General features: G+C 73.1%; 47 protein-coding genes, 1 tRNA gene and 2 riboswitches. Of the genes, 27 read left to right on the top strand and 21 right to left on the bottom strand.

Annotated elements, in window-relative coordinates; all coding sequences use genetic code 11:
* Positions 1 to 95: 95 nt before the first annotated feature.
* The 7 genes from AC29IT_RS11545 to AC29IT_RS11575 all read left to right on the top strand — a co-directional run bounded on the left by AC29IT_RS11545 (position 96) and on the right by AC29IT_RS11575 (position 7,646).
* Positions 96 to 320: a hypothetical protein gene (locus tag AC29IT_RS11545; protein WP_488218697.1), complete on the top strand. Its 225-nt coding sequence runs from the start codon at positions 96 to 98 to the stop codon at positions 318 to 320.
* 421 nt (positions 321 to 741) lie between these two features.
* Complete coding sequence (locus AC29IT_RS11550; RefSeq protein WP_488218698.1) at positions 742 to 1,449, top strand: HAD family hydrolase; 708 nt, start codon at positions 742 to 744, stop codon at positions 1,447 to 1,449.
* Positions 1,450 to 1,546: 97 nt separating this feature from the next.
* Positions 1,547 to 2,941, top strand: a complete 1,395-nt coding sequence (gene cysS, locus AC29IT_RS11555) for a cysteine--tRNA ligase (RefSeq protein WP_358435008.1) — start codon at positions 1,547 to 1,549, stop codon at positions 2,939 to 2,941.
* A gap of 7 nt (positions 2,942 to 2,948) precedes the next feature.
* A complete protein-coding gene (gene rlmB, locus AC29IT_RS11560; protein WP_358435011.1) occupies positions 2,949 to 3,920 on the top strand; it encodes a 23S rRNA (guanosine(2251)-2'-O)-methyltransferase RlmB in 972 nt (323 codons plus the stop codon).
* A 172-nt stretch (positions 3,921 to 4,092) separates the two neighbouring features.
* Positions 4,093 to 5,517, top strand: a complete 1,425-nt coding sequence (locus AC29IT_RS11565) for an MBOAT family O-acyltransferase (protein ID WP_488218699.1) — start codon at positions 4,093 to 4,095, stop codon at positions 5,515 to 5,517.
* A 268-nt stretch (positions 5,518 to 5,785) separates the two neighbouring features.
* Positions 5,786 to 5,849: riboswitch (Fluoride riboswitch) on the top strand.
* A 14-nt stretch (positions 5,850 to 5,863) separates the two neighbouring features.
* On the top strand, positions 5,864 to 6,304 hold the full coding sequence (locus tag AC29IT_RS11570) for an NUDIX hydrolase (RefSeq protein ID WP_488218700.1): 441 nt from the start codon (positions 5,864 to 5,866) through the stop codon (positions 6,302 to 6,304).
* 58 nt (positions 6,305 to 6,362) lie between these two features.
* Positions 6,363 to 7,646: an alginate O-acetyltransferase AlgX-related protein gene (locus AC29IT_RS11575; RefSeq protein WP_358435019.1), complete on the top strand. Its 1,284-nt coding sequence runs from the start codon at positions 6,363 to 6,365 to the stop codon at positions 7,644 to 7,646.
* A 213-nt stretch (positions 7,647 to 7,859) separates the two neighbouring features.
* Here the strand turns inward: AC29IT_RS11575 and AC29IT_RS11580 are convergent, their stop codons facing one another.
* The 5 genes from AC29IT_RS11580 to AC29IT_RS11600 form a co-directional block, all read right to left on the bottom strand.
* Entirely contained in the window at positions 7,860 to 8,369 is a 510-nt protein-coding gene (locus tag AC29IT_RS11580) for an ion channel (protein ID WP_358435022.1), read from the bottom strand.
* A gap of 42 nt (positions 8,370 to 8,411) precedes the next feature.
* Complete coding sequence (locus tag AC29IT_RS11585) at positions 8,412 to 9,290, bottom strand: metal ABC transporter permease (protein ID WP_358435025.1); 879 nt, start codon at positions 9,288 to 9,290, stop codon at positions 8,412 to 8,414.
* Entirely contained in the window at positions 9,287 to 10,147 is an 861-nt protein-coding gene (locus AC29IT_RS11590) for a metal ABC transporter ATP-binding protein (protein WP_488218701.1), read from the bottom strand. The genes AC29IT_RS11585 and AC29IT_RS11590 overlap by 4 nt, the downstream gene beginning before the upstream one ends.
* 86 nt (positions 10,148 to 10,233) lie before the next feature.
* The gene (locus AC29IT_RS11595; protein WP_488218702.1) at positions 10,234 to 11,274 is read right to left on the bottom strand and encodes a metal ABC transporter solute-binding protein, Zn/Mn family; all 1,041 of its coding nucleotides are present in this window, start codon (positions 11,272 to 11,274) and stop codon (positions 10,234 to 10,236) included.
* A gap of 468 nt (positions 11,275 to 11,742) precedes the next feature.
* Complete coding sequence (locus AC29IT_RS11600; protein WP_358435031.1) at positions 11,743 to 12,840, bottom strand: ABC transporter ATP-binding protein; 1,098 nt, start codon at positions 12,838 to 12,840, stop codon at positions 11,743 to 11,745.
* 187 nt (positions 12,841 to 13,027) lie between these two features.
* On the opposite strand from AC29IT_RS11600, the gene AC29IT_RS11605 reads away from it, so the two are divergent.
* Complete coding sequence (locus AC29IT_RS11605; RefSeq protein ID WP_358435033.1) at positions 13,028 to 14,128, top strand: LacI family DNA-binding transcriptional regulator; 1,101 nt, start codon at positions 13,028 to 13,030, stop codon at positions 14,126 to 14,128.
* A 28-nt stretch (positions 14,129 to 14,156) separates the two neighbouring features.
* Here AC29IT_RS11605 and AC29IT_RS11610 read toward each other — a convergent pair whose 3' ends face one another.
* From AC29IT_RS11610 to AC29IT_RS11640, 7 genes are all read right to left on the bottom strand, one after another.
* The gene (locus AC29IT_RS11610; protein WP_358435036.1) at positions 14,157 to 15,749 is read right to left on the bottom strand and encodes a polyamine aminopropyltransferase; all 1,593 of its coding nucleotides are present in this window, start codon (positions 15,747 to 15,749) and stop codon (positions 14,157 to 14,159) included.
* A 10-nt stretch (positions 15,750 to 15,759) separates the two neighbouring features.
* Positions 15,760 to 16,185 carry a DUF350 domain-containing protein gene (locus AC29IT_RS11615; RefSeq protein WP_488218703.1) on the bottom strand — a complete coding sequence of 142 codons (426 nt, stop codon included), beginning with the start codon at positions 16,183 to 16,185 and terminating at the stop codon, positions 15,760 to 15,762.
* A gap of 52 nt (positions 16,186 to 16,237) precedes the next feature.
* Positions 16,238 to 16,672: a DUF4247 domain-containing protein gene (locus AC29IT_RS11620; protein ID WP_358435041.1), complete on the bottom strand. Its 435-nt coding sequence runs from the start codon at positions 16,670 to 16,672 to the stop codon at positions 16,238 to 16,240.
* Positions 16,673 to 16,683: 11 nt separating this feature from the next.
* Positions 16,684 to 17,286, bottom strand: a complete 603-nt coding sequence (locus AC29IT_RS11625) for a DUF4178 domain-containing protein (RefSeq protein WP_358435043.1) — start codon at positions 17,284 to 17,286, stop codon at positions 16,684 to 16,686.
* Between the two features lie 189 nt (positions 17,287 to 17,475).
* Positions 17,476 to 20,028 carry a trehalose-phosphatase gene (gene otsB / locus AC29IT_RS11630; RefSeq protein WP_488218704.1) on the bottom strand — a complete coding sequence of 851 codons (2,553 nt, stop codon included), beginning with the start codon at positions 20,026 to 20,028 and terminating at the stop codon, positions 17,476 to 17,478.
* Between the two features lie 143 nt (positions 20,029 to 20,171).
* Positions 20,172 to 21,602 carry an alpha,alpha-trehalose-phosphate synthase (UDP-forming) gene (locus AC29IT_RS11635; RefSeq protein ID WP_358435049.1) on the bottom strand — a complete coding sequence of 477 codons (1,431 nt, stop codon included), beginning with the start codon at positions 21,600 to 21,602 and terminating at the stop codon, positions 20,172 to 20,174.
* Positions 21,603 to 21,848: 246 nt separating this feature from the next.
* Positions 21,849 to 23,288 carry a threonine/serine exporter family protein gene (locus AC29IT_RS11640; protein WP_358435052.1) on the bottom strand — a complete coding sequence of 480 codons (1,440 nt, stop codon included), beginning with the start codon at positions 23,286 to 23,288 and terminating at the stop codon, positions 21,849 to 21,851.
* A 221-nt stretch (positions 23,289 to 23,509) separates the two neighbouring features.
* Here AC29IT_RS11640 and AC29IT_RS11645 point away from each other — a divergent pair.
* Positions 23,510 to 23,582 (top strand) — tRNA-Thr (locus tag AC29IT_RS11645).
* A 293-nt stretch (positions 23,583 to 23,875) separates the two neighbouring features.
* Here the strand turns inward: AC29IT_RS11645 and AC29IT_RS11650 are convergent.
* Positions 23,876 to 24,643, bottom strand: a complete 768-nt coding sequence (locus AC29IT_RS11650; RefSeq protein WP_488218705.1) for a VOC family protein — start codon at positions 24,641 to 24,643, stop codon at positions 23,876 to 23,878.
* Positions 24,644 to 24,886: 243 nt separating this feature from the next.
* Here AC29IT_RS11650 and AC29IT_RS11655 point away from each other — a divergent pair, with 243 nt between their 5' ends.
* From AC29IT_RS11655 to AC29IT_RS11680, 6 genes are all read left to right on the top strand, one after another.
* Positions 24,887 to 25,615 (top strand): S1 family peptidase, encoded by a 729-nt coding sequence (locus AC29IT_RS11655; protein WP_358435058.1) that lies wholly within the window; start codon positions 24,887 to 24,889, stop codon positions 25,613 to 25,615.
* 403 nt (positions 25,616 to 26,018) lie between these two features.
* The gene (gene ectA / locus AC29IT_RS11660; RefSeq protein WP_358435061.1) at positions 26,019 to 26,621 is read left to right on the top strand and encodes a diaminobutyrate acetyltransferase; all 603 of its coding nucleotides are present in this window, start codon (positions 26,019 to 26,021) and stop codon (positions 26,619 to 26,621) included.
* A 165-nt stretch (positions 26,622 to 26,786) separates the two neighbouring features.
* Positions 26,787 to 28,034, top strand: a complete 1,248-nt coding sequence (gene ectB / locus AC29IT_RS11665; RefSeq protein ID WP_488218706.1) for a diaminobutyrate--2-oxoglutarate transaminase — start codon at positions 26,787 to 26,789, stop codon at positions 28,032 to 28,034.
* Positions 28,035 to 28,124: 90 nt separating this feature from the next.
* Positions 28,125 to 28,514: an ectoine synthase gene (locus AC29IT_RS11670; RefSeq protein ID WP_224960833.1), complete on the top strand. Its 390-nt coding sequence runs from the start codon at positions 28,125 to 28,127 to the stop codon at positions 28,512 to 28,514.
* 244 nt (positions 28,515 to 28,758) lie between these two features.
* Positions 28,759 to 29,661, top strand: coding sequence for an ectoine hydroxylase (gene thpD / locus AC29IT_RS11675; RefSeq protein WP_488218707.1), 903 nt, complete (start codon positions 28,759 to 28,761; stop codon positions 29,659 to 29,661).
* A 185-nt stretch (positions 29,662 to 29,846) separates the two neighbouring features.
* On the top strand, positions 29,847 to 30,719 hold the full coding sequence (locus tag AC29IT_RS11680) for an SAM-dependent methyltransferase (RefSeq protein ID WP_358435071.1): 873 nt from the start codon (positions 29,847 to 29,849) through the stop codon (positions 30,717 to 30,719).
* On the opposite strand, the gene AC29IT_RS11685 is transcribed toward AC29IT_RS11680, so the two are convergent.
* Entirely contained in the window at positions 30,720 to 31,772 is a 1,053-nt protein-coding gene (locus AC29IT_RS11685; protein WP_488218708.1) for an ADP-ribosylglycohydrolase family protein, read from the bottom strand.
* Between the two features lie 357 nt (positions 31,773 to 32,129).
* Here AC29IT_RS11685 and AC29IT_RS11690 point away from each other — a divergent pair, with 357 nt between their 5' ends.
* On the top strand, positions 32,130 to 35,033 hold the full coding sequence (locus AC29IT_RS11690; RefSeq protein ID WP_488218709.1) for an AfsR/SARP family transcriptional regulator: 2,904 nt from the start codon (positions 32,130 to 32,132) through the stop codon (positions 35,031 to 35,033).
* Positions 35,034 to 35,342: 309 nt separating this feature from the next.
* On the opposite strand, the gene AC29IT_RS11695 is transcribed toward AC29IT_RS11690, so the two are convergent.
* On the bottom strand, positions 35,343 to 36,197 hold the full coding sequence (locus AC29IT_RS11695; RefSeq protein WP_488218710.1) for an SGNH/GDSL hydrolase family protein: 855 nt from the start codon (positions 36,195 to 36,197) through the stop codon (positions 35,343 to 35,345).
* A 549-nt stretch (positions 36,198 to 36,746) separates the two neighbouring features.
* Here AC29IT_RS11695 and AC29IT_RS11700 point away from each other — a divergent pair.
* From AC29IT_RS11700 to AC29IT_RS11710, 3 genes are all read left to right on the top strand, one after another.
* The gene (locus AC29IT_RS11700) at positions 36,747 to 39,755 is read left to right on the top strand and encodes a hypothetical protein (RefSeq protein ID WP_488218711.1); all 3,009 of its coding nucleotides are present in this window, start codon (positions 36,747 to 36,749) and stop codon (positions 39,753 to 39,755) included.
* Between the two features lie 64 nt (positions 39,756 to 39,819).
* Positions 39,820 to 40,530: an ESX secretion-associated protein EspG gene (locus AC29IT_RS11705; protein ID WP_488218712.1), complete on the top strand. Its 711-nt coding sequence runs from the start codon at positions 39,820 to 39,822 to the stop codon at positions 40,528 to 40,530.
* A gap of 246 nt (positions 40,531 to 40,776) precedes the next feature.
* The gene (locus AC29IT_RS11710; protein ID WP_358442310.1) at positions 40,777 to 41,493 is read left to right on the top strand and encodes a DUF3159 domain-containing protein; all 717 of its coding nucleotides are present in this window, start codon (positions 40,777 to 40,779) and stop codon (positions 41,491 to 41,493) included.
* Between the two features lie 171 nt (positions 41,494 to 41,664).
* Here the strand turns inward: AC29IT_RS11710 and AC29IT_RS11715 are convergent, their stop codons facing one another.
* Positions 41,665 to 42,618, bottom strand: a complete 954-nt coding sequence (locus tag AC29IT_RS11715; RefSeq protein WP_488218713.1) for an N-acetylglucosamine kinase — start codon at positions 42,616 to 42,618, stop codon at positions 41,665 to 41,667.
* A 116-nt stretch (positions 42,619 to 42,734) separates the two neighbouring features.
* Here AC29IT_RS11715 and AC29IT_RS11720 point away from each other — a divergent pair, with 116 nt between their 5' ends.
* Positions 42,735 to 43,574, top strand: coding sequence for an amidohydrolase family protein (locus AC29IT_RS11720; protein WP_488218714.1), 840 nt, complete (start codon positions 42,735 to 42,737; stop codon positions 43,572 to 43,574).
* A gap of 258 nt (positions 43,575 to 43,832) precedes the next feature.
* On the opposite strand, the gene AC29IT_RS11725 is transcribed toward AC29IT_RS11720, so the two are convergent.
* Positions 43,833 to 44,864 (bottom strand): SIS domain-containing protein, encoded by a 1,032-nt coding sequence (locus AC29IT_RS11725; RefSeq protein WP_488218715.1) that lies wholly within the window; start codon positions 44,862 to 44,864, stop codon positions 43,833 to 43,835.
* 316 nt (positions 44,865 to 45,180) lie between these two features.
* On the opposite strand from AC29IT_RS11725, the gene AC29IT_RS11730 reads away from it, so the two are divergent.
* The 3 genes from AC29IT_RS11730 to AC29IT_RS11740 all read left to right on the top strand — a co-directional run bounded on the left by AC29IT_RS11730 (position 45,181) and on the right by AC29IT_RS11740 (position 48,638).
* On the top strand, positions 45,181 to 45,936 hold the full coding sequence (locus AC29IT_RS11730) for a GntR family transcriptional regulator (RefSeq protein ID WP_358442320.1): 756 nt from the start codon (positions 45,181 to 45,183) through the stop codon (positions 45,934 to 45,936).
* 387 nt (positions 45,937 to 46,323) lie between these two features.
* On the top strand, positions 46,324 to 47,343 hold the full coding sequence (locus AC29IT_RS11735) for a hypothetical protein (protein WP_488218716.1): 1,020 nt from the start codon (positions 46,324 to 46,326) through the stop codon (positions 47,341 to 47,343).
* A 173-nt stretch (positions 47,344 to 47,516) separates the two neighbouring features.
* A complete protein-coding gene (locus AC29IT_RS11740; RefSeq protein ID WP_358442324.1) occupies positions 47,517 to 48,638 on the top strand; it encodes a S1 family peptidase in 1,122 nt (373 codons plus the stop codon).
* A gap of 92 nt (positions 48,639 to 48,730) precedes the next feature.
* Here AC29IT_RS11740 and thiE read toward each other — a convergent pair whose 3' ends face one another.
* A complete protein-coding gene (gene thiE / locus AC29IT_RS11745) occupies positions 48,731 to 49,405 on the bottom strand; it encodes a thiamine phosphate synthase (protein ID WP_488218717.1) in 675 nt (224 codons plus the stop codon).
* Positions 49,406 to 49,468: 63 nt separating this feature from the next.
* Positions 49,469 to 49,574: riboswitch (TPP riboswitch) on the top strand.
* Between thiE and thiO the strand changes: the two genes are divergently transcribed.
* From thiO to thiG, 3 genes are all read left to right on the top strand, one after another.
* Entirely contained in the window at positions 49,564 to 50,679 is a 1,116-nt protein-coding gene (gene thiO, locus AC29IT_RS11750; protein WP_488218718.1) for a glycine oxidase ThiO, read from the top strand. It overlaps the preceding riboswitch by 11 nt.
* A complete protein-coding gene (gene thiS, locus AC29IT_RS11755; RefSeq protein WP_358442331.1) occupies positions 50,667 to 50,867 on the top strand; it encodes a sulfur carrier protein ThiS in 201 nt (66 codons plus the stop codon). Before thiO ends, thiS begins: the two co-directional genes overlap by 13 nt.
* Position 50,868: 1 nt before the next feature.
* Positions 50,869 to 51,630: a thiazole synthase gene (gene thiG, locus AC29IT_RS11760; RefSeq protein ID WP_358442334.1), complete on the top strand. Its 762-nt coding sequence runs from the start codon at positions 50,869 to 50,871 to the stop codon at positions 51,628 to 51,630.
* Positions 51,631 to 51,697: 67 nt separating this feature from the next.
* On the opposite strand, the gene AC29IT_RS11765 is transcribed toward thiG, so the two are convergent.
* The 3 genes from AC29IT_RS11765 to thiC form a co-directional block, all read right to left on the bottom strand.
* Positions 51,698 to 53,665 carry an FUSC family protein gene (locus AC29IT_RS11765; protein ID WP_488218719.1) on the bottom strand — a complete coding sequence of 656 codons (1,968 nt, stop codon included), beginning with the start codon at positions 53,663 to 53,665 and terminating at the stop codon, positions 51,698 to 51,700.
* Positions 53,666 to 53,961: 296 nt separating this feature from the next.
* Positions 53,962 to 54,825: a bifunctional hydroxymethylpyrimidine kinase/phosphomethylpyrimidine kinase gene (thiD, locus tag AC29IT_RS11770; protein ID WP_488218720.1), complete on the bottom strand. Its 864-nt coding sequence runs from the start codon at positions 54,823 to 54,825 to the stop codon at positions 53,962 to 53,964.
* Between the two features lie 149 nt (positions 54,826 to 54,974).
* Entirely contained in the window at positions 54,975 to 56,618 is a 1,644-nt protein-coding gene (thiC, locus tag AC29IT_RS11775; RefSeq protein WP_488218721.1) for a phosphomethylpyrimidine synthase ThiC, read from the bottom strand.
* A 267-nt stretch (positions 56,619 to 56,885) separates the two neighbouring features.
* On the opposite strand from thiC, the gene AC29IT_RS11780 reads away from it, so the two are divergent.
* Positions 56,886 to 57,458, top strand: a complete 573-nt coding sequence (locus AC29IT_RS11780) for a Uma2 family endonuclease (protein ID WP_488218722.1) — start codon at positions 56,886 to 56,888, stop codon at positions 57,456 to 57,458.
* Positions 57,459 to 57,671 lie beyond the last annotated feature (213 nt).

Genomic DNA, 57,671 nt, shown 5'->3' on the forward strand with positions numbered 1-57,671 from the left:
CGTCCGGTTAAATCTCGCCCACCTGGGGGATAAGTCGGGGAAAGGTCCGGGTTCGCACCCTGGCCGCGCCGCCCGCCGCGGGTCATGCTCGACGCATGGTGATCGAACGCAACCGCTGGGTGCGCAGGGCCGTGGTCGGCCAGCCCGTGATCGCTTGGCCCTGTTCGCTGCTGCTGTGGGCGGCCGGTGGCGCCGCCGCGCTCGTCCTCGCCGCCGCCATCCTGTGGATCAGCACCGCCTCCTGCGTGTTCGGCATCCTCGCGCCGCTGCACCACGACGACCCGATCTCCGCCGACCACCTCGCCTCGGGCGCGCCCTGAGCCCGAGCGGATCCCGGCCGCCGTCGCCACGCCGGTGACGGTCCGCCGGGGCGCGGGTGATCAGCGGGAGCCGGTTCGGACCATCGGATCCGGCGGTCGCGGGTCGATCGCCCGCGCCCGCGCCGCGCTCCGCGGGGGAGGGGCGCGGGACCTCGAAGGCGGCGCTCCTGCCGCGCGCCGTTCTCGAACACGTCCAGGCGGTGCGGCGGTGCGGCCCGCGGCGAGTTCGTCCAGCGCGGTCGAGCAGCCCACGCGCGTCGCCGCGGGCCCGTCCACCGCCGCGCGTGGGAAGTCGTCGAGGACGGCCGACGCGTCCAGCAGCGGACCGCCGTGGTGGACCACGCCGGGAGTCGCGCGGTGGGGTGGTGAGATCGGCCGCAGCGGCGGGGGTGGGCGCGGCTCGGGCCGTAGGGTGGGCCGGGTGAGCTTGCGCGCGGTGTTCTTCGACTACTCGGGCACGTTGTTCCGGCTGGAGCAGGACGCGTCCTGGCTCGCCGGCCTCACCGACGGCAGCGGTGATCCGCTGAGCCTGGAGGCCCAGACCGAGCTGCTGCGCAGGCTCACCGCCCCCACCGGCCGCGTCGCCGACCTCGCACCGGAGTTCCAGGAGGCCTGGGAGCGGCGCGACCTCGACCCGGAGATGCACCGCAAGGCCAACATCGAGGTGCTGCGGCTGTCCGGCGTCAGCACCGCCGAGCAGGGCGAAGCGCTCTACGGCCGGCTCGTCGACCCGATGTCCTGGACGCCGTACCCGGACACCGCCGAAGTGCTGCGCAGGCTGCGGGACGCGGGCGTGCGCATCGGCGTGATCAGCAACATCGCCTTCGACATCCGCCCGGCGTTCGACGAGCTCGGCGTGTTCGACCTGGTCGACGAGTACCTGATGTCCTACGTCGAAGGCGTGGTCAAGCCGGACCCGAAGCTGTTCCTGCGCGCCTGCGAGCGCCTCGGCGTCGAACCGGCGGAAGCGCTCATGATCGGCGACAGCGCGGAGGCCGACGGGGCCGCGGCCGAGATCGGCTGCGCGGTGTCCATCGTGGAACCGCTGCCCACCGCGCAGCGCCCGGACGCCCTGCTCGCGGCGGTCGCGGAGCACGGCGTGCTGCCCGCCTCGCCCGCGGGGGCGTGATCACCGACCGGATCTCCGGCGGAGCGCACATCGCGAAGCCTTGACGAGCAGGCCCCTGTCGTGGTTCACGATCGGAGGACCCCCGTACCATCGAGGCGTGAGCCTGCACCTGCATGACACCGCGACCCGCACGACGCGCGAATTCCACCCGCGCTGCGACGGAGTGGCGTCGATCTACGTCTGTGGGGCGACGGTGCAGGGCGTGCCGCACATCGGGCACGTGCGCAGCGGGCTCGACTTCGACGTGCTGCGCCGCTGGCTGCTGCACACCGGGTACGACGTGCGGCTGGTCCGCAACGTCACCGACATCGACGACAAGATCATCGCGAAGGCGGGGGAGGCCGGCCGCCCCTGGTGGGAGTGGGCCGCCACCCACGAGCGCGCCTTCGAGAGCGCCTACGACCGGCTCGGCTGCCTCCCGCCGTCCGCGCTGCCCCGCGCCACCGGGCACATCGGGCAGATGGTCGACCTGATCCAGCGGCTGATCGACAAGGACCACGCCTACCCGTCGGGCGGCGACGTGTACTTCTCCGTCGGCTCCTTCGCCGCGGAGTACGGACGGTTGTCCGGCCAGCGCCTCGACGAGGTGCAGCAGGGCGAGAGCGCGGCGTCCGGCAAGCGCGACCCCCGCGACTTCACGCTGTGGAAGGGAGCCAAGCCCGGCGAACCGAGCTGGCCCACGCCGTGGGGCGACGGCCGCCCCGGCTGGCACCTGGAGTGCTCGGCGATGGCCACCTACTACCTCGGCGCCGAGTTCGACATCCACGGCGGCGGCCTGGACCTGGTGTTCCCGCACCACGAGAACGAACTCGCCCAGTCGAACGCGGCGGGCGACCCGTTCGCGCGCTACTGGCTGCACAACGCCTGGGTGACGATGAGCGGCGAGAAGATGTCGAAGTCGCTCGGCAACACCATGAGCATCCCGGCCGTGCTGGAACGCGCTCGCGCCTGCGAGCTGCGCTACTACCTGGTGGCCCCGCACTACCGCTCGACCCTGGAGTTCTCCGAGGAGGCGCTGCAGGAAGCGGTCGCCACCTACCGGCGCATCGAATCCTTCGTGCACCGCGTCGCGCAGCGCACCGGCGGGGTGGGGCACGGGGAGGTGCGCGCCGAATTCGCCGCGGCGATGGACGACGACCTGTCCACGCCGCAGGCGGTGGCCGCGGTGCACACCACGATCCGGGAGGGCAACGCCGCGCTCGACACCGGTGACGACGAGGCCGCGCGCGCCGCGGCGGCCTCGGTGCGCACCATGACCGATGTGCTCGGCCTGGACCCCCTCGCCCCGCAGTGGGCCGAGGAGTCCGGCGCGGACGACGCCGCGCGCCGAGCACTCGCAGAGCTGGTCGACGGCCTGCTGGAGCAGCGGCAGAAGGCTCGGGCGGAGCGCGACTTCGCCACCGCCGACCTGCTGCGGGACCGGCTGCTGGCTTCCGGCGTCGCCGTCGAGGACACACCCGACGGTCCGTTGTGGACACTCAAGGACGGGTGAACGAACGTTGGCAGGCAACGACAAGCGCCGTGGGGCGACCCGCAAGCCGGGCACCAAGAAGGGGATGGTGAAGGGCTCCGGCGGCCAGCGCCGCAAGGGCCTCGAAGGCAAGGGCCCCACCCCCAAGGCCAAGGACCGGGTCCCGCACCCGGCCAAGAAGCGCGCGGACGCGGCCAAGGCCCGCACCGAGCAGCAGAACCGCAGGCAGCGCGAACAGCGCGACCTGCCCGAGATGGTGGCCGGCCGCAACCCGGTCGCCGAGTGCCTCCGCGCGGGCGTGCCCGCCACCGGGCTGTACGTGGCGCAGGGCATCGACACCGACGACCGGGTCAGGGACGCGGTGCGCACCGCGTCCGACAAGGGCATCTCGGTGATCGACGTGCCGCGCACCGAACTGGACCGGATCACCGGCGGGGCGATGCACCAGGGCCTCGCGCTGCAGGTGCCGCCGTTCAAGTACGCGCACCCGGACGAGGTGCTCGAGCACGCCGCCGACTCCGGCCTGCCGCCGCTGCTGGTGGCGCTGGACGGCGTCACCGACCCGCGGAACCTGGGGGCGGTGATCCGCTCGGCCGCCGCCTTCGGCGCGCACGGCGTGATCCTCCCGCAGCGCCGCAGCGCCGGGATGACCGCCGTCGCGTGGCGCACCAGCGCGGGCACCGCGGCGCAGCTGCCGGTGGCGATGGCCGTGAACCTCACCCGCACCCTCAAGGACCTCAAGAACGAGGGCCTGATGGTCGTGGGGCTCGACGCGGACTCCGACATCACCTCCGACGAGCTGGAACTGGCCAGCGGACCGCTGGTGGTCGTCGTCGGTTCCGAAGGCCGCGGGCTGTCCCGGCTGGTGCGGGACACCTGCGACCAGACGGTGTCGATCCCGATGGCCGGGCAGGTGGAGTCGCTGAACGCCTCCGTCGCGGCCGGCGTGGTGCTGGCCGAGGTGGCGCGGCGCCGCCGGATCAAGCCCGTCACCTACTGACCGCCGGGGAGCGGCCCGTCCGTCCCGTCCCATCGGGCGGATGGGCCGCCCACCGCGGTGCGTCGTGGTGAGCTCGGGCATTCGACGTCGGTGCGGGTGGGCGCTCGGCTAGGCTCCGAAGCCGAGTCGATCGGGAGGCCAGGGTCTCCCAGCACCGCGAGGCCCCACACCGATGTACTTCTCCACTCCGCTGTTCCTCTGGTACTTCCTGCCGGTCGTGCTGGCGGCGGTGCTCATCGCGCCGCGATCCGCGCGCAACGCCATCGTGGCCGTCGCGAGCCTGGTGTTCTACGCCAGCGGCGCGGGCGGCACCACCCTGCTGCTGCTGGCGTGCATCGTCGTCAACTTCCTCACGGGCAAGGCCCTCGAACCCGAAGCGGAGCACCCGCAGCGCCGCGCCCTGCTCATCGGCGCCGTCTCGTTCGACCTGCTGGTGCTGGTGGTGTGGAAGTACGCCGGCTTCGCCACCGAGCAGCTGGCGACGCTGACCCGGTGGTTCGGCGGCGACTTCCCGGTGCTGCAGCTGGCGCTGCCGATCGGCATCTCCTTCTACACGTTCCACCACATCTCCTACGTGGTCGACGTGTACCGCGGCGAACGGCCCGCGCTGCGCAACCCGGTCGGCTTCGTCACCTACATCGCGATGTTCCCGCAGCTGGTCGCCGGCCCGATCGTGCGCTACCGGGAGATCGCCGACCAGCTCCCGCAGCAGCGCACCCACCGGCTCGACGACGTCGCCGCAGGCTTCCCGCGGTTCGCGTGGGGGCTGACGAAGAAGGTCGTCGTCGCCGACACGCTCGCCCCGATGGTCGACGCCTGCTTCGCGACGCCCGCCGAGGACATGAGCTTCGCCGTCGCCTGGCTCGGCGCCATCGGCTACACCGTGCAGCTGTACTTCGACTTCTCCGGCTACTCCGACATGGCGATCGGGCTGGGGCGGATGCTCGGGTTCCGGCTGCCGGAGAACTTCGCCCGCCCCTACTCCTCGGTGACCGTCACCGAGTTCTGGCGGCGCTGGCACATGTCGCTGTCCCGCTGGTTCCGCGACTACGTCTACATCCCGCTCGGCGGCAACCGGCACGGCACCGGGCGCACCTACCTGAACCTGACGATCATCTTCGTGCTCACCGGGTTCTGGCACGGCGCGGCCTGGACCTACCTGGTGTGGGGCCTGTTCCATGGGGCGCTGCTGGTCGTCGAACGCGCCACCGGGCACGACTCGGCGCCCGCGGACCGCTGGGCGCGGCTGGGCAGGCGGGCGCTGACGCTGCTGCTGGTCGTGCTGGGCTGGGTGTTCTTCCGGGCGCCCGACCTGGGCACCGCGTTCACGATGATCGGTCACATGCTGCTGCCGGACCTGTCCGGGCTCACCGACATCGTCGCCGCCTCGGTGACCCACCAGCGGGTGTTCTTCCTGCTGGTGGCGCTGGTCGTGGTGCTGCTGCCCGCCTCCACCGGGACCGGGGCGTTCCTGGAGTCGGTGCGGTCCCGGCAGGCGAACGCGCTGCGGGCGGCGGTGATGACGGTCGGGCTGCTGTACTCCGGGCTGCTCGTAGCCACCGGCTCGTTCAGCCCGTTCTTGTACTACCAGTTCTGAGGGCTTGCCCGGCTCTTTTCGCGTTGGGGTGGGGTGGCGGAACCTCAGCGCTTTCCTCGCTGCGGGATCGTTTTCACAGGTGGCTCCGCCACAGGAGAAATCGCTGTCCTCGCGAGGAAAGCGCTGAGTACCCGCGGGTGGTCCTGCTACGTGCGTGGTCTCCGCTCAGCGGCTTCGCCGCTGACAGGACGAAGGCATGGCCCTGTGCTCGTTCGGATGCCGGGTTCGGGTCGTTGGGCCGTTGTGGTGGGGGTGGGGTGGGCGGAGACTGGGCGGTGGCGATGAGGCTCGCCGGAAGTGCGGAACACGCCGCTGATGGCCTCTTCGGATCGCGAGGAGGCTCGCCATGTCGCACATCCACGTCCTGCTGCGCTGCTCCGCCGCCGTGTTCTTCGGCGACCGCGTGCTGCTGGTGCGCCGCCGGGAGCACGACGACTGGGTGCTGCCCGGCGGCACCCCGCGGCCGGGGGAGGACTTCCACGCCTGCGTGCGGCGCGAGCTGCGCGAGGAGACCGACATGCTGATCGACCCGGGCAGCTGCGCGCTCATCGTCGAAACCGTGCGGCCCTACGCCGAGCGGCTGGTCGACGTCGTGTTCCGCTCGTCGGGGCGGCCCGCCGGGCAACCGCGGTTCCGGGAGGACGGGCTGCGGCCCGACCTGGTCCCGGTCGCCGAGCTGCACCGGCTCGACCTGCACCCGCCGATCGCGGCGCAGCTGGCCGAACTGCACGCGGACCGCGAACCCGCGCCACCCCGGTACCTGCGGAACGACCGGGCACCGGCATAGCGGGACCGGTGCGGGGGAACCGGGCACGTGGACCGCCCGGTCGGGCTAACGTAGCGACGTGTCGAGGACGGAACCCACCGAGTTACCCGCGGTCCACGAGTCGTGGCTGCCGCGCGAACACCCGATGCACCGGCCGCGGCACGGCAAGCGCCAGCTGACCGCCCTGGTGTGCGCGCTGCTGTTCCTCACCGCGCCCGCGACCACCTGGGTGTTCGGCGCGCGGGCCGAACAGCTGGAGAACCGGCCGCTGGCGGAGTTCCCGAGCATCACCGACGGCTGGGGCTTCCTCACCGGGCTGTCGCCGTGGGCCGCGGAGAACCTGCCGTTCCGCGGGACCGCCGTCCGGTCCGTGCACTCGATCAGCCAGGGCGTGTTCGGCGAGCAGGCGCGGCTCGAATCGGGGACGCACAGCTCGCCCACTGGCACCGGCAGCGACCAGCAGCAGCCCCGGCAGCCGCTGGACGAGAACGTGTTCCCGAAGGTCATCGAGGGCCGCGCGGGCTGGCTGTACCTCGGCCACGACGTCGCCTACCCGTGCACGCCGAAGCGCAGCCTCGACGAGGTGATCACCGGACTGCAGCGCTGGCGCCGCGTCGTGGAGGCCTCCGGGCGGAAGTTCCAGCTGGTCATCGCGCCGGACAAGTCGACGATGTACCCGGCGAACCTGCCGCCGGACTACGCGGGCAAGGACTGCTCCTCGCAGGCCAGGGCGGAGTTCTGGCGGCGGCTGCCCACCGCGACAGGCGCGATCGACCTGCGGGAACCGCTGCTCGAATCCGCCGACCGCAACGGGCGCGCGATCTACCACGACATCGACACGCACTGGACGCACGAAGGCGGCATCACGATGGTGTACCAGCTGGCCGAGCGGCTGGCCCCGGGCAGCACCGCCACCTGGAAGCTGCAGCCCGGCAGGCAGTACCCGCACTCCGCGGACATCCCGGACCTGCTCGGGCAGCGCCGCACCGTGCCGATCCAGGCCTACTCGCTGGCGCCGGACGGCGGCTCCGACCACACCCGCTTCGAACCCAGCGACTTCCACGAGCCGCTGCACCTGAAGTCGATGCCGCGGACCGGCATGATCGCCGAGCCGACGCGGATGGTGGGCGACTCGTTCACCCAGTTCGCCAGCCCGTACCTGGCCGCGACGTTCGCCGACATCAGCATCGTGCACCCGGAGGAGATCGCGAAGCGGCCGCGGGAGACGGCGGGGCTGCTCGCCGAGGGCGACGTGGTGACCTTCGAGCTGTCCGAGCGGTTCGTCTCCGGCGGCCGCTACGACCTGCTCGACCCGGCCGTCGCGGACCAGGTGGGCGCCGTGCTCGCCGCCGACCCGCGCTGACCGGCGGTTCCCCGGCTCGCGGGCTCCTGCTGCCGGCTCGTGCTGCGGAGTGCTCGGGTGGCGCGTCGCCGGCCGCGCTCCCGGTGCGGGCGCGATTCCTGAGGTACGCCCGCGACCTCGCCGTCCGCGCGGGAACCCGCGGCGGCACCGGTGCCCCGGGTGCTCGTCGGCTCCGCCGCTGACGGGGCGCGGGTCCGAGGGCGGGCCCCGTGCTCACCGGGTGGCGTTGCGGACGGCCGTGACCGCCGCGCCGAGGAACCCCAGGTTGAACACCAGGTGCACGCCCACCAGCACCCGCGCCGCCTGCGAGGAGGCGTGCACGTCCCCGAACCCGACCGTGCTGGTGATCGACAGCGCGAAGTACAGCGCATCCACCTTGGTGCGCAGCGAGGCGATCGACCCCGGCCAGTGCGCGTTCAACGCGCAGTACACCGCCGCGAAGAACAGCACCGCCAGGTACAGCGAGATCAGCACCCCGGTCAGCGCCACGCCCCCGGAACGGAACCGGCGGACCTGGCGCACGATCACCACGGCCACCACGACCAGGCCCGCCGCGAACGCGCCGACGAACGCCCACGTGCCGCGCACGTCGAACACGCCCAGCGGCAGCGCGAAGTACACCGCGGTGCTCGCGGCGACGGCCAGCGCGGTCACCGCCGTCCGGCGCAGCAGGCCCCGCTCCGAGGAGAACACCCGCTCAGCGTGCGTGCCCCGGGCGGTCACCGCCGGACGATCGGACGGCGATCAGCGGGCCCGGATCGCGGCTCAGGCGGCCGCGGGAGCGCGCGAGACGCGGCGCAGCCGCACGTTGCCGACCGCGCGGCACACCAGGTAGATCGCGAACGACAGGATCGTCACGAAGGCGCTCACCGGCGCCCCCGGCGCCAGCGACAGCACGATGCCGCCCAGCACCGCGACCTCGGCGAACACCACGGCCAGCACCGTGGACAGCAGCGGGCTCGCGGTCACCCGCGCCGCCGCCGCGCCCGGCGTCACCATCAGCGCCAGCACCAGCAGCGCACCCACCGTGTACACGCCGAGCGCGGTCGCCACGCCCACCAGCACCGCGAACAGCGGGCTGAGCAGCCGGGCCGGCACGCCGCGCGCCGCCGCCACGTCGGGGTCGACGCTGGCGAACAGCAGCGGCCGGTACACCACGGCCAGCACGACCAGCACCACCGCGGCGCTCCCGGCCAGCAGCGCCACGTCGGCCGAGTCCACGCCGACGATCTGGCCGATGAGCAGGCTGAACTTGTTCGAGGTGCGCTCCGGGTTCATCCACAGCAGCAGCACCCCGAGGCCGAGGCCGAACGACAGGATCGCGCCGATCACCGAGTCCCGCTCCCCGCCGCGCTGCCCGAGGAACCCGAGCAGCAGCGCCGCCACCACCGCGCCGCCGAGCGCCCCGGCCCCGACGCTCGCGCCGAACAGCAGGGCGGCGGCCGCGCCGGTGAACGCGAGCTCCGCGGTGCCGTGCACCGCGAACGACATCTTCCGCGCCACCACCAGCGGTGCCAGCGCCCCCGACACCAGGCCGAGCGCGGCCGCGGCCAGCAGCGCCTGCTGCACGAACGGGTAGCCGAGCAGGTTCCCGGTGAGCTCGAAGTCGAAGAACCGGCTCAGGGCGTCCAGCAGGGTGTTCATGAGGTGGTCTCCGCGTCGACGTGGTGGTGATCGACTTCGTCGGTGCCGGTGACGACGAGCCTGCCGCCGACCCGGGCCACCTCGACGTCCGACCGGTACAGCTCGGACAGCGTCGCCGAGGTCATCACCTCGTCCGGCGTGCCGATCCGGAACCGGCCGTCGACCAGGTACAGGATCCGGTCCACCAGCGGCAGCACCGGGTTGATCTCGTGCGTCACGAACAGCACCGCCGAGCCGGTCTCCCGCGCCTGCCGGGCGATCAGCCTGCTCACGTTGCGCTGGTGCGCGATGTCCAGCGACAGCAGCGGCTCGTCGCACAGCAGCACGTGCGGATCGCCGACCAGGGCCTGCGCGACCCGCAGCCGCTGCTGCTCACCGCCGGAGAGCAGGCCCAGCGGCATCCGCGCGTACTCGGTGGCCTCCACCGCGCGCAGCGCCCGCTCGACCCGCTGCCTGCGGTCCTTGCGGCCGCGGAAGCCCACCCCCCAGTGGTGGCCGTCCAAGCCGAGGCCGACGAGGTCGCTGCCGCGGACCGTGAGCGTCGGATCCACCGAGCGCTGCTGCGGGATGTAGCCGATGCGGGAGCTCCCGCGCCGCGCCGCCTCGCCCGCGATCCGCACCTCGCCGCCGCTGAGCGGCTGCAACCCGAGCAGCACCCGCAGCAGGCTCGTCTTCCCCGAACCGTTGGGGCCGAGCACCGCGAGGAACTCGCCGGGGTGCACGTCCAGGTCCAGCCCGTCCCACAGGACGCGCGGGCCGTAGGAGAGGCGGGCGCCGCGCAACCGGACCGCGGGATCCCGCCCGGTGGTATCCGGTTCGGTGCGGTCCGGTGCTTCGGTGTCGGTGCTGGGTTCCACGTGGCTCTCGGATCAGTGGTGGGGTCGGTTCGGGCGCCGGGCCGGTGGACGGGCGGTCCACCGCCCCGGCGAAGGCGCCCGCCGGGTCAGGCCCGGCCGGTCAGCGCGTTCTGCAGCGCCGAGATCTGGCCGTCCATCCACCGCACGTAGTCCTGGTTCTGCTGCGGCAGCGTCTCGGTCATCTCGACGACCGGGGTCTGATTCTGCTCCGCGTCCTTGCGGACGGATTCGGTGACCGGCGATTCGGTCTGCGGGTTGTAGATGACGGCGGCGGCCTGCTTGGAGTTCACCGCGTTCTGGATCTCCGCGACGGAGGCGGCGGACGGGTCGTTGCCGTCCTCGACGGAGTTCACGAAGGACTGCGGGGTGATGTCGGTGAGCCCGGCCGCCTCGACGAGGTACTGCGCGACGGGTTCGGTGACGATGACCTTCTTGCCGTGCTCGGTGGCCGAGATCTGCTGCACCCGGCCCTCCAGGCCGCCGATCTGCTCGCCGAAGCGGGCGGCGCCGTCGTGGAACGCCTGCGACTTCTCCGGCTGGAGCTCACCGAGCCGGTCGGCGACCTGGTCGGCGGTCTCGCGCACCACGTGCAGGTCGTACCAGACATGCTCGTTCACCGAGTGGTCGTGGTGGTGCCCCTCGTGCGCGTCGCCCGCGTGCTCGGCGCCGTGCTCGTCGGCGGGTTCGCCCGCGTGCTCGTCGTGGTCCGCGGCGGGTTCGCCCGCGTGGTCATCCGCGTGGTCGCCGTGCTCGTGCTCGCCTCCGAAGGCCTGCACGGTCGGCTTGTCGCCGCTCGTGCCGAGGATCTTCTCGGCGAACTCGTCGTAGCCGCCGCCGTTGAGCAGCACCAGGTCGGCCTCGCTGATCTTCGCCGCGTCCTGCGGGCTGCTCTCGTAGGAGTGCGGGTCGGCCGCGGGGTCGTCGATGATCGATTCGACGTCGACGTCCTGGCCGCCGACGGCCCTGGCCACCGAGGCCCAGACGTTGGTGGTGGCGACGACCTTGAGCTTGCCGTCGTCGGCGCTCTGGCCGGAACCGCCGCCGCAGGCACCTGCGGTCAGCGCGACTACGGCGAGCCCGGTCAGCGCCGCGCCGCTGCGGCGGGCACGTCGGGTGAAGACGGTCATGAACGCACTCCTCGGGGAACGCACCGTGGTGGTGGGCGGCCGGGAGCCGAGTTCGGCGACGACCGCAAACGGAAACCGTTGTCATGTGCAGCGTACGCCGCGAGGTGCGGGGAAGTGCCCCAGCGGGCGGGCCGTTCGTTGTGAACATGACAACGTTTCGCATTATCGCGCCGGAGTGCGCCCGCCCGCTCTGCCGCACCGGACGGGCGGTCAGACCGAGGCGCCGGTCAGGCGGTCCGTTCACCCCGATCGCGCGTGGCGGACCGCCCGCCCGACGGCATCGGTCAGGCGGTCCGTTCACGTCGACCTCGCGTGGCTGGTGAACGGACCGTTCGTCCCGGTAGATCGGACGGGCGGTCCGTTCACCCGGCCTCGCGGTGCTGGGCGGGCCACCCGACCGGGATCCCGGGGGCGGACAGCACGATGCCCCCGCCGGGCGGGCGGGGGCATCGCAGGCGTGCGGGTGGATCAGCTGGTCAGGCGGGTGCCGTCGTCCGGGCGGAACAGGTGCACCTCGCCGGAGTCGCGCAGCGCCACCTTCACCTGCTGGCCCAGCGCGGGCGGGGTCCGGCCGTCGGTGCGGACCACGAACCGCTGCGGCTGCCCGGCGACCTGGATGCTGCCGTGCACCAGGGCGTCCGCGCCGAGTTCCTCGACGAGCTCGACGGTCATCGTCATGGCCTTCTCGTCCTCGCCGGAGACCAGGCTCAGCGCCTCCGGGCGCACGCCGAAGGTCACCTCCTGCAGCCCGTCGGCCGCGGCCAGTGCGGCGCGGGTCAGCGGGATGGTCTGCCCGTCGAGCTCGGCGCCCCCCGCGGACAGCGGCACCGTCTTGAGGTTCATCGCGGGCGAGCCGATGAAGCCGGCGACGAACGCGTTGCGCGGGTTCTCGTACAGCTCGCGCGGGCTGGCGACCTGCTGGAGCAGCCCGTCCTTGAGCACCGCGACCCGGTGGCCCATGGTCATGGCCTCCACCTGGTCGTGCGTGACGTAGATCGTGGTGGTGGCCAGCCGCTTCTGCAGCGCGGCGATGTTGGCGCGGGTCTCCACGCGCAGCTTCGCGTCCAGGTTGGACAGCGGTTCGTCCATCAGGAAGACGCTGGGCTCGCGGACGATGGCGCGGCCCATCGCGACGCGCTGGCGCTGGCCGCCGGAGAGCGCCTTGGGCTTGCGGTCCAGGTACTTCTCCAGGTCGAGCATCTTGGCGGCCTCGGTGACCTTGGCCCGGATCTCGTCCTTGGGGGTCTTGCGCAGCTTCAGCGCGAAGCCCATGTTGTCGGCGACCGTCATGTGCGGGTACAGCGCGTAGGACTGGAAGACCATCGCGATGTCGCGCGCCTTCGGCGGGGTGTTGGTGACGTCCTGGCCGCCGATGGTGATGGCGCCTTCGTCGACGTCCTCCAGGCCGGCGAGCATGCGCAGCGCGGTCGACTTGCCCGAGCCGGACGGTCCGACCAGGACCAGGAACTCTCCGTCGTCGACCTGCAGATCGAGTGCGTTGACGGCTCGCACCGGTGGGTTACCCGGGTAGAGGCGGGATGCCTGGACGTATGCAACCTCGGACATCTGGGACGCACCTTTCACTGACTCGGGTTAAGCACAACGTAGCGCTTAACCGAGTTAAGGTCATCCCTTTCCTCGAACCGGTTCGGAAAGTGATCATCCGACTACTCGTGGTGATCGTTGCCGATCGGCAATGGGATCTGCATCTCGGCGGCTTCACCGCCGGGTACTGAACCGTTACGGTTCCTCCATGGCTCGGTCAACGAATGCCCGACGGCCTGCGACGCTGGCTTCGCTGGCGGCGGAGCTCGGGGTCTCCAGGACCACGGTGTCGAACGCGTACAACCGCCCGGATCAGCTCTCGCCGGAGCTCCGGAAGCGGGTGCTCGACACCGCGCGCAGGCTCGGCTACCCGGGCCCCGATCCGGTCGCGCGCTCGCTCCGCACCCGGAAGGCCGGGGCGGTCGGGCTGCTGCTCACCGAGAACCTCTCCTACGCCTTCCGCGACCCGGCCGCGATCCAGTTCCTCGAAGGGCTCGCGCTGGCCTGCGAAGACGCCGGGCACGGCCTGCTGCTCATCCCGGCCAGCCCGGAGCGCGAAGACGTCGCCTCGGTGCACCGCGCCGGTGTCGACGGGTTCGTCGTGTACTCGGTGCCCGACGACGACCCGCACCTGGCCGCCGTGCTCGAACGCCCGGTGCCGGTCGTCATCTGCGACCAGCCGCGCATCGACCAGCTGGACTGGGTCGGGCCCGACGACGAAGGCGCGGTGCGCGTCCTCGCCGAGCACCTGATCGGCCTCGGCCACCGCCGCATCGGCGTGTCCTGCATGCGCCTGGCGCGCGGCCGCAACGACGGCGTCGCCTCCGTGCACCGGCAGGCGAACGCCAGCTTCCACGTGCAGCGCTCCCGGCTCACCGCGCTCGCCGCCGCGTTCAGCGAAGCCGGCGTCGACTGGGCGCAGGTCCCGGTGGTGGAGCGCTTCGACCACAGCACCGAGTCCGGCGCCTCCGCCGCGGCCCAGCTGCTGGAGATCGACCCGGAGATCACCGCGATCATCTGCACCTCCGACATACTGGCCCTCGGCGCGCTGGAAGAGGCGCGGCGCCGCGGCGTGCGGGTGCCCGAAGACCTCACCATCACCGGCTTCGACGGCATCGACGACGCCGACCGGGCCGGACTCACGACGGTCCGCCAGCCGGTGCTGGAGAAGGGCCGGGCCGCGGGCCGCCTGCTGCTGGACACCAGCGAACCCGGCAGGCCGCGCGACGTGCTGCTCGAAACCCGGCTGATCACCGGCACCACCGCCGCCCCGCCCCGCTCCGCCGAAGAGCGCTGGTTCGGTCCGTGATCCGAGCGCGAACCCGGGCGCCGGCGGTTCAGTAGTTCCGCCACTCGTCCTGGACGTAGCTCAGGATCGTGGGGTGCAGCAGCGTCGACGGGGTCAGCCCGCTGATCCGGGCGCGGTCCGGCGGGAACGCCGCGGCGGCGGCCAGCGTCCGCGGGTCCAGCGAGCGCAGCGGCGGGGCGTCCGCGGGCAGCCGCAGCTCGCGGGCCGGTCCGGCGGCGCCCAGGTGGAAGCCCCACTCGCCGAAGCTCGGCACCGAGGCCTGGTAGGGCGTGGTGCCCAGCCCGGCCTCCCGCATCGTCGCCTCGATCGCCCAGAACGCCTTCGGCGCGAAGTACGGCGAGCCCGCCTGCACGACGACCCGCGCGTCGTCGGTCATCGCGCGCCGCACCAGCCCGTAGAACTCGGTGGAGTACAGCTTCGCGGTCGCCGTCGAGTCCGGGTCCGGCATGTCCACGACCACCGCGTCGAACCGCGCCCGGTCGTCGCGCAGCCAGCCGAACGCGTCCGCGGACACCAGGTGCACCCGCGGGTCCTCGAACGCGCCCCCGTTCAGCGCCGTCACCCGCGGGTCGGTGCGGGCGAGCCGCGGCACCGCCGGATCCAGCTCCACCAGGGTCACGTCCCGCACGTCCGGGTAGCGCAGCACTTCGCGCAGCGCCAGCCCGTCGCCGCCGCCGAGGATCAGCACGTGCGAACGGGGGCCGTCGAGCACCGGGTGCACCAGCGCCTCGTGGTACCGGTACTCGTCGACCGAGCTGAACTGCAGGTCGCCGTTCAGGTAGAGCCGGGTGTCCGGGTCGCCGTCCAGCGGGAACGACTCGGTCAGCACGATCTCCTGGTACGGGGTGCGCAGCGACTGCACCACCGGGTCCCGGTACAGCGCCTGCCGGGCGGTCACCTCGAACTCGTCGGAGAGCAGCCACGCCGTGCCGAGCACGCCCGCGACCAGCACCGTTCCGGACACGAGCAGCAGCAGCGCCCGCTTCGACAGCTCCCGGCGGAACACGACGAGCACCAGGCCGAGTCCGGCCGCCGCGTTGAGCATCCCCACCAGCAGCGCGCCCTGCAGCTGCCCGAACACCGGGAGCAGCACGAACGGGAACGCCAGCCCGCCGAGCAGCCCGCCGACGTAGTCGGCGGCGAACAGGTCGGCCACCGCCGATCCCGCGTCCTGCTTCCGGATGCGCTGCAGCAGCACCATCAGCAGCGGGATCTCGGCGCCGATCAGCAGCCCCAGCGCCAGGGAGGTCACCACCAGCGCCGGGGTGTACAGGCTCAGCCAGGCGAACGCGGCGTACAGCAGCAGCACGCTGAGCCCGCCGATGAGCGCGAGCAGCACCTCCACCGCGGCGAACGCGGCCGCGGCCCGGCGCTGCAGCGGTTTCGCGGCGAGCGCGCCCACGCCCATCGCGAACACCATCAGCGACAGCACGATCGACGCCTGCCCGACGGTGTCGCCGATCAGGTAGCTGCCGAGCGCGACCAGCGCCAGCTCGTACACCAGACCGCACGCGGCGCACAGGAACACCGCCACCAGCACCGCGGTGCGGGCGGCGCGGCCGCGCGGAGCGGGCTCCGCAGGCGCGTCGGCGCGGGCGTCCAGGTCGGCACCGGTGGTCACGGGGTCACCGTCACCAGATGGCGGCGGCCATCAGCGCCGCGATCACCAGGTGCGCCGCCGCCGACACCCAGGTGCCGGGGTGCATGGTCTCCGCGGACAGCTCCTCGCCCAGCCTGCCGGGGGTGAGCGCGTCGATGAGCAGGAAGGACAGGCTCATCAGCACCAATCCGATCAGCCCGTACACGACGGTGCCGAGCAGCCCGGCGACCAGGTCGTCGGAGCTGGCGGCGATGGCGGTGGTGAGGACGATCCCGACGCCGATCAGCCCGGACACCAGCAGCAGCGCCGCGTTCGGGTTGCGCCGCACCCAGATCAGGTCGCGCAGCTTGCCGGGCGTGGCGAGGTCCACCAGCAGGTAGCCGAGGCCCATCATCATCGTGCCGATCACCCCGTAGGCGACCGCGGCGATCAGGCCGGAGAGCAGGTTCTGGTACAAGGTCGTGCCCTTCTTCGTCTGCGGGGGCCGCGCACCGCGGCCCGAGGAGCGCTCACTTGCCGGAGCCCGGCCCGCCACCGCGGAACGTCTCGCCGCGGTGACCGCCCCAGCCCCACACCCCGCCGAGGTGCGAGTGGTAGTGGCGGTAGGCCCGATCGGCGTCCATCAGGTGGATCACCGAACCCGCGCCGTGCGGCTGGACGATCACCGCGTCGTCGGAATAGCGCAGGTAGACGCCGCTGCTGTCGGTGTGCTGCGACTGCGGCTTCCGCCGGGAGGTGATCTCCCGCGCCACCACCGGCACCGGTTTCGGGCTGGTGTAGGCCTCGTCCCTGGCGTCCGCGATGTCCAGCGCGGGGGCGCGCTGGTAGTGCGCGGGCACGTAGCCGCGCGGCCCGGAGCCGCCGCTGAACACCGCGATCACCGCGATGAGCAGCGCCACGACCGCGCCGACGCTCGCCAGCGCGATCCAGATCCCTCGTCCCATGGCGGTGCGCCTCAGTCCGCGGTCGGGTAGATGCGCACGTCGTACCGGCTGAGCCGTTCGCCGGTGCTCGCCTCCCAGCCGGAGTCGCCGTAGGACTCGAAGCCCAGCAGCGCGCCGTCGTCGGCGGCGTAGTCCTGGTAGCGGACGGTGCCCTGCTCGTCGAGGCCGGTGGTGGCCTCGCTGCGGAACGTCGCCGAGCCGGATTCCTCGCGCGCGTAGCGGCGGCCGCCGAACTCGACGTGCTTCCCGCCGGGCTCACCGGCGTCGTCGGCCGGCGTCCACAGCGTCAGCTCCAGGTCCGGGTCCTCTTCGACGCCGAGCCACACCTGGGTGCCCTTCGCGTCGTCGAGCAGGTGCTCCGCCCAGCCCCAGCCGCCTTCGACGAGCCGCAGCGAGCCGCGCACCGTGTAGCTCAGCCCGCGCACCTCCACGATGTCGCCTGCCTTGAGCCGCCGCGGATCACCGCGCAGCGAGTCCTCGTCGCCGGTGTGGAACGGGTCGGTCGGCCCGCTCGCCGCCTGCGGCGCGGCCCGGGTGCGGCGGTACAGCAGCACCAGGCTCGACACCGCGACGGCGATGCCGATGAGCACGATCGCGATCGTCAATCCCGTCACGTGGTCCCCCCAGAAGTCCGCGCGTCACCGCGCGAGTGCGTCATCCCGCGGCGGAGCGTAACGGCCGTGGTCGACCCGAACGGCGGTTTCGCCGCGAAACGTGATCTGGAATCCGGGGCGGAACGCGGCACGGGCCGTCCACCCGGTGGGTGAACGGCCCGTGCCGTGGAGCGTGCGGTCAGCGCGCGGTCACCGGGAGAGCAGCTGCGCGCAGCGGATCAGGCCCAGGTGGGAGTACGCCTGCGGGTGGTTGCCCAGCGAACGCTCCGCGATCGGGTCGTACTCCTCGGCGAGCAGCCCGGTCGGTCCCGCGGTGTCCACGATCTGCTGGAACAGCTCCTCGGCCTCGGTGCGGCGGCCGATCAGCAGGTACGCCTCGATCAGCCAGGCCGCGCACAGGTGGAAGCCGCCCTCGTCGCCCGGCAGCCCGTCGTCCCGGCGGTAGCGGTACACGGTGGAGCCGCTGCGCAGCTCCGACTCGATCGCGTTCACCGTGGCGCGGAACCGCTCGTCGGACGGGTCGATCAGGCCGGACAGGCCCACGTGCAGCGAGGCCGCGTCCAGGTCGGAACCCTCGTAGGCGGTGGTGAACGCCTGCACGTCCGGCTGCCAGCCGTTCTTGATGACGTCCTGCGCGATCTCGTCGCGCAGCGGGCCCCAGGCGGGCTCGGCCTCCCGGTCGTACCGCTCGGCGATCTTGACGGCGCGGTCCAGCGTGACCCAGCACATCACCTTCGAGTACACGTGGTGGCGCGGCTGGTCGCGCTCCTCCCAGATGCCGTGGTCCGGTTCGAACCAGCGGTGCGAGACGGCCTCGGCCATCGCCTTCACCAGCTGCCAGTCGCGGTCCCGCACGCCGCCGGTCACCTCGGCGAGGTGCCAGACGAGCTCCACGACCGGCCCGAACACGTCCAGCTGGACCTGCTGGTCGGCGAGGTTGCCGACGCGCACCGGCCGCGAACCGGCGTAACCGGGCAGGCTGTCGATCACGGCCTCCGGCCCGAGGCTGGTGCCCTGCAGGCTGTACAGCGGGTGCAGGCGCTCCGGTCCGGGCAGCGTCTCCAGCACGCGGTGCAGCCAGTCCAGGAAACCTTCCGCCTCGGCGGTGGAACCCAGCGTGACCAGCGCCTGCGCGGTCATCGAGCCGTCCCGCAGCCAGCAGTAGCGGTAGTCCCAGTTGCGGACGCCGCCGATCTCCTCCGGCAGCGAGGTCGTCGCGGCCGCCATGATCCCGCCGGTGTCGGTGTTGCACAGGCCGCGCAGCGTCAGCGCGGACCGGCCGACCAGGTCGGTCTCCACGGCGGGCAGCGTCAGCGTCGCCAGCCAGTCCGACCAGTACACGTCGGCGGCGGCGCGGCGCTGCTGCTCGGTGCGCTCGGACGGGGACAGGTCCTCGGTGCCGCAGCGCAGCTCCAGCACGACCGGTGCCTCGTCGGGGGCGGACACCACGGCCCGCGCCGATTCGTGCATCCCGTCGGAGGAGATCTCCCAGGTGATGCCGGGGGCGTGCAGCACCATCGGCTCCGCGGTGCCCATCACCCGCAGCCCGTCCCGTTCGGCGACGAGCCGCACCGGGACCTGGCCGAACTCGGGGCGCGGCGCGAACTCGATGGCGGCCTTCGTCTCGCCGCTGATCACCCGGATGAGGTCGGTGCGGTGCCCGTCGACCCCGTGCTCCAGGTAGTCGGTGACCAGCAGCCGCGACCAGCGGGTCTCGACGGTCATGGTGCCCGGCACGTAGCGCTGGCCCAGCGGCAGCGGGCTGCGCGGCGCGCCGTCCCCGCCGTGCGGGCGGATGGAGAAGTGGCCTGCGCCGGGGCCGCCGAGCAGGTCGGCGAACACGGCCGCCGAGTCCGGGCCCGGGTGGCACATCCAGGTCAGCCGCGCGTCCGGGGTGAGCAGGGCGACGGTGCGCTCGTTGGACAGCATGGTGAGCCGCTCGATCGGCGGGGCCTGCTCGCCGTAGAGCCAGGTGCGCCGTTCTTCCATCAGGAAGGCGAGCGCGGTCGCGACCTGCGTGGTGTCGGCGACGCGGAACTCGGCGAGCGTGTCGCCGTCGCCGACCTTCAGCCCCAGGTCGGGGCCGTGCAGCCGGGCGAACGCCTTCTCGTCGGTGACGTCGTCGCCGAGGAAGATCGCGGCGGTGGCGGCGACCTGGTGGCGCAGCGCGTCGAGGGCGTTGCCCTTGTCGGTCTGCACCACGGCCAGCTCGATCACGGCCTTGCCGTCGGTGACCTGCACGCCGTCCCAGGTGGCGGGTCCGGAGCGGACTTCGTCGAGCACGCTCTCGGCGACGTCGTCCGCGGCGCGGCGCACGTGCACCGCGACGCTGGCCGGCTTCGCCTCGAGGGTGACGCCCTCCTTGCCGGCGACGATGTCCTGCAGGCCGCGCTGCAGCCGGGTGCGCAGCTCGGTGGCCTGCGGTTCGAGTTCGTGCACGAAGCCCACGTCGAACTCGGAGCCGTGGCTGCCGACGAGGTGGACCTCGGAGGGGAGGCGGGACAGGGTGGCCAGGTCGCGCAGCGCGCGGCCGGAGATCACTGCGGTGGTCGTCGCAGGCAGGGACGCCAGCGAACGCAGCGCGTGCACCGATTCGGGGAGCGGCTTGGCCGCGTTCGGGTCGGCCACGATCGGGGCGAGAGTGCCGTCATAGTCGCAGGCGACCAGCAGTCGAGGGGTGCGCGCGAGCTGGACGATCGTGCGGCGCAGCTCGGCGGGGAGAGCTTCGGCGGTCAACGCCATACTCCTCTGGGCGGTCGGATGGGTCTGCATGATCGATTCGGTGCCGGGTGTGCAGGTCGGGTCCGCTGCCGGTTCCCGCCGCACGTCCCGTCCGGTGATCGACCAGTTACCTCGCGCGGCGGGCTCTTCGACGTCGAGCCCCGTCAGGGAGTCCCGAGCGCTTCGAGGAACGAACGGGCCCAGCGGTCGACGTCGTGCGTGAGCACCTGCCTACGCAATGCTCGCATCCTACGGCGGCCGTCGGCCTGCTCGATGTCGAGGGCGGAGAGCAAGGCCTCCTTCACGCCGTCCAAGTTGTGCGGGTTGACCAGGAAGGCGCTGGTGAGTTCCGCGGCCGCTCCGGCGAACTCGCTGAGCACGAGCGTGCCGCCCAGGTCGTGCCTGCAGGCGACGTACTCCTTGCACACCAGGTTCATGCCGTCGCGGACCGGCGTGACGACCATGACGTCGGCCGCGCAGTAGAACGCCACCAGGTCCTTCTTGTCCACCGACGTGTGCAAATAGTGCACTGCCGGGTGACCCACCCGGCCGAATTCGCCGTTGATCCGGCCGACTTCGCGCTCGATCCCTTCGCGCATCTGCTTGTAGTGCTCGACGCGTTCCCGGCTCGGCGTGGCGATCTGGATCATCGCCACGTCCTCGGCGCGGATCTGGCCGTCGGCGAGCAGCTCGTGCATCGCGTGCAGCCGCACGTCGATGCCCTTGGTGTAGTCCAGCCGGTCGACGCCGAGCATGATGCGGCGCGGATTGCCCAGTTCGGCGCGGATCTCCTTGGCGCGCTGCTGGATCTCCTTGCTGCGCGCCATCTGGTCCAGCTCGGAGGAGGCGATGGAGATGGGGAACGCGCCGACCCGCACCGCGCGGTCGCCGACCTGCACCACGCCCGGCCGGGACCGCACCCCGACCTGACCGCGGCTCGGTTCGAACCCGGCGAGCCGCCGCGCCAGCCACAGGAAGTTCTGCGCCCCGCCCGGCCGGTGGAACCCGACGAGGTCCGCGCCGAGCAGCCCGCGCACGATCTCGGTGCGCCACGGCAGCTGCATGAACAGCTCCACCGGCGGGAACGGGATGTGCAGGAAGAAGCCGATGCGCAGGTCCGGCCGCAGCTCCCGCAGCATCGCGGGCACCAGCTGCAGCTGGTAGTCCTGCACCCACACGGTCGCGCCCTCGGCGCTGACCTCGGCGGCGGCCTCCGCGAACCGGCGGTTCACCCGGCGGAACGCCTCCCACCAGGACCGGTCGAACACCGGCGGGACCACCACGTCGTGGTAGAGCGGCCACAGCGTCGCGTTCGAGAAACCTTCGTAGTAGTCCTGGAACTCGTCGGAGGACAGCCGCACCGGGTGCAGGTGCAGGTCCTCGTCGGTGAACGGTTCGACGTCGACGTCGGCCACGCCCGGCCAGCCGACCCAGGCGCCGCGGCGGGCGCGCAGGAACGGCTCCAGCGCGGTCACCAGGCCACCGGGGCTGTGCTTCCAGCGCTCGGTGCCGTCCGGGAGCTTCTCCAGGTCGACGGGGAGCCTGTTGGCGACGACGACGAAATCCGCACGGGCGGGCGTGCTGCCCCTACTCACCGGTGTTGCCTCCTCGGGAGACCGCTGCTGTCTCGGGCGGGATGGGCTGCGCCGGCGGCATCGTGCTCTCCAGCGGCTGGACCGCCGTCGCGGTCCGTCCCGGATCACTCACTACCCGCAGGCGAGGCTAGTCAATCTATCCATCGCCCGCGTCGTTCGTGTGGGCCAACGCGCCCCGAGTCCTTGCTCACTCCCCGTGCGGGGGACGGCGGTCCGGCGGGAGGCCCGCCGGACCGCGCCCGGACCTCATTCCAGGCGGCGCCGGGTGGGCCGCAGCGGCCCGGACAGGCGCGGGCCGGCGAGCTTCCGCTCCAACCCGCCCAGCCGGGTGCGCACCGGCTGCGCCAGGTACTCGCCCAGCACCACCCCGGCGCCCAGCGCCAGACCGGTCGCGGCCGCCAGCATCAGCGTCGACATGCCGGCCGGGTCGCTGACCACCGCGATCTGGTACAGCCCGCGGTAGGTCGCCAGCCCGGGCAGCAGCGGCGCCACGCCGGACACCGCGATCACCAGCGCGGGGATCCGGAGCCGCCTGGCCACCAGGCCGCCGGTGAAACCGACGATCGTCGTGGCGATCGCGCCGGCGAGGACCGTGTTCAGCCCGCCCACGTTCGTCAGCGCGCCCGACACCCCTGCGGCGACCGCCCCGCCGAGCGCGGCGATGATGAGCGGCCGGGGCGGGGCGTAGCTGGCCAGCGCGAAGCAGGCCGAGGTCGAGGCGCCCGCGAGCGCCTGCACCGGGATCAGCAGGACCCCCGACGAGACCTGCGCGGCCCCGACGTTGCGCAGCAGGTCGTCGGTGCTCCCGCCGAACTCGGCGAAGATCTGCACCCCGACGTAGAGCGAGAGGACCACGCCGGCGATCAGCCCGGCCGACATCAGCGCGAGCTCGGCGATCCGCCCCGCGGCGGTCACGTTGTAGCCGGTGATCGCGTCCTGCATCGACCCGACGACGGTCATCCCGGACAGCAGCACGATGATGCTCGCCGCCACGGCCAGCGCAGCGGTGTCCAGCACTCCGAACCGGGAGCAGGCCAGCGCGATGCTCGTCGCCACCGCGCCGCCGACCGCCTGCTGGAAGAAGAACGGCAGCGCGCGTTTGTTCAGGTACCGCCCGATCCGGTCCACCAGCGCCGTCACCACCGCGGCGACGAGGGGCAGCATCGGATCCCCGCCGCCGAGCAGCACCGACAGCGAGGCCGCCATGCCCGCCCACGCGAGGGTCGCGACCCAGCGCGGGAAGGGGTGCGGCGCCGATGTGATCTTGTCCAGCTCGGAGTAGGCGTCCGACGCGGACATCTCACCGGCGGTGATCTTCCGGACCAGGTCCTCCACGTCGGCGAGCCGCGTGTAGTCGATGGACCGGTTCCGCACCACGCGCAGCGAGGTGATGGGCACCTCCTCGGTGCCCCGGTAGCAGGAGACGGTGATCGACGTGTAGATGACGTCGACCTCGCAGTGCGGCAGGCCGTAGGCGCTGACCACACCGATGATCGTCGCGGTGACGTCGGATGCGCCCGCACCGCTGGCCATCTGGACCTCGCCGATGCGCAGCCCCAGGTCCATCACCAGGTGGACCGTTGATTCCTCGGGCAGTGCCGGCCCGTAAACGGCGTTGCGTGTCCCCACCGGCTCGGCCGGGTCGCGCCGCCGCAGCACACCACGGGCGCGCTGCGTGATTCCCACCGCAGACCTACCTTCCTGCTCGTCACCTCGAGGTGACCGCGTTGCTCGTCCCCTCGGCCATCGGCCCGCACGCCGTGGCCGTTGCACGTCCGCTTCGTGTCCTCCGTCACGAGCCTGACACCCGGCCCGCGCGCCCGCGGGCGAGGGGGCCACCGGCCCGGCCGCTTCACCGCGGGCGACCACCGCCGATTACGATGTGCGCGCACGGCGTGGCCGTGCGCGCCGCTGTAGCTCAGTTGGTAGAGCACCCGCCTTGTAAGCGGACGGTCAGGGGTTCGAGTCCCCTCAGCGGCTCCGTCCCGCGGCGGTCGGGGGATCCGCGAGCGGGGACGTCCGGCAGGAGACGGGCATCGCGGAGTTCGCCGCCGCCGGCGATTCCGGGCGGGGGAGCCCGGCGGGCATCGGGTGCGGCGGGGCCGACCGGTGCGACCGGGGAACGACCCGTTGGATTCGCCCTCTGATGATCCGTGATCCGCGGTCGAATCTGTACTACCCGACCGGGCGATGACCACCCGCTGCCGGCCTAGCCTCGTCGATTCCGGCCGTGCGGCGGGGAATCCGGCGGGCCCGCGGATCGGGCGCGGCGGTCAGGCGCGCAGGGCGATGATGCCGAAGACGCCGCCCGCCGGGTCCTGGACGACGGCGAACCGGCCGGGTTCGATCTCGACGGGTCCGGTGCGGACGGTGCCGCCGAGCGCGGTCAGCCGCTGGAGGGCCCGGTCCGCGTCGGGCACCGCGAAGTACACCTGCCAGTGCGGCGGCACCTCGGCGGGCCAGTCGGTCCCGATCCGGATCATGCCGCCGATCTCGCGGCCGTCGAGCCGCAGCAGCCGGTAGTCGGCACCCGCGACCTGCTGCGGGACCACCTCCCAGCCGAACAGCTCCCGGTAGAACGCGGTGGCGCGTTCCGGTTCGCGGGTCGCGAGCTCGTGCCAGCACGGCGCCCCGGGCTCGTCGACGCGCGCGGAGCCGACCGTGCGGCGGGGTTGCCAGAGCGCGACGGCGGCGCCGGTGGGGTCGGAGCCGACCGCGATCCGGCCGGCGTCGAGCACGTCCATCGGGGCCACGTGCACCTGGCCGCCCGCGCGCTGGAAGGCGGCGGCGCTGGCGTCCACGTCGTCGGTGGACAGGTAAGTGGTCCAGAACGTGGGGCCCGGCGCCGGTTCGAACTGCGGGCCGATGCCCGCGACGGGTTCGCCCCCGAGCAGGAGCATCAGGTAGCCGCCGCTCGCGGGGCCGGTGTCGCGCACGGTCCAGCCGAACAGCTCGGCGTAGAACTCCGCGGTGGTGCCGGGGTCGGCGGTGTTGAGGTCGACCCAGCACGGCGTGCCCGGCGCGTACGACGTGATCTCCATCGGTGGTCCCCGTTCCGCGCGCTGCGGTCGCACGACCCTTGACGTCCTGGTGCGGCCGAGGCCCATAGTGGGCACTCGAAATGCTGGGAGGGTCCTTCGAACGGCGCATCTCGATCAGGTCCCGATCGGCCAGTGTGGTGGCGAATAGTGACCAATTGGTTGACCCATTACACGTATGGGTGAGGTCATAGGGGGACTTGTCCGTCCCCACAGCGTTGCCGCTGCTACCCAGAGGAGATCAGCGTGTCCCTCGCACGAGTGCTGACCGGCGTCGCCGGCGTGGCCTTCGCCGCCGCCGCCTTCGCCGTTCCCGCCCAGGCCGCCCCCGCGGCCGCCCCCACCGACATGCAGCCGATGATCATCGATGGCGAGAACGCCACCGACGCTCCCTGGGCCGTGCGGCAGTTCAACAACGGTCAGGAAGCCTGCTCCGCCACCGCCATCGCGCCGGAGTGGGTGCTCACCGCGCAGCACTGCGTCGAGGGCGCGGGCGACGCGATCAGCTTCCACGTGGGCAGCCTCAACCAGCACGACGGTGAGGAGTTCAAGGCCAAGTCCGGCGGCGTGCACATCCACGACAGCGTGGACCTCGCCCTGGTCAACGTGGACCGCCCGATGAACGTCGAGTTCTCGCCGCTGGGCACCACCGGCGACGTGAACAACGGCGACACCGTGCAGGTCTACGGCTGGGGTGCCACCTGCACCGACCAGCCCGAGGCCCAGTGCCAGGCGGACAACCTGAAGGTGGCGGACGTCAAGGTCACCGACATCGCCTGCACCGACTACCGCGGCGGCACCGCGGTCTGCGCGGACCGCATCAACGGCATCACCGCCGGTGGCGACTCGGGCGGCCCGATGTTCTCCAACGGCAAGCAGGTCGGCGTGGCCTCCACCAGCGACCGCGCGACCTCGACCGCGTACAACAACATCACCGAGTACCGGGACTGGATCAAGGAGGTCGCCGGCGTCTGATCGCCGCGACACCCAGCAAGACCCGGCAGCACGACGTCCGGGGTCGCCACGGCGGCCCCGGACGTCCGCGTTTCCGGAGGTTTCCGGTGGCCGAAAGTGAGGCTCGGCTCACCCGCGGTCCCGGATCGCGGTCGAAGATCGCAATTCCGGTGAACTCGGCGAAAATTCTCCGACGCAATCGCGGCGGCCCTGGGCACGGCCCTGCGGCGGACGTTTCCGCAGGTCACGTCCGCTGTTCGCATATTCGATCAGTATGCGTGATAGATCGTTATCACCGCGCTGACGCGAGATGCAACGATCCTGTAGTGCTCATCACGTGGAAAATCGAGTATCGCCTGGTAGCGGCGTCAGGAAACGGCTGAGTACCTGACGCGTTACGGATGTTCTGTTAAGTTGGCAAAGCATGACCGGCGACAAACCCAGCCATAACGGCGACGGACCGAATGGCGGACGGAATGCGGGGAGCGGCTCTTCCGCTCCGGTCGAGATCGGCATTCCGGTCGTCGCGGACGGTCCCGCACTCTATCGGATCACCCGTGATTCGCGAGTGCTCGATGTGAACTCGTCCTACGCGTACCTGTTGTGGTGCCGGGACTTCGCGCACACCACGGCGGTGGCGCGCGAGGGCGGCGAAGTGGTCGGCTTCGTCACCGGCTACCGGCGTCCGGACGCCCCGGACGTGCTGATGGTGTGGCAGGTGGCGGTGGACGCGTCGCAGCGCGGTCGCGGGGTGGCGGGGCAGCTGCTCGGCCACCTGGTCGACCGGCTGGAGCCGGAAGGCGTGCGCTACCTGGAAACGACGATCACCGCGGACAACACCGCCTCGATCAAGCTGTTCTCCGCGCTGGCCAGGGACCGCGGCACCGAGCTCGCTCGCAGCGAGCTGTTCGGCGCCGAGCTGTTCCCGGACGCGCACTTGGGCGAGGACCTCTACCGGATCGGCCCGTTCGCGGCCCCCGGCGTCGCGACGGGTGAAGCCGTCGCGGCACCGCGTCCGGCGGACTGACCGCGAGCGCGCCGCGCCGACCCGGTGGGAGCCGGGGATGCGGGACGTGCGGGCGCGGACCGCGCCGCGCCGCAGAGACGAACGAGTTCCGACGGCAGGTCTCCGGGTGGGGACCATGACCGACTTGCAGCCGGTGGCCGCTCCGGCCGCCGCGAACGGAGGATCGTGAACGACATCTTCGCAAGCCTCGAATCCGAGGTCCGCAGTTACAGCCGCACCTGGCCGACGACGTTCGACAAGGCGGGTGGCAGCTGGCTCTACGGCGAGGACGGCACGCCCTACCTGGACTTCTTCGCCGGCGCCGGCGCGCTGAACTACGGGCACAACAACCCCCTGCTGAAGCGCAAGCTGATCGAGTACATCGAGCGCGACGGCGTCACGCACGGCCTGGACCAGGCCACCGTGGCCAAGCGCGAGTTCCTCGAGACCATCGACGAGAAGCTGCTGAAACCGCGCGGGCTGGACTACAAGGTCCAGTTCCCCGGGCCGACGGGCACGAACTCGGTGGAGTCCGCGCTGAAGCTGGTCCGGAAGATCACCGGCCGCGAGTCGATCATCAGCTTCACCAACGCGTTCCACGGCATGACGCTGGGCTCGCTGTCGGTCACCGGCAACTCGATGAAGCGCGGCGGCGCGGGCATCCCGCTGGTGCACTCCACGCCGATGCCCTACGACAACTACTTCGACGGGCAGTACCCGGACTTCCTGTACTTCGAGCGGCTGCTGGAGGACAGCGGTTCCGGCCTGAACGAGCCCGCCGCGGTGATCGTGGAGACGCTGCAGGGCGAGGGCGGCATCAACTCGTCCCGTCCGGAGTGGCTGCGCGGCCTGCGCGAGCTGTGCGACAAGCACGGCATGCTGCTCATCGTCGACGACGTGCAGATGGGCTGCGGGCGCACCGGACCGTTCTTCAGCTTCGAGGAAGCGGGCATCACCCCGGACATCGTCTGCCTGTCGAAGTCCATCGGCGGCTACGGCCTCCCGATGGCGCTGACGCTGATCAAGTCCGAGCACGACGTGTGGGAGCCCGGCGAGCACAACGGGACCTTCCGCGGCAACAACCCGGCGTTCGTCACCGCCTCCGAGGCGCTGAAGCTGTACTGGAGCGACGACCAGCTGCAGCGCAGCACCATCGCCAAGGGCGAGCGCGTCGGCCAGGTCATCGGCGAGATCGCCGACAAGTACGAGGGCGCGCTCGCGAAGGGCCGCGGCCTCGCGCGCGGCCTCGGCTTCGAGGACCCGGAGGTCGCGGGCAAGATCTCCAAGGCGGCCTTCGACCGGAAGCTGATCCTGGAGACCTCCGGTCCGCAGAGCGAAGTGATCAAGATCATGCCGCCGCTGACCGTGACCGACAAGGAACTCGAACAGGGTCTTCAGATCATCGTCGATTCCGTGCAAGCTGTGCTTGCCTGACAAAGACGTACGCGAACGGCCGGCCCGCAGTCCGGGCCGGCCGTCGCGTTCGGCATCCCCGGTATCCCCGGCACCCCGAAGGAGGGCATTGTGTTCGTTCGCAGGCTCGACGAGGTCGAGAACACCGACGACGACATCCAGACCGAGAACTGGCGCAGCAAGCGCATCGTGCTGGCGCGGGAGAAGGTCGGTTTCTCGGTGCACGAGACCACCCTCTACGCCGGTACCGTGAACGACTTCTGGTACGCCAACCACATCGAAGCCGTCTTCGTGTACGAGGGCGAGGGCGAGCTGGAGAACAAGTCGACCGGTGAGGTCTTCCAGCTCAAGCCGGGCACGCTGTACATGCTCAACGAGCACGACAAGCACCAGGTCCGCCCCAAGACCGACATCCGCACGGTCTGCGTCTTCAACCCGCCGGTGACCGGTCGCGAGGTGCACGACGAGAACGGCGTGTACCCGCTGATCGTGGAGGACTGATCCGGTAGCGGTCCGCCTCGAACCGCCCACGTGCCGCCCCCGCGGCCGTGGGCGGTTTTTTCGCGCCGGATTCCGGATGCGTAATGACCGCAGGGGTCGGGTAGCCGAGGAGCGTCTGGTTGCCTGCCGCGGTGCGCGACGCATCCCGGATATCCGGGAATTGCCACCGAACGAGGAACCGAGAAATGGCGGCCGATTCTGGAGTCGGCCGCTCCGGCGGTAATTCGCGAAGGAGGCGCAACTGATGACCGTCGCGGACGTGACGACTCAGGACCGTTATCCGACTCGGCGCGGAGCCGAGTCCGCATTCATCGATCGCACCGATCCCGTCGTGTGGCGCGGGGTCCGCACCGGCCCGGCCTCGGCCGAGGACCTCGCCGCGCACGACGCGAAGGGGTTCCACACCGTGCCGGACCTGCTGTCCCCGGCGGAGGTGCAGGAGTACTGGCAGGAGCTGGACCGGCTCACCGACGATCCCGAGGTGCGCGCCGACGAGCGCACCGTCGTGGAGAAGGACTCCGGCCAGGTGCGCTCGCTGTTCGAAGTGCACCGCACCAGCGAGCTGGTCGCGGCGCTGGTGCGCGACCCGCGGGTGCTCGACCGCGCGCGGCAGATCCTGGGCTCCGACGTGTACGTGCACCAGAGCCGGATCAACTACATGCCGGGGTTCAAGGGCAGCGGGTTCTACTGGCACTCCGATTTCGAGACCTGGCACGCCGAGGACGGCCTCCCGGCACCGCGGGCGGTGAGCATGTCGGTGGCGCTCACCGACAACTACCCGTTCAACGGGGGCCTGATGGTCATGCCGGGCGCGCACCGCACCTACGTGTCCTGCGCCGGGCGCACGCCGGGGGACAACTACAAGTCCTCGCTCAAGGAGCAGAAGGTGGGGGTGCCCGGCGAGGACGACATCACCCGGCTCGGCTACGAGCACGGCATCGAGCAGTTCACCGGCCCGGCGGGCTCGGCGCTGTGGTTCGACTCGAACACGATGCACGGGTCCGGCAACAACATCACGCCGTTCCCGCGGTCGAACATCTTCATCGTGTTCAACAGCGTGCACAACGCCCCGGTGGCGCCGTTCGCCGCGCGGCGGCCGCGGCCGGAGTTCGTCGCGGCGCGGGACGCCGCGCCGATCACCCGCTGATCACCACTGCTCGGCCCGGTGCGCCGCGTGCGCGCCGGGCCGAGGCGCGCGCCACCCGCACGAGTGGCACGCTCGTTGCAGGCGTCACACTTGAGGCCCCAGAAGGGTTGGAATCTTGATCCCAATGGGCGAAGGTGGAGCCGGTTCACGGCGACACCCGTGAACGGGGCGGTCCAGGAGAGCGGATGAGTACACTGCATCACCCGATCGCAGCGGTGCCCGTGGAGATGCGGGACAGCGTCACCACGCCGAGCGCCGCGCGGGTCTACGACTGGTTCCTCGGCGGGGCGCACAACTGGGAGATCGACCGCGACTTCGGCCAGCGGGTCGTGGACATCATCCCGGACATCAAGTCCTACACCCGCGAGAACCGCCGCTTCCTGAACCGGGTGGTGCGCCACGCGCTGGACGCCGGATTCCGCCAGTTCCTCGACATCGGCTCCGGGCTGCCCACCGTGGGCAACGTGCACGAGGTCGCCGAACTGCACTGGAGCTCCGCTCCCGGCGCCGACGAGGACCGGGCGCGGGTCGTCTACGTGGACAACGACCCGGTCGTGCAGTCGCTGGGCGGGCTCATCCTCGCCCGTGAGGGCGATCCGCGGCGGCACCACGCGTTGCGCGCCGACCCGATCGCCGACCCGGACGGGTTGTGGCCGCTGCTGGACCGCACCGGGGTGTTCGACCTCGACGAGCCGACCTGCCTGCTGATGGTCTCGATGCTGCACTTCTCCAAGGACTCCGAGCACCCGCACGAGTCGGTCGCCGCGCTGCGGGAACGGCTGCCCGCCGGATCGCTGCTGGCCGTGTCGCACTGGACCACCTCGGACGCGACCGCGGAGGAGCAGGTGGCGAACGAGCGGCTGGTGGAGGCCTACGAGCAGTCCACCCACCCCGGGCAGCTGCGCTCCAAGGCGGAGGTCCAGGCGTTCTTCGGCGACTTCGAGATGCTGGAGCCGGGCCTGGTGTACGCGCCGAGCTGGCGGCCCGACGGCCACGAGGAGTTCACCGGGGACCCGGAGCGCTCCCGGATGCTCGCCGGGGTCGCCCGCAAGGCCTGATCAGGGCGTGGACAGCTGCGGGTCCAGGCCCAGGTAGCGGCGTTCGTTGAACTTCTCGCCCGCGCAGGACGCGCCGATGTCGTGGCCGATCCGCTCCACCACGTCCGCCAGCTCCAGCCGGGACAGCCACGGCCGCGGCAGCGCCGCCGTGCCGTGCCGCGCCCCGAGCAGGGCACCGGTGATCGCCGCGGTGCTGTCGCTGTGCCCGGAGTGGTTCGCCGCGAGCCGCAGCGCCGCCGGGAACTGCTCCGGCCGGGGCAGCGCCAGCGCGCAGTACACGCCGATCGCCAGCGCCTCCGGGCCGATCCAGCCCTGGCCGAGCCGTTCCACGTGCGCGACGGAGGCGCCCATCCGGGACAGGCTCGCCGCCTCCGCGAGCAGCCCGGCGGTCTCGCCGTCGTCGCGCAGCACCCGCCCGGTCGCCTGGTCCACCGCGTCCGGCAGCCGCCTGCCCTGCACGGCGACCAGGTGCACGATCAGCGCCAGGGTGCCCGCGGACGCCCAGCCGCCCGCGCCGCCGTGGGTGAGCGCGGCGAGCCGGCAGCCGAGTCCGTAGGCGATGGTCGCGCTCGGCGCGAAGCCGATCGGGGTGCTGCGGTCCACGCCGCCGCAGCCCTTGGAACTGTTCCGCGGCCGGTCCGGGCTGCCGAGCTCCGGTTCGCCGAGGGCGCGCAGGCTGGTGAGCCCGGGGGCTCGGCTGGCGTACAGCTCGCCCTCGGCGAGCAGACCGGTCGCACCGGGTGGCGGCTTCGACTCCTGCTGGGTGATCAGCCACCGGCGGTACGCCGCGGTGACGGTCTCCACCGGGCGCCACTGGCCGCCGTTGTTGCCCTGGGTCCACGCGCTGAGGTAGCCCTCGCCGGTGAACAGCGTCATCTGGGTGGCGTCGCCGAGCAGGGCCTGCGGGGGCGGTTCGGTGATGCCCTGCTCGCCGTGCTCGGCTCGTATCCCGTCGAGCTGCTGGAACTCGACCGGCGCGCCGAGCGCGTCGCCGAGAGCCCCGCCGAGCAGGCAGCCCACGGCGCGATCGACCACTGTGGACGGGGTGGGCACGCGGCGGGCTCCTTCTCGGGCGGCGCTGTCGAACGATGATCGATCGGGGCCGACTCTACTGGGCGATACCGCGGGCCCGGCGCCGATCCGTCCACCGCGAGCATCTGCGCCGCGTGCGGTGCGGCACCCCGCGGCTGACCTCGGGTTCGATGAATGATCAACTTTCGGCGTGGTCGCCCGCCGAACCGGCGAGGAACACGGCCTTGGGCCGATCGGGTGACGCCCGGCCCGGTGTCACCGGGTGCCGACCCGAAGATCGCTACCGTGTGTCCGCTTCGCCGAGAGTGGACTCCGCGAGCCCGGGTGACCGAAACTGGCGAGGATCGAACACGCAGCGAACGGCAGGTGTCGAGGGGCATGCAGGGCAGGGACGCCGTGCCCGGCGGAACGGGCGCCGACCAGGTCGTCGGCGCCGGCCCGCCCGGGTTCACCTTCCGGGTGCTCGGCCCGCTGGAGGTGCGGCTGGACGACGAGCCGCTGCGGCTCGGCTCCGCCTCCGTGCGCGGCGCGTTCGCCTGCCTGCTGCTGGAACCGAACCAGCTGGTCTCGATCGACCGGATGATCGACACCCTGTGGGGTGACGAGCCACCCACCACCGCCCGGACCATCGTGCACGGCTACATCTCGCGCATCCGCAGGCTGCTGCACGGCCACGGCCGCCCGGACGCGCCGGGGCGGCCCGAAGTGCTCACCCGCTCGCCCGGCTACCTGCTGCGCATCGACCCCGAGCGCATCGACGCGCACCGCGCCCGCACCCTGATCAACGAGGCGCACGGCAAGGACGCCGCGGCCCGCGCCGCGCTGCTCACCGAAGCGCTGCAGCTGTGGCGCGGACCGGTGCTCTCCGGCATCGCCGCCGAACGGCTGCACCAGAGCGTCGGGACCAACCTGGACGAGCTGCGGCTGCTCGCCCTCGAAGAGCGCATCGCCTCCGAACTCGAACTCGGCAGGCACCACCGGCTCGTCATCGAGCTGTCCGCGCTCGTCGACCAGTACCCGCTGCGCGAACGCCTCACCTACCTGCTGATGCTCGCCGGCTACCGGTCCGGCAACCGCGCCGAAGCCCAGGCCCGCTACCACGCGCTGCGCGGACGGCTCTCGCACGAACTGGGCATCGACCCGGGGCCCGAAGTGCGCACCCTCTACGAACGGCTGCTGCGCGACGACGAAGCCCTGCTCAGCGGCACCCAGCGGCAGGCCGACCGGGAAGTCGCGCCCGTCGGCCCGGTGCCCGCCGAACTCCCGCCCGCCGTCGCCGGATTCGTCGGCCGGGAACGCGAGATGGGCGTGCTGGACCGCATGATCGAACGCGATCGCGGGGACACCACGCTGCTCGCCGTGCTCACCGGCACCGCGGGCGTCGGCAAGAGCGCCGTCGCCATCACCTGGGCGCACCGCGTCGCGGGTGCCTTCCCGGACGGGCAGCTCTACGCCTCGCTGCGCGGCTTCGACTCCGAACGCGCGCCGCTGTCCCCCGGCGAGGCGCTCACCAGCATGTTGAAGACGCTCGGCGTCGCCGCCGACGCGATCCCCGTCGACCTCGACGACCGGGCCGCGCTGTACCGGTCGCTGCTCGCCGACCGGCGGGTGCTGGTCCTGCTGGACAACGCCCGCGACTCCGAGCAGGTGCGGCCGCTGGTGCCCTCCAGCTCCCGCTCGCTGGTGCTGGTCACCAGCAGGCGCAGGCTCGACGGGCTCGTCGTGCGCAGCGGTGCGCGGGTGCTGCCGCTGGAGACGCTGCCCACCGAATCCGCCGTCGCGCTGCTCGACCGGGCGGGCGGCATCGACGGTTCCGCAGCGGAACCCGAAGCCACCCGCGAGCTCGCCGAACTCTGCGGCGGGCTGCCGCTGGCGCTGCGCATCGCCGCCGCCCGGCTCGCCGCCAACCCCGCGCGCGGCGTCGCGAGCCTGGTCCGCGAGCTCACCGACGAAGGCAACCGGCTGCACGCGCTGGACATCGACGACGCCGACACCAGCGTGCGCCGCGCCTTCGACATCTCCTACCGGAACCTGCACCCGGTGCACGCCGCCACCTTCCGGCAGCTCGGCCTGGTGCCGGGGCACACCTTCACGGCGCACGCGGTGGCCGCCGTCTGCGAGACCGATCCGCCCGCCGCCTACCGGCGGTTGCGGGCGCTCGCGCTCGCGCACCTGGTCACCGAGCCGGAACCGGACCGGTTCGGGATGCACGACCTGCTGCGGCTCTACGCGCGGGAACTGCTCACCGCCGCCGACGGGACCTCCGCACGGGCCGAGCAGGGCTACGCCGACCGCGACGAGAAGGCCTTCACCCGGCTGCTGCACTACTACCTGGTGGTCGCCGACCACGCCCGGCGCTTCCTGCGCCCCGCCCGCGACGACCTCGACCTGTCCGGCGACTCCACCATCGAACAGCCCGAGATCCGGAACCGGACCGAGGCGCTGGCCTGGTTCGACTCGGAATGGCCCAACCTGGTCGCCGCGGTGCGCGCCGCGCACGCCCACGGCCTGCACGAGTACGCGTGGCGGCTGGTGCGCTGCCAGTTCAACTACCTGGTGGTGCGCTGCCCGTGGGAGGACTGGATCCAGATCTACACGGTGGGCCTGGAATCGGCGCGGCTCGCCGCGGACCCGGTGGGGCAGGTGCTGATGCCCGCGGGCCTCGGCGTGGCGTACGCGCGCACCGGCGAGCACGACGAGGCGCTCGCGCACTACGCCGACTCCTACCGCTGCGCCGTCGCCACCGGGAGCCCGGGTTGGCTGGCGATGGCCCAGGTCAACATGGGTGCGGTGCTGTTCCGGATGAAGCGCTACGCGGAAGCGCAAGTGCACTGCCGGGACGCGCTGCGCGCCTACCGCACGCTCGGCGACCGGTACCGCGAGGCGGGTGCGCTGAACAACCTCGCCCAGGTCGAGCAGGCCAACGGGCGGCTGGCCGAGGCGCTGGAGCACCTGCTCGAAGCCGAGGTGATGTACCGCGAGGCGGACGACCTCGAGACGCTCGCCATGGTGCTGAACAACTGCGGCGAGGTCAGCATCGAGCTGGGCAGGCTCGACGACGGTGAGGGCTACCACCACGAGGCGCTCGACGTGGCGCAGCGCTGCGGTTCCGCGATGCACCAGGCCTCGGCCTACCAGGGGCTCGGCGATGTCGCGGTGGCCCGCGGTGACCGGTCGGTGGCCCGCACCCGGTGGGAGACCGCGCTGTCGATCTTCGAGACCGGTGGTTCGCCGCGCGCCGCCCAGGCGCGGTCCCGGCTGGCCGCCCTCGACGAGGATTGACCCAGGTCGCAGGCGTCCCGCCGGGACGTTTAGCCGACGTTTAGCGGATGTCTAGTCCCCGCTGCGAAAGTGTCTTGCGTGCGGGTCGGCACCAGACGAGACCCGCACCGGGCGGCACTGGGGGAAATCCGAGGGGGGATTGCCGCCCGGCCGTCCCGGCCGAGCCCGCGCGAGCGGGCGGGTCGGGGCGGACACTCCGGAACGGGGTGCTCGGAGCGATCCGGGAGGGCGTGGGGGTGGGTGCGGGCCTTTGAGCGGGGGACACTCGGAGGTCCGCACTTCGTCTTCCCACCCCTGATCAGCCCCGGGTCAGCACGCGCCGCGCTCCTCGGTCGCCGAGGCGGACTTGCCGGACTGGGCGCCCGCGGTGCACACGAGCTCCAGCGACGGCCGCTTCGGCCCGCGACCGTCCCCGCTGGAGCGCCCGCGCAGCCGGCGCACGATCCACGGCGCCAGGTGCTCCCGGGCCCACTGGATGTCCTCGGCCCGCTGCACCCGCCACGTGCGGGTCGGCAGCTCCGGCCACGCGGTGCGCCAGTCCTGGTCGACCTCGACGCCCAGCGCCTCGCACGCCCGCAGCGCCACCCGACGGTGGCCCTCCGCGGACAGGTGCAGCCGGTCGTCGCTCCACGCGCGCTGGTCCTGCAGCACCCGCATCGACCACAGGTCGACCACGAAGCAGCCGTGCTTGTCCGCGACCGCCCGCAGGTGCGCGTTGTACGTGCCCACCTTGCCGCGCACCCGTCGCAGCACCGGCGTCGTCGAGGTATCGAAACCGGTGCCGATCAGCACGTCCGCACCGGTCGCGCGCAGCCGCGCCACCGCGTCGTCGAAGATCGCGGCCAGCTCGTCCGGGTCGCCGCCGGGCCGGATGATGTCGTTGCCGCCGCCGACGAGCGAGACCAGCGCGGGCCGCAGCTCCAGCGCCTGCGGCACCTGCGTCTCGACGATCTGGCGGAGCAGCTTGCCGCGCACCGCCAGGTTCGCGTACCGCAGCTCGGGTTCCCGGGTCGTCAGGTGCTCGGCCAGGCGGTCGGCCCAGCCGCGGAAGCCGCCGCCGGGAGCCGGGTCGGCGATCCCCTCGGTGAAGCTGTCGCCCAACGCGGCGAAACTGGCCCAGTTCGCCCGCCGTGCTCCGCCGTCCCATTGCTCCCGGCCGTTCATCGGCCCTCCTCCTGCGCTGTTCGATTCGCCGGAGAACACAGTGGTCCTCCGATCGCGACCTACGCCACCGTCGGTTACGGGTGGAGTGAGTAACGGCACTCGAATGTTCCGATTTTATTCCGCGCCGGTGCACTTCGTTCCGAGTCGGAGAACTCGCCGGACGTGCGATGCGCCGCACCTTGCCGAACGAGACCGATCGATGCCACGCGCGTGCACCCGCGGGAATAGTGGTGGCTTGCCGGGAAACCACCGTACGCCTCGAACGCGACTGCTAATGTCGCTCGGCGGTAGCAGAAGCAACGAGGGGGCTCGTGATGTCGCGATCGACGCAGGTGGCGACCCTGCGCGCGGTGGGGGACGACGTCGACGCAGGGCTTCGCGCCGCGAGGCCCCGGCAGGCCGGGACCGGCGCCGGTACCCGGACCGCAGGTGCGTGAGCGGGAACGACGGCCGGACCGCGAACGTCGGACCGACGCGCGCCGCACCGGTGCCGAACGCCCGGGCGAGGGGCCCGCGGCGGCCGAAGTGCATCCGAGAGCTGGGGGAGAAGTGACGTCACCGCACGACCCGGCGGCGCCGGGACCAGCGGGCCGACCGCTGCCCGCCGCGCCACGCCGGGAGCCCGAACCGCCGCGCGACGCCGAACCCGGCGAGCCCGCCCGCAGGCCGGGCAGGCCCGCGCCCGGTGTCGCCACCCGGCGGCCCGCTCCGCCGCGCCCGGTGAACGCGCCCGGCGGTGCCCGGCTCGGCGGCGAACTCGGCCCGGACGCGGCCTTCCGCAGCGAACCGCGGATGCCCGAATTCGGCGGCCGCACCGCCGATGAATCCTTCTCCGCCGGCGAGACCGTCATTTCCGGCGAATCGCTCGTTTCCGGAGATTTCCGCCATTCCGAATCCGTTCTCGGTGGTGATCACCTGATGTCCGGGGAATTCCGGGAGTCCGGTGCGCGGACTCCGCACGACCACGCCGGATCACCTGCCCGGGAGCACCCGGTCGGGGCCGTCGCTGCGCACGGTGACGGCGGCGGACCCCGCAGGCCCGCGCCGGACCTGCGCCGCGCCGGTGATCTGCAGGCGTCCGGGGAGCTGCCGCTGCCCGGTGGGACCCCCGAACCGCCGCGCCCCGGCGGCAGGCACGACTCCGGCAGGCTGCCGCGGCCCGGTGGCCCCGGCGAGCCGCCGCCGTCCGGGCGCCTCCCGGAACCGCCGGCCGGCACGCCCGCCCGCGGCGAGCCGCTGGCGCAGGGGGAGCTGAACCCGGAGGAGGCGCGCAGGCCCGCGCGCCCGGCGACCCGGCCCGGCCGGTTCGACCTGCGCGCCGAGTTCGCTGCGCTGGCCGCCGAACCCGACCCCTTCGTGCTCTGGGGCCGGATCGGACGGCTCGGCGACCGGTTCGCGCACGAGCGCCGCGGCCTCGCGCCGCGGCGGCCCGCGCAGCCCGAGCGGCCGGATCCGGCCGGTGGCACCTCGGCCCTCTCCGGTGACCTGGGCGGGCTCGCCGAGCAGGCCCGGTCGCCCGAGCCCGGTGCCGAACCGCGGGAGCCGAGCAGGCCCACCGGTTTCTCCGGCCCGCTGCTCGGCTCGCTGCCGCAGCCCGGCGCGCCGGAGCAGGACGCGCCGGCGGAGCAGCGGACCGACGACGAGCCGCTCGACTCCGAACGACCCCCGTTCGACGCCCAGCGGACCGGGCGGCCCGCGCCCGACCGGGCGCCGGAGCAGTCCGGACCGCACCCGCACGGCCCCGGCGGCCGCGCGGAGGTGCGGCCGGAAGGGCCGGTCTCCGGGCAGCTCCCGCTGCCGGAGCCGCCCGCGGGAACGCCCCGATCCGGCGAGCCGGTCCCGCCGCAGCCGTTCGACGCGGCCGCGCCGGTGCAGCCCGGTCATCCCGGTGCGACGCCGGTGCCGGGGCCGCCGCCGGCCGGTCCGCCGGTGCCGCCCGAGCAGGCGCCGCGCAGGCATGCTTCCGGGCCGTTGCCGCGGCAGGGACCGCCGCACCCCGGCGCGCCCCAGCCGGGTCGCCCGGGGCCGGGCCGAACCGGGCCGCCGCAGCCCGGCCGGCTCCAACCTGGCCAGGCCCAAACCGGCCCGCCGCAGCCGGGCCAGCCCCAGGTCGGCCAGTCCCAGACCGGCCAGTCCCAGCCGGGCCAGCCTCAGGCGGGCCAGCCCCACACCGGTCCGTTCCAGGCCGGTCCGCCGCACCCCGGTCAACAGCCGCCCGGGCCGCAGCAAGCCGCGCCCGGCAGGCAGGGTCCGCCGCCGGGCGGACCGGTTCCGCCGCCCGGACCACCGCATCCCGGCCCGGTCGATCGCGGACGCCCGCAGCCAGGCGGAGTCCAGCAGGCGCCTCCGGAGCAGCAGCCGAACCTGTTCGACCTGCCCGACGCCCCCGCCGTGGCGGGCGGCCTGATCGGCCCGCCCGCCGAGTTCGAGCAGCAGCCGCACCAGGGCCCGCCGCCCGCAGGCCGACCGGGCTCCGCCCCGGAGCCGCCCGGCCACCCCGGGCCGGTTCCGGGACGACCCGGCGATGGCGGACCGTCGGCGCCGCAATCCGGCTTCGACCCGCAGTCGGCGCCGCGCGGGATTCCGCAGCCGCCGGAGGTTCCGCAGCCGGGACAACTCGCCCCGCCGTCCGGCGCAGGGCCGGTGCAGCCGCGCCCGGAATCCGGCCCGCCGCTGCCGCCCGACGCGGGCGGACCGCAGCAGCCGAGGCCGGAGCAGACCCCGTCGCCGCACGGTGCTCCGGCGCGGGACCAGGCCCCGCAGCCCGGCAACCCGGTGCCCCCGGGAGCCGAGCAGGGCGCACCGCGGCCCGGCGCCCCGATGCCTTCCGGTGCCCCGATGCCTCCCGGCGTCCCGGTGCCTCCTGGCAACCCGGTGTCTCCCGGCAACCCGGTGCCGCCCGGACCTGAGCAGCTCTCGCCGCCGCACGGCACTCCACTGCCCCCCGCGCCAGAAGGCATGTCCTCCGCACCAGCGGACCTGCCTCCAGCGCCGGAGGGCCTACCGCCCGCGGCAGCGGGCCTACCGCCCGCGCCGGAGGGCCTGCCGCCCGGGCCTCGGCCGGACGTGCCGCCGAACGGGCCGCCGCCGCACCAGCAGGGACCGCCGCCGGGAGCACCGGTGCGGCCGCCGCTGCCGCCCCGGCAACCGGAGCAGCAGCGCCCGAACGAGCAGCAGCGTCCGGTCGAGCCGCAGCCCCCGCACCCCGCGGACCAGCAGGACGCCCAGCGCCCCGAACGACAGCGTCCGGCGGCGCTCCCGGAACGGCCCGAAACCCGCCCCGACGGCGGCTTCGGCCCGATGAGCTCCCGGGCGCGCACCTCCGCGCAGCGGCCCGCCCGCCGCAACTCCTGGGCGGCGATCGACGAAGCGCAGCACGAGTCCCGCGAACGGGAGTTCAGCACCGGCGGCTACCGCCCCGGCGAGCTGGACGAGGGCACCCGCGGCCCGCAGTTCCTGCTCGAAGCCGACGACGTCTACGACGACGAGTACGGCGGCGGCCGCCTCGTGGCACCCCCGGTGCTCGGCGAAGCACCGCCGGGATACCGCGACTTCTGAGGAGCCCCGGGCTCCGCCCCCTGACCGGCGGGCTCCGCAGCGAGCCCGCCGCACCGAAGGTGAGATGCGACAGCCGATGGTCGACACGATCGCCCTCTCGCTGCCCGCCGTGGACGTCCTCGGCGAGCAGCTCGACCTGGACGTCCGGCAGTACCCGTTCGAACTGTCCCGGCCGGAGGAGTCCGCCGAGGAACGGACCCGCCTCGTCCGGCAGGTGTGGGGCGAGCTCGAAGCCGCCGGTCTCGCCACCGACGGCAGGCCCGAACCGGAGGTGGAGGACGCGCTGTACCTGCTGTGCGGGTCCGAGGTGTCCATCGCCGCGGCCGGGCTGCTCGACGTGCGCACCGGGCAGCGGCTGGCCGCCCGCGTCGTCGCCACCGGCGAGGTGGGCGTGGTGGGCGTGCTGGACGGGCGCGGGCTGCGGCTCGACTTCCTCGATCCGCACGACCTGCCCGAGGTGTGCGCCGACCTGCTGCCGCAGGCACCGATCCCGCCGGGCGAGCCGGTGCGCGCCGAGCGGACCGCGCACTCCCGGGCGCTGGAGGAGATCACCGCCCGGCCCCGCTACCGCATCGGGCACTTCCAGGTCTCCGGCGGCGACCGCCGCGGCGGTGCTCCGGCCGGGCCCGCCTGGTTCGACAACGACCTCGGCCGGTTCACGCTGCTCGGCGAGACCACGCCGGACGGCCGCGAGCTGGTGACCTGCGCGCCCGCGGACCGGGCTTCCATCGCCGAGCTCCTGGCCGAGCAGCTCGCCCACCTCGCCCGCGGCTGACGGCCCGCGCGAAACGGTCCGGTTCGTCCCGAAACCGGTGGCCGTTCCTGTGACATGATCGAGAGCGAGCTGACTGCCTACCGGCACGGCCGGAACCTCCACCGGACGCCGACCCGACCGCGCGGCCCCCACCACCGCGAACGAGCTGGAAGACAGGCATGCGAGCCGCACACCCCCGCCTGTGACGCGCATCCGCCGGGACACCGGTGCGTCCACGGCCTCCGGTGCGGCAGGCTGGAGAGCGTGATGCAGGATCGGCAGACGGGGCAGGCGCGGACCGGCCCGGACGACGGCGAACCGGACGCGGGCACCCCTGGGCGGCGCCCGGAATCCGAGCAGGACTCGCTGATGGGGCTGCTCGGTGGCCGCACCAGCGCGCTCGACGCCAGCCTGCCGCCGGTGGCGTTCGGCCTCGGCTGGTGGCTCGGCGGCGAATCGATCCTCGCCGGTGGCGCGGCGGCCGTGGCCGTCGGTGCCGTGCTCGGCGCGTGGCGGCTGCGCAAGGGCGACCGGCCGCTGGCGGTGCTGATCAGCCTGCTCGCGGTGCTGGTCGGCGCGGTGATCGCGCTCTACACCGGCAACGCCGCGGACTTCTTCCTCGCCCGGCTCGTCACCAACGCGGTGAGCGCGCTGATGTGGATGGTGAGCATCGCCGCCCGCTGGCCGCTGCTCGGCGTCATCGTCGGCGCCGTGCTCGGGCAGGGGAAGCGGTGGCGGCGGGACCCGGCGCTGCTGCGCGGCTACGGCCTGGCCAGCTGGGTGTGGGTCGGGCAGTACGTGGTGCGGCTGCTCGTGTTCATCCCGCTGTGGCTGGCCGATGCGGTGCTGGCGCTGAGCGCGGCGCAGGCGGCGCTCACCTGGCCGTTGGTGGCGCTGTGCGTGGCGAGCAGCTGGTGGGTCCTGAAGAAGGCCCTGCCGTCCGACCACCCCGGGCTCCGCCATCCGCAGGTCGCGCAGGGGTGAGGTGGCGGGACCTCGGCGGCCCGGGACCTGTTCCCCGAGCGGCGCTGCCACCAGGGACGATGCCGTCCTCGCGAGAAGGCCGCTGAGCACTAGCGGCGGTCCCGGTCGATCAGGTGGTCGGCTCCGCGCTTCGCCGCCCGCGGGCAGCGGACCCGACCCGGCGAGCGCGGGTCAGATCCCCGGGTAGCGCGGCGGGTCGCCGGTCCGGTCCAGAGCGGCGAGCCAGGCGGCCCCGGCGGCGCCCGGTCCCGCCGCGGGGAGCGGCACCCCGGGGAGCCGTTCGGCGAGGGCGGCGCGCAGCGCGGTGCCGACCGGGTTCCCGTCGGCCGTGAGCCCGCCGGCCAGCACGACCGGCCCAGTGCCGCCGTCCCGCCGCGCCCGCACCGCCGTGTCGGCGAGCTCGTCCGCGGCGCGGGCCACGATCCCGGCCCCGGGCCCGCCCGCCGCGCAGTCGGCGGTGACCAGCGGGGCCAGCTCGGCGAGCCGGATCGGCGCGGCCCCGTTCACCGCGGTGATCAGCCGTTTGCGCACCGCCATCGGATCGCCCGCGGTGTCGCCGAGCACCTGCTCCAGCACCGCCCCGGCGAGCCCCGACTCCGGCACTTCGCCGCGGTCCGCGGTGCGCAGCGCGTGCCGCACCGCTTCCCGCCCGAGCCAGAACGCCGATCCCTCGTCGCCGAGCAGCCAGCCGTGCCCGCCCGCGACGGCCGCCTCCCGGCGGTCCTCGATGCGGGCGGCGATGGCGCCGGTGCCCGCGATGAGCACGGTCCCGTCGGCGGCGCCGGTCCCGGCGGCGAACGCCACCTCGCAGTCGCTGACCACCCGCACCGGGCAGTCCAGCCCGAGCGATGTCCAGCCCTCCTCGAACAGCGCGGCCACCCGCGGGTCGGTCATCGCGCTCACCCCGGCCATGCCGAGCACCGCGGAGCGCACCGCTGCCCCGTCCAGGCCGGTGAGCGCGGTGCGGGCCGCCGCCGCGACCTGGGCGACGGCCTGCTCGGGCGGGTGCGAGTTGGGGTTGCCGCCCCCGGCGGACCCGCTGCCGAGCACCCGGCCGGTCAGGTCGCCGACCAGGGCGCGGCTGGACGTGCCGCCGATGTCGAGGCCGAGCACCAACTCCCGCATCCGTCCGTTGTACCGCAGCGCGCGGCGCCGGGAATCCCGCCCGCCCCGAGCTCCGCACCGGGCGGCGAGCACACTGTGGGGCTGATCGCCGGGATCCGGGGAAGGACGAGCGAGCGATGACCGTCGACGCGCACCACCACCTGTGGGACATCGACGTCCGGGACCAGCCGTGGATCACCGGACCCGAGATGGAACCGCTGCGCCGCGATTTCCGGCCCGCGGACCTGGCGCAGGCCGTCCGCGGCACCTCGGTGGACACCACCGTGCTGGTGCAGACCGCGGCGGACCCGGACGAGACGCCGGAGATGCTGGTGCTGGCCGATTCGGCGCAGTGCATCGGCGCCGTCGTCGGCTGGGTGGACCTCACCGCGCGCACGGCGCGGGAGCAGCTCGGTCCGCTGCTGTCGCACCCGGCGGGCCGGTGGCTGCGCGGCCTCCGGCATCGGGTGGAGGCCGAACCGGACGCGGACTGGATGGCCCGGCCGGACGTGCTGCGCGGGCTCGCCGCGGTGGAGGACGCGGGCCTGCTGTTCGAGGTGGTGGCGCGGCCGGAGCAGCTGCCCGCCGTGATCAAGGCGGCGGCCGAGTTCCCGCAGCTGACCTTCGTGCTGGACCACTGCGGCCGGCCGCCGGTCGGCGGCGATCCGACCGAGTGGGCGGTGCTGGTGCGCAGGCTGGCCGAGCACCCGAACGTGGTGTGCAAGCTGTCCGGTCTGGTCACGGCCGCCGGCTGGGGCCGGGAACCGGACGTGGACGTGCTGCGGCCGTTCGCGGACGTGGTGCTGGCGGCGTTCGGCCCCGGCCGGTTGCTGTTCGGCTCGGACTGGCCGGTGTGCCTGCTGTCGGCGTCCTACCGCGAGGTGCTGGAGCTGACGTCGGGCTTGCTGGACGGCCTGTCGAACCAGGAGCGGTCGGCGATCTTCGACGGCAACGCCCGCGAGGTCTACGAGATCTGAGCCCGTTCGCGGCGGTGGTCTCGGAAGGGGATCTTCGGCGCATCCCGGGCGGTCCCGTTTTCCCGGCGCGGAACGGTGGTCATTTCTGACCCGTTCGGCGTAATCTGACGCTGCCCGCCTCACCCCGCCCCCTCGGTGAGGCGGGCTTCTAACTTCTCCGCCGGACCCCGTCGAAGCAGGCGTTTCCCCGCGCGGCACCGAACGTGCTGGTCTCGGCACCGCGCGGAGCGGGCGTCGTCCGTTCGTCCGAACAGACGATCATCGAGTGCGGGTCACCTTGGACAGGCCGCGCGGCCGGTCCGGGTCGCCGCCGCGGGCCAGCGCGAGTTCGAGGGCGAGCTGCTGCACCGGCAGGATCTCCAGCACCGGCGCCAGCTCCTCGGCGCAGGCGGGCACCGGGATGTGGTGCGCCGCGGCCGGTCCGGAGCCGAGCGTGCACACGTCGGCGCCGCGTTCGCGGACCGCGTCGAGCACCTCGCGCATCGCCGCGCCTCCCTGGCCTTCGCCGCTGACCGCGAGCACCGCGGTGGCGGGGTCGACGGCGGCGACGGGCCCGTGCAGCAGGTCGGCGCCGCTGTAGGCGCGGGCGGGCAGGTAGCTGGTCTCGGCGAGCTTCAGCGCCGCTTCCAGGGCGGTGGCCAGCGAGTAGCCGCGGGCGGTGGTGACCAGCCGCTCGGTGGCGCGCAGCCGCTGCACCGCCTCGCCGACCGCCGCGGTGCCGTCGGCGAGCGCCCGCCGCGCCAGGTCGGGGAGCCCGGCCGCGGCCTGCCCCGTCCCGCCGCGCACCGCGTCGACCAGCAGGTACAGCGCGAGCAGCGTGGCGCTGTAGGTCTTGGTGGCGGCCACCGCCAGCTCCTGCCCGGCGTGGACGTGCACCGAGAGCTCGGCGGCCCGGTTCAGCGCCGAGTCGGGCGTGTTGGTGATCGCGACGGTGGTCGCGCCGCGGCGGCGGGCGGACTCGGTGACCTCGATCAGGTCGGGCGAGCCGCCGCTCTGGCTGACGGTCAGCAGCAGCACGTCCCGCAGGTCGGGCTGCGCGCCGTAGAGCGTGGTGGTGGACGGCGAGACGAGCCCGGCGGGCAGTTGCAGCAGCACCTCGATGAGGTACTTGGCGTACAGCGCCGCGTGGTCGCTGGAGCCGCGGGCCGCCAGCAGCGCGAACCGCGGCCTGCGCTGCGCGATGGTGGCCGCGACGGCGGCGATGTCGGTGGCTTCGAGCAGCTCGGCGAAGATCCGCGGCTGCTCGTCGATCTCGGCGCGCATGCTCGCGCCGGGTGTCGCCTCGCTCATGGGTGCCTCTCGCTGGCCGGTAGGTCTAGACCAATGTTATCGAACGTGCCGAGGTCCCGAGCGTGACCCGTGCGACACCCCTCCGGCCACCCGGCGTGCAGACCAAGATCATCAATGTGGGAAAACTGTGGAGAACGTGATGGTCGTGTCCTCGGTCAGGCATGCTGGACGGGCCAGGTGCGGCGCGCGGGTGGGCGAACCCACCCCCGCCGCGTGCGGTCACCCCTCGTGCGGGGAGGTGGCGGCCCGGGGCCGCGGCCGGACATCGGGTGCTGGAGCGGCGGCCATCGCGGCAGGTTCGGCGGTAGGAGGACGAATGCTGGAAACGTCGGTGTCCGGCGGGGCGGACACCCCGGTGCGCGCGCAGCGCGAACCCAAGTACTGGGGGCTCAAGCAGCACCTGCTCGACATGCTGCGCTCGCTACCCCCAGGCTCGCCGATCCCCACCGAGCGCGCGCTGGCCGCCGAGTTCGACGTCTCCCGCACCACCGTGCGCCAGGCGCTCGCCGAGCTCACGGTCGAAGGCAGGCTGCTGCGGGTGCAGGGCAAGGGCACCTTCGCCGCCAAGCCGAAGGTCGCGCAGCGGCTCCAGCTCTCCAGCTACACCGAGGACATGCGCGCCCAGGGCCGCCAGCCGGCGTCCCGGCTGCTGGAGGTCGTCGAGGAGCCCGCCGACCAGGAACTCGCCACCCTGCTCGGCACCCGGCCCGGCTCGACCGCGCTGCGGCTGCGGCGGCTGCGGCTCGCCGACGGGGAACCGATGGCCATCGAGACCACCCACCTGCCGCTGTCCCGGTTCCGCGGCCTCACCGGCAGGCTCGAATCGGGCGGCTCGCTGTACCGGGTGCTGCGCGAGCACTTCGGCGTGGAGCTCGGGCACGCCGACGAGACCATCGAGACCGCGCTGGCCAGCCCGGAGGAGGCCGAGACGCTCGGCGCCGACGTGGGCCTGCCGATGCTGCTGCTGTCCCGCCACTCCTTCGACTCCGCGGGCGAGCCCGTCGAATGGGTCCGCTCCATCTACCGCGGCGACCGGTACAAGTTCGTCGCCCGGCTCAACCCGCCGCAGTGATCGACCGACCCGGCGCCGAGCCGGGTCCCGCGCTGTCTCCCGCGCCGACGGTGCCGCCGGAGACCGCAGCGCCCCTTGTCGGGGCCACCGGTTCGCGCCTTCGCGGCGCCCGGTTTCCGCTGCCCGGCGCAATGCCGGTTCTGCCGTACCGCTCCGCTCCCACACCGCCTGGATCGAAATCAGCGGGTCTTCTCCTCGTTACCCGAAGTGGCAGTCATCACGAAAGTGCAACAATCGGGAGAATTGTGGCGAGATCATCCGTTGACAGGTTCGAGAGAGCGCGCACCAGATCAAGTAGGAGCCACAGTGGCGAAGGAGAATGCCGAACGGGGGGCGAACGGAACCGACGACGATGAGCCCGCGGAAAAGAAATCGAAGAAGATCGAATTGTCCGCCACGCAGGTCACCGGAGGCGCGCTCGCCTCGGTGACCGCGGCGTTCCTCGGGTCGTACCTCGGGGTCGCGGGAACCGTCTTCGGGGCAGGTCTGACCAGCGTCGTCATCACCGTCGGCGGTGCCCTGTACCAGCGTTCGCTGGAGACCACCAAGGAGAAGCTGGAGGTCACCAAGGACAAGGCGAACGTCGTCGTCGCCCGCGCCGGGATCAAGAAGCCCACCAGGGTCGAGCAGTACGTGGCCGCCACGCCGGTCAACGGCACCGCGGCTCCGGCGCTCCGCCCGCAGGCGCCCGCCGACGAGGCCACCCGCAAGATCCAGCTGCCCGGGATGCACTGGCCGGGCGGTGAGCAGGTCGACCGCGATCCCGACGCGACGCGCAGGCTCGACCCCGCCGAGGCGCGGACCCGGATGCTGAGCTGGGGGACCACCGCCGGTGACGCCACCGCCGCGGCCGAGCGCCCCACCACCGAGCACTCCACCGCCGAGCACTCCACCGCCGAGGACGCCGCCGCCGAGGCCACCGCCGGAGCGGGCACCGAGGTCGTCGCCCCGCCGCGCGGCCGCCGCCTCCGCTGGGGCGTCGTCGCCGCGACCAGCGCCCTCATCTTCGGTCTGGGCATGCTCCTGATCACCGGTTTCGAGGGCGTCGTCGGCAAGCCGCTCTCCGGCGGCGATGGCGGCACCACGATCAGCAAGGTCTTCACGCCCGCCGCGCACCGCGACACCGGGGACGCCGTGCCGCAGGAGTCGGAAACCGCGGAACCGAGCAGCTCGGCGGAGCAGGAGACCGGTTCCGAATCCCAGGAGGACACCTCCGGCGAACCCACCTCCGGCGCGTCCGAGACCACCGAGACCGGGCAGAGCGAGGCCACCGAACCCACCGGGGACACCGGCGCCTCCGAGGTCCCGGAACCGACCGGAGCGCGGCAGCCCGAATCCGGAACCACCGGAGAACGCGGTTCCGCGGGCGGTGAATCAGCGCAGCAGGAGCAGCCGGACGCTCCGTGACCGGAGAGCAGCGAATGGTGACGATTCCCGGTTATTCGGCAGAAATGCCGGATAACCGGGAATTTTTGCGCATCGATGCGTCGAAAGGTGGATGTGCCGGGTGGTGGTCCCCACCAATACTGGCTCCTCGTAGGGATCTTTGAGCCCCACCTCAAGGAGTAGGAGACCCACCTATGACGCGCAAGCTCGCGGCCAGAATGGCCGGGACGATCGTGCTGGCGGCCGGAACCGTCGCCGCCTTCACCATGCCCGCCTCGGCCACCGTCGCCCCGGCGCCGCAGGCGAAGGCCGCCACCCAGCTCGAAGCCATGCAGCGCGACTTCGGCCTCACCGCCGACCAGGCGCAGGCCCGGCTGCACAGCGAGGCCATCGCCAACACCGCGGACCGGACGCTGCGCGGCGTGCTCGCCGACTCGTTCGGCGGTTCGCGCTACGACGCCGGGCTCGGCAAGCTCGTCGTCGGCACCACCGACGCGAACCTGGCCGACGAGATCCGCGCCGCGGGCGCCGAGCCGAAGGTCGTCGAGCACAGCACCAAGCAGCTCGCCGGTGTCGTGGACGGCCTCAACACCCGCCAGGCGCCGCAGGGCGTCACCGGCTGGTACCTGGACTCGGCCGCCAACTCGGTCGTGGTCACCGCCGCCGAGGGCGCCGGTGCGGCCGCGAACGAGTTCGTGCACTCCACCGGGGTGGACGCGCAGGCCGTGCACGTCGTCGAGTCCGCGGAGGCACCGCGCATCCTCGCCGACGTGATCGGCGGCAACGCTTACACGATCGAGAACTCCGCGCGCTGCTCCGTGGGCTTCTCCGTGGAGGGCGGCTTCGTCAGCGCCGGGCACTGCGGCAGCCAGGGCGACAGCACCAGCACCCCGTCCGGCACCTTCGCGGGCTCCTCGTTCCCCGGGGACGACTACTCCTACGTGGAGACCGCGTCCGGTGAGACCCCGCGCGGCCTGGTGAACGACTACGCGGGCGGCACCGTCAGCGTCGCCGGTTCGACCGAGGCCGCCGAGGGCGCCTCGATCTGCCGCTCCGGCTCCACCAGCGGCTGGCACTGCGGCACCGTCCAGGCCAAGAACCAGACGGTGAACTACGCCGAGGGCACCGTCACCGGGCTGACCCGCACCGACGCGTGCGCCGAGCCCGGCGACTCCGGCGGCTCGTGGCTGGCCGGTGACCAGGCCCAGGGCGTGACCTCCGGCGGGTCCGGCGACTGCACCAGCGGTGGCACGACCTACTTCCAGCCGGTCAACGAGATCCTGGACGCCTACGGCCTGACCCTGATCACGGGTTGATCGGGAGCCCGGTCACCGGGTGATGGCAGCCGGACGGGCTGCGTCTCAGCCCCACGAGACGCAGCCCGTTCGTCGTGCCGGGACCCGCCGGGTCAGGCGGGCAGTCCGGCCTTGAGGGATTCGGCGGCGGCGCGCGGGTCGTCGGCCTCGGTGACGGCCCGGACCACCACGATCCGCTCCGCGCCCGCCGCGACGACCTCGGCGAGGTTGTCGTGGCCGACGCCGCCGATCGCGAACCAGGGCCTGCCGTGCCCGCGGTGCTCCGCGGCGTGCCGGACCAGCTGGATGCCCGCGGCCTCCCGGCCGGGTTTCGTCGGCGTGATCCACACCGGCCCGGTGCAGAAGTAGTCCACGCCCGGTTCGGTCGCGGCCGCGTCCGCCTGCACCACGTCGTGCGTGGAGCGGCCCACCACCACCTCGTCGCCGACGATGCGCCGGGCCGTCGCCACCGGCAGGTCGTCCTGGCCGAGGTGCAGCACGTCGGCCTCCGCGGCCAGCGCCACGTCCGCGCGGTCGTTCACCGCGAGCAGCGCGCCGTGCCGCACGCACGCGTCCGCGAGCACCTCCAGCGCCGCGAGCTCCTGGCGCGCCTCCAGCGGAGCACCGCCGGGAGCCTTGTCCCGCAGCTGGATGATGTCCACGCCGCCGGACAGCGCGGCGTCGGCGAACTCCGCCAGATCACCCCGCTCCGCCCGCGCGTCGGTGCAGAGGTACAGCCGTGCGTCGGCGAGCCGCGTGCGGATGCCGACACCGTCCAATCCGGGCATGACCCCAGGGTAGTCCGCGGCCGGGCGGCGGCTGACCTCGCGCGGGCGGATGAGTACGGTGGTGGTGGTTGGCACGGGAGCCCGGGATCCGGGCTGAGAGGGGGCGCAGGCCCCGACCGTCGAACCTGATCCGGGTCATGCCGGCGCAGGGAGCGCAGATGCAGCAGCAGTCGGCCGTCACCGTCGTCGGTGGCGGGATCATCGGTCTCTCCGTCGCGTGGACGGCCGCGCGCGCGGGACACCGCGTGGAGGTCGTCGACGCGGGGGCGCGGCGGGCGTCGTGGGTCGCGGGCGGGATGCTCGCACCGGTCGCCGAAGCCGCGCCGGGCGAAGAGGAACTGCTGGAGCTCGGGTCCGAGTCGTTGCGCCGCTGGCCGTCGTTCGCCGCCGACCTGGCCCGCGAGTCCGGGCTGCCGTCCGGGCTGCGCCGGGAGGGCACGCTGGTGGTCGGCGTGGACGGTGCGGACCGCGCCGAGCTGGACATGCTGGCCGAACACCTGGCCGCGCTGGGCCGCACCGTCACCCGGCTCGGCGGCCGGGAGGTGCGGCGGCTGGAACCGTCGCTGGGGCCCGCGGTGCGGCGCGGCCTGGAAGTGCCCGGAGACCTGGCGGTGGACAACCGGCTGGCGCTGGCCGCGCTGCGGGCCGCGGCGGAGGCGGCGGGCGCCCGGTTCCGCGACGGCGCGGTGCGGCGGGTGCGGCCGGGCGAGGTGGAGCTGGATGCGGAGGTGCTGCGCTGCGACGTCGTGGTGATCGCCGCGGGTGCCCGCTCCGGTGACCTGCACCCGGCGCTCCGCGGCCGGATCCGCCCGGTCAAGGGCGAGGTGCTGCGCCTGCGGGCGCGCCCCAGCGCGCTGCCCCCACCGGCGCGGACCGTGCGCGGCCCGGTGCACGGCAGGCAGGTCTACCTGGTGCCGCGCGACGACGGCGGGCTCGTCGTCGGCGCCACCCAGTACGACGCGGGCTTCGACGAGGCCGTCACCGCGGGCGGCGTCCGCGATCTGCTGGCCGACGCGGAACGGCTGCTGCCGGGCATCGCCGAGTACGAGCTGCTCGAAGCCGTCGCCGGGCTGCGGCCCGGCACGCACGACAACCTGCCGGTGATCGGCGAACTGGAACCGGGGGTGCTGGCCGCGACCGGGCACCACCGCAACGGTTTCCTGCTCGCGCCGATCACCGCGGACGCGGTGCTGGCGGAGCTGTCGGGCCGCGAACCACCGGTCGCCGGACCGGTACCCGCAGGCGACGGAGGAGGTCGACCGTGCAAGTGGTGATCAACGGGGCGGAACGGCCCGTGCAGGCGGACGCGACGCTGGCGGCGGTGCTCGCCGAGTTCGGCGTGCCCGAGCGCGGGGTCGCGGTCGCCGTGGACGGGACCGTGGTGCCCAGGGCGAACTGGCGGGCGACGGAGCTCCGCGACGGGGCGGCCGTCGAAGTGCTCACCGCCGTGCAGGGAGGCTGACGTGGACGACGCACTGGTGATCGCGGGCCGCGAGTTCGGCTCCCGCCTGATCACGGGGACCGGGGGAGCGGCGAACCTGTCGGTGCTGGAGCGGGCGCTGCTGGCGTCCGGCACCGAGCTGACCACGGTGGCGATGCGCCGCGCCGACGCCGGAGGCCGCACGGGTGTGCTGGACCTGCTGCACCGGCTCGGCATCGAGGCGCTGCCGAACACCGCGGGCTGCCGCACGGCGGCGGAGGCGGTGCTCACCGCGCAGCTCGCCAGGGAGGCGCTGGAGACGAACTGGGTGAAGCTGGAGGTGGTGGCGGACGAGGACACGCTGCTGCCGGATCCGGTGGAGCTGCTGGACGCGGCCGAGCAGCTCGTCGACGAGGGCTTCGTGGTGCTCGCGTACACCAACGACGACCCGGTGCTGGCGACCCGGCTGGAGGACGTGGGCTGCGCGGCGGTGATGCCGCTGGGTTCGCCGATCGGCACCGGGCTGGGCATCCGGAATCCGCACAACATCGAGATGATCGTGTCCCGCGCGTCGGTGCCGGTCGTGCTCGACGCGGGCATCGGCACCGCGTCGGACGCGGCGCTGGCGATGGAGCTGGGCTGCGACGCGGTGCTGCTGGCCAGCGCCGTCACCCGGGCCCAGGACCCGGAGCGGATGGCCGCCGCGATGCGCGCCGCGGTCGAAGCGGGCCGCCTCGCGGTCGGCGCGGGCCGCATCCCGCAGCGCTTCTGGGCGCGGGCCTCCAGCCCGGACCTCGCGCGGTGAACCGAACCGCCGCGACGTGACACGGCCCGCCCGACCTGCCTGGTCGAACGGGCCGCGCACCTGATGATCAGCGGATGCGGAGCCGTTCGGTCCGCACGAAGTTGATCGTGTAGCTCTTCCACGGCTCGTTGCCGAGGGTCTGGTCGATCGCCGCGCGGGCGTGCAGCGCGTTCTCCACCAGCGAGCTGGCCAGCAGTTCCGTCTCGGGTGCCCCGGCGGACTGGATGTCCGGGATCTTCGGGTTGCTCCGCCCGCTGAGCAGCTGGTCCACCGCCTTGAGCGCGGGCACCGCCACCGCCAGCTCGTCCTCGGGCCGGAACGCCAGCGTCGCCACGTCCTGGCGCAGCGCGTCGAGCGCGATCGCTGCGGCCCGCGTGGTCTGCGGGTCCTCGTCCGAGTCCGGTTCGTCCAGCAGCGCGGGCATGCCCAGCAGGTCCTGGGTCCGCCGCAGCGCCAGCACGTGCGCGGACTGCATGGCGGCGCGGACCTGGTGGCCCTGCCCGGCGGCCCGCACGCTGCGCAGCAGCTCGGACACCGACCACACGGTGGACCGGATCGCCCCGCGCACGTCGGGCACCATGCTGCTGGGCAGCACGATGAAGCTGATGTAGCCGACGCCGAGCGCGATGGCCGCGCCGACGGCCGTGTTGGAGGCGAAGCTGATCGCGATGTTCGCGAGCGGCCGGTCCAGCCGCATCGCCTGGTCGACCACGGTCACCACGATCAGCGAGCTCAGCAGCACCTGGTAGTCGGTGCGCAGCCGTTCCACGCCGAGCAGCATGCCGACGACGACCACCGGCACCAGCAGGTACACCCCGGGCAGCAGCGTGATCAGCGCGGCCAGCACCACCACGCCGAGCACCGCGCCGCCGGTGCGCTCCAGCGCGCCGTTCATGCTGTCCCGCGCGGCGGGGGCGAGCACCACGTACAGCGCCAGCAGCAGCGTGGACGCGGACGGGTCGTCCAGCAGCAGCACGATCACCATGCCGACGGCGACGGCGAGCGTGCAGCGCAGCGCGTGCCGGAACAGCGAGGACCGCAGCGACAGGTGCGCCCTGATGCCGCCGATGGCGCGCTGGCGGCGGCCGCCGGGCGCGGGCGGGCTGGCGGCGACCTCGGTGCGCTGCACGACGGCGCCGCGGATGCGGTCGAGTCCTTCGTTCATGCCGCGCACCGCTTCCGGCAGGTCCTGCCTGCCGCCCGCGGCGACGACGGCCTGCGCCGGGTCGACGCGGGCCATCGCGGGCAGCCCGGTGCAGGCGCGGGAGCGCACCGCGCGGGCGAGTTCGGCGGCGACCAGGTCCGCTTCGACGACGATGCGGTGCAGCCGTTCCGCTTCGATCCGGTCGGCCCGCTGGGCTTGGGCGAGCAGCGTCTCGCGGGCGGCGCGGAACCGGGCCGCCCCGGCGAGGACCTGCCCGAGCCAGGTGCTCGACCCGTCGGCGCGCCAGGCGCTCGCGGCGATCTCCAGCACGCCCGGCCCCGGTTCGAGCAGGGTGCGGGCCACGGCGTGCCGGGTGGCGCGGGTCGGGTCGCCGATGCCGATGAGCACCCGCAGCACCAGCGCGAACGCGGCGCCCGCCCCGGTGGACAGGAACAGCATCCAGGCGGGTTCCCCGGAGCCGATGCCGGTGGTGGTGGCCACGAGGGTGGCGGCGGCGAAGGTCTGGCCGCTGACCCGGTACTGCTCGCCGATCGCGGGCAGCATCCCGGAGCCGAACACGACCACCGCCACGAGCAGCCCGGCGAGCACCGGGATCGCGTCGAGCAGCGGCCCGATGGCCATCACCAGCACCAGCGCGGGCCCGAACCAGGCGAACCGGTGCAGGTCGGAGCGCAGCGACCGGCCGCCGGCGGCGACCAGCGCGAACACGGCGGTGAGCCCGCCGATGAGCGCGGGGGTGCGCAGATCCAGCAACCAGCCGACGGCGGTGGCAGCCACCGCGGTGACCAGCACCGCCATCGCGTACTGGCGTCGTCTGAGGTCGGGGGCACCGGCCTCGGTGTTGAGCCCGGCGAGGAGCCGGTCCTTCATGGTCGTCCACCCGGGTGCTGCCACGGCGGTCGCTTCGCTCCTGACGTTCTCGGTGCCTGTGCGGGACGGGCGCAGCGCGCGCGGCGCCGTCGCTCGGGAGCGCGGCGGGGGCTGCAGGCCTCACGCACTATGTCGACGGGACCCGCCCGGTGAGTTACCCGCGCGGGCCAAAATCACCCGATTCGGTATCTCAAGCTCGTTCGCGGCGGGTCCGCTGGGCCATTCGCGCGGTTGCCGCGCAGCGCTCGTGCCCGGCGACGGTACCGAGCGTGGTCCGATCACCGGAACGGCCCCGGTCAGATCGAGCGCGGGCTCACCCGCCAGAACGTCGAGACCGGCCCGACCCCGGCGCCGAGCGGGTAGGCGTGCTCGACGCTGCGCGTCACGAACCGCTTGCCCGCGGCGACCGCGTCCGGCATCGCCGCGCCCTTCGCCAGCGCCGCGGTGATCGCCGAGGCGAACACGTCGCCCGCGCCGTGCGTGTGCACCGTCGAGTAGCGCGGCCCGGGCAGCGGGATCGCGTCGGTCCCGTCGAACAGCAGGTCCACGCACTCCGGATCGTCCAGCAGGTGCCCGCTCTTGATCAGCACCCAGTCCGGGCCGAAGTCGTGCACGGCCTTCGCCGCGTCCAGCAGGTCGTCCCGGCTGCGCGCGTCGATGCCGGTGAGCAGCCGCACCTCGTCCAGGTTCGGCGTCACCAGCGTCGCCCGCGGGAAGGCCTCGTCGCGCAGCGCGTCCAGCGCGTCCGGGCGCAGCAGCGGTTCCCCGCTGCGGGACGCGGCGACCGGGTCCACGACGAACGGGGTGCGGCGGCCGCGGCCGATGCCGTGCTCGTCGCAGGCGGCGAGCACGGCATCGATGGTGGCGGCCGAGGACAGCACCCCGGTCTTCGCCGCGTCCACCCCGATGTCGGTGGCGACGGCGCCGATCTGCGCGGCGACCGTCTCCGGCGGGATCTCCACGAGACCGGTGACGCCGACGGTGTTCTGCACGGTCACCGCGGTCACGGCCGTCATGCCGTGCACCCCGCAGGAGAAGAACGCCCGCAGGTCGGCGTGCATCCCCGCGCTGCCGCCGGAGTCCGACCCGGCGATGGTCAGCGCCGTCGGCGGAGCCGTGTCGTGCGCGGGTCGTTGCAGGTGGGCGGGCGTCTCGTGCATCCGGCCCATGCTACGACCCCTTCCCGGCGTCGATCCGGCCCGTGCGGAACCTGCCGATGCGAAACACCGGAGCACCGCCCACCGCGTCCGGAAGCGGGTGAACGGACCGTTCGTCCAGCCGGATGGGACGAACGGTCCGTTCACTCCGATCAGCTCACGATGGGGAGGTAGACCTCGCCGCCGGAGCCGGTGAACTCCTCGGACTTCTCCCGCATGCCCTCCTCGATCGCCTCGACGCTGGTGAGGCCGTGCTTCTCGGCGTAGTCCCGCACGTCCTGGGTGATCTTCATGGAGCAGAACTTCGGCCCGCACATCGAGCAGAAGTGCGCGGTCTTCGCTGGTTCCGCGGGCAGCGTCTGGTCGTGGTACGCCTTCGCGGTGTCCGGGTCGAGCGCCAGGTTGAACTGGTCGGTCCAGCGGAACTCGAAGCGCGCCTTGGACAGCGCGTCGTCCCACTCCTGCGCCCGCGGGTGCCCCTTGGCGAGGTCACCGGCGTGCGCGGCGATCTTGTAAGTGATCACGCCGGTCTTCACGTCGTCCCGATCCGGCAGCCCCAGGTGCTCCTTGGGCGTGACGTAGCAGAGCATCGCGGTCCCGGCCTGCGCGATCATCGCCGCGCCGATGCCGGAGGTGATGTGGTCGTAGGCGGGCGCGATGTCGGTGGTGAGCGGGCCGAGCGTGTAGAACGGCGCCTCGTCGCACAGCTCCTCCTCGAGCCGCACGTTCTCCGCGATCTTGTGCATCGGCACGTGCCCGGGGCCTTCGATCATCACCTGCACGTCGTGCGCCCGGGCGATCCCGGTGAGCTCGCCGAGGGTTTCGAGCTCGGCGAACTGGGCGCGGTCGTTGGCGTCGGCGATGGAGCCGGGCCGCAGCCCGTCGCCGAGGGAGAAGGTGACGTCGTACTCGCGGAGGATCTCGCACAGCTCGGAGAAGTGCTCGTACAGGAAGCTCTCCCGGTGGTGCGCCAGGCACCAGGCGGCCATGATCGAACCGCCGCGGGAGACGATGCCGGTGACGCGCTGCGCGGTCAGCGGCACGTACCGCAGCAGCACTCCGGCGTGCACCGTCATGTAGTCCACGCCCTGCTCGCACTGCTCGACCACGGTGTCCCGGTAGATCTCCCAGGTGAGCTTCGCCGGGTCGCCGTTCACCTTCTCCAGCGCCTGGTAGATCGGCACCGTGCCGACCGGCACCGGCGAGTTGCGCAGGATGCGCTCGCGCGTCTCGTGGATCCGCTTGCCGGTGGACAGGTCCATGATCGTGTCGGCGCCCCAGCGGGTGGCCCACACCATCTTCTCCACCTCTTCGGGGACCGAGGAGGTCACCGCCGAGTTCCCGATGTTCGCGTTCACCTTCACCAGGAACTTCTTCCCGATGATCATCGGTTCGCTCTCGGGGTGGCGGTGGTTGGCGGGCAGCACCGCGCGGCCGCGGGCGATCTCGTCGCGGACGAACTCGGCGGGCAGGTCCTCGCGGGCGGCGACGAACTCCATCTCCCGGGTGATCGCCCCGGCCTTGGCGGCGGCGAGCTGGGTGGGGTGCTCGCGGTGCCAGCCGTCGCGGGTGCGGGGCAGGCCCGCGTGCACGTCGACGGTGGCGGCGTCGTCGGTGTAGGGCCCGGAGGTGTCGTAGACGTCGAGGTGCTCGCCGTTGCTGAGCTCGATGCGGCGGGCGGGCACCCGCAGGTCGCCGACCTCGCGGTGCACCTTGCGGGAACCGCTGATCGGTCCGGTGGTCACACCCGGGGAATCGGAGTCCACAGAGGACGGTTCAGGACGCACGTCGGCCACGGCCGTTCACTCCCTACGCCGGCATTATCCGGTCAGGTTCAGGCGGTCGGCGGCCCCGGATCGGATGATCCAGCCGCCCTCTCAGCCCGCTTCCGGTGCGAGCTCCCGCGATCAGTTGTCGGCGCCGAGGCTAGCCCCGCGATGCCGTCCTGCCAAGTCCTCGCTCGCCGGGAGCGGCGGCGGCCACGCGCGCGACCAGGGTGGATGACGGCCCGATTCAGCCGAAGATACCATCGGTGATCAAGTGATCACAGGAGGTGATCGGCCGTGAAGGTCCGTCCGAACGTGGAATCCCGCTGCTGCCACGAGCTCCGCGCGCTCCGGAGCCGCACCGCCCTCCCGCCGGACTGGCGGTCGGAGGCGATCGACGGGCGGATGGTGCTCTCCCCGCCGCCGGCGCCGGGGCACGAGCTGATCGCCGACTCGGTGGTGCGGTGCCTGTACGCGGTGCTGCCGTCGCGGCTGGTCGTCCTGCGCGACCCGGTCGTGCTGGTCCAGGACGGGCCGTGCGTGCTCGTGCCGGACCTCGCCGTCGTTCCGCGCGACCGAGCCGGCGGCGACCCGGCGGAAACGGGTGCGCACGCGCTGCTCGCGGCGGAGATCGCGGTGCGCGGCGGCACCGGCTCGGACCGGGGTGCCAAGCTCCGCGCGTACGCCGCGGCGGACGTCCCGTTCCACCTGCGCATCGACCGCTACGCGCCGAACGGGCCCACCACCACCCTGTTCTCCGAGCCGGACGGCGAGGCCTACCGCGAATCGCACGCGGTCCCGTTCGGCAAGCCGCTCGACCTGCCGTCCCCGTTCGACGTCACCTTGGAAACCGAGCCCTTCCCCCGCTGAACGGACCCGCCCGTCCGCGGAACCCGCCCAGTGAAGCGCGTCTTTCGCCTGTCAGCGGCGAAGCCGCTGAGCCGCCGACCACGCACGTCACCGGCACCGCCGCGGGTTCTCAGCTGCTTCCTCGCGAGGACAGCGTTTTCGCCTGTGGCGGAGCCACCGGTGAAAACGATCCCGCAGCGAGGAAGCAGCTGAGGTTCCGCCAACCGCCCCGCC

The organism is Saccharopolyspora sp. MMCC62, assembly GCF_057736575.1.

Excerpts from the sequence above, each read along its gene's own strand:
- AC29IT_RS11545 (WP_488218697.1), top strand. The coding sequence starts at position 96 with ATGGTGATCGAACGCAACCGCTGGGTGCGCAGGGCCGTGGTCGGCCAG.
- AC29IT_RS11565 (WP_488218699.1), top strand. The coding sequence starts at position 4,093 with ATGTACTTCTCCACTCCGCTGTTCCTCTGGTACTTCCTGCCGGTCGTG.
- AC29IT_RS11570 (WP_488218700.1), top strand. The coding sequence starts at position 5,864 with ATGTCGCACATCCACGTCCTGCTGCGCTGCTCCGCCGCCGTGTTCTTC.
- AC29IT_RS11585 (WP_358435025.1), bottom strand. The coding sequence starts at position 9,290 with ATGAACACCCTGCTGGACGCCCTGAGCCGGTTCTTCGACTTCGAGCTC.
- AC29IT_RS11595 (WP_488218702.1), bottom strand. The coding sequence starts at position 11,274 with ATGACCGTCTTCACCCGACGTGCCCGCCGCAGCGGCGCGGCGCTGACC.
- AC29IT_RS11600 (WP_358435031.1), bottom strand. The coding sequence starts at position 12,840 with ATGTCCGAGGTTGCATACGTCCAGGCATCCCGCCTCTACCCGGGTAAC.
- AC29IT_RS11605 (WP_358435033.1), top strand. The coding sequence starts at position 13,028 with ATGGCTCGGTCAACGAATGCCCGACGGCCTGCGACGCTGGCTTCGCTG.
- AC29IT_RS11620 (WP_358435041.1), bottom strand. The coding sequence starts at position 16,672 with ATGGGACGAGGGATCTGGATCGCGCTGGCGAGCGTCGGCGCGGTCGTG.
- otsB (WP_488218704.1), bottom strand. The coding sequence starts at position 20,028 with ATGGCGTTGACCGCCGAAGCTCTCCCCGCCGAGCTGCGCCGCACGATC.
- AC29IT_RS11650 (WP_488218705.1), bottom strand. The coding sequence starts at position 24,643 with ATGGAGATCACGTCGTACGCGCCGGGCACGCCGTGCTGGGTCGACCTC.
- ectA (WP_358435061.1), top strand. The coding sequence starts at position 26,019 with ATGACCGGCGACAAACCCAGCCATAACGGCGACGGACCGAATGGCGGA.
- thpD (WP_488218707.1), top strand. The coding sequence starts at position 28,759 with ATGACCGTCGCGGACGTGACGACTCAGGACCGTTATCCGACTCGGCGC.
- AC29IT_RS11680 (WP_358435071.1), top strand. The coding sequence starts at position 29,847 with ATGAGTACACTGCATCACCCGATCGCAGCGGTGCCCGTGGAGATGCGG.
- AC29IT_RS11690 (WP_488218709.1), top strand. The coding sequence starts at position 32,130 with ATGCAGGGCAGGGACGCCGTGCCCGGCGGAACGGGCGCCGACCAGGTC.
- AC29IT_RS11695 (WP_488218710.1), bottom strand. The coding sequence starts at position 36,197 with ATGAACGGCCGGGAGCAATGGGACGGCGGAGCACGGCGGGCGAACTGG.
- AC29IT_RS11705 (WP_488218712.1), top strand. The coding sequence starts at position 39,820 with ATGCGACAGCCGATGGTCGACACGATCGCCCTCTCGCTGCCCGCCGTG.
- AC29IT_RS11710 (WP_358442310.1), top strand. The coding sequence starts at position 40,777 with ATGCAGGATCGGCAGACGGGGCAGGCGCGGACCGGCCCGGACGACGGC.
- AC29IT_RS11715 (WP_488218713.1), bottom strand. The coding sequence starts at position 42,618 with ATGCGGGAGTTGGTGCTCGGCCTCGACATCGGCGGCACGTCCAGCCGC.
- AC29IT_RS11720 (WP_488218714.1), top strand. The coding sequence starts at position 42,735 with ATGACCGTCGACGCGCACCACCACCTGTGGGACATCGACGTCCGGGAC.
- AC29IT_RS11725 (WP_488218715.1), bottom strand. The coding sequence starts at position 44,864 with ATGAGCGAGGCGACACCCGGCGCGAGCATGCGCGCCGAGATCGACGAG.
- AC29IT_RS11730 (WP_358442320.1), top strand. The coding sequence starts at position 45,181 with ATGCTGGAAACGTCGGTGTCCGGCGGGGCGGACACCCCGGTGCGCGCG.
- AC29IT_RS11740 (WP_358442324.1), top strand. The coding sequence starts at position 47,517 with ATGACGCGCAAGCTCGCGGCCAGAATGGCCGGGACGATCGTGCTGGCG.
- thiE (WP_488218717.1), bottom strand. The coding sequence starts at position 49,405 with ATGCCCGGATTGGACGGTGTCGGCATCCGCACGCGGCTCGCCGACGCA.
- thiO (WP_488218718.1), top strand. The coding sequence starts at position 49,564 with ATGCAGCAGCAGTCGGCCGTCACCGTCGTCGGTGGCGGGATCATCGGT.
- AC29IT_RS11765 (WP_488218719.1), bottom strand. The coding sequence starts at position 53,665 with ATGAAGGACCGGCTCCTCGCCGGGCTCAACACCGAGGCCGGTGCCCCC.
- thiD (WP_488218720.1), bottom strand. The coding sequence starts at position 54,825 with ATGCACGAGACGCCCGCCCACCTGCAACGACCCGCGCACGACACGGCT.